We start from the raw sequence: 55840 nt of genomic DNA, 5'->3' as shown, positions 1-55840 counted from the left end.
GCCGCTGGGCGGCCTGCGAAGGCGCGGTGATGCCGTTGCTGCGGCCGTCGCTGTTCACGGCGCTGCCGAGCAGGTTCGCGTAGATCCGCTTGCCGGTGCGCACGGCGTCCGATTGGCGCATCAACACGACGGCGCCGATGCCTTCGCCGCGCGCGAAGCCGTCGGCGTGTCGCGTGAAGGTCTTGCAGCGACCGTCGGCGGCCAGCATGCCGGCCTGCGCCAGATCCACGCTGTAATCGTGCGTCAGCATGAGCGACGCGCCGGCCACGATCGCCGCGTCGCATTCGCCCGCGGCCAGCGCGCCGAGCGCCTGGTGAACCGCCACCAGCGACGACGAGCATGCGGTATCGACGACGAATGCCGGGCCTTCGAGGCCGAGGTGATAGGCGATCCGCCCCGCGGCCATGCTCCCCAGCGCGCCGCGGCTCAGGAAACCGTTGTAGTCGTCGCTGCTCGCCATCCGGCGTGCATAGTCGAGCGTGCTCAGACCGACGAATACGCCCCAGCGCTGCTTCCTCAGCGACGACGGGTCGATGCCCGCGTCCTCGATGGCGTGATAGCTCGTTTCCAGCAGCAATCGATGCTGCGGATCCATGTAGATGGCCTCTTTCGGCGCGATCGAGAACACCGCCGGATCGAATGCCCACGGCGAGCGGGCAAGGAAGCCCCCGTGCAGCGCTTGCGGCGGCGTCGCGGCGCGGTCCGCGCCGAAACGGCCGGCCGGCATCGGCCCGGTCGCTTCCCGCCCGTCCAGCACCACGGCACGGAAAGCATCGAGCGAATGGGCGGTACCGGGCAACTCGCACGCCATGCCGACAATGGAGATTTCCTCCGGTACCCGTTCACGCTGCTTCATTGCTCGACTCCGTCGTTGCGTTGTGTTTTTCCGTTCCGTTCTGCGCGTCGATCTGTTGCAGCATGCATTGCACCGAACGGCAGGCGCCTTCGAAGAAGCCCTGCAGGTCCGAATAGGCCTCGCCGCAGATATGCACGCGCCGGTTGGCCGGATCGGCGCCGATGCCGAACGCGGCCAGTTGCCGAATCACGTCCGCCGAGCGGTAGCCGGGGCGCCAGAAATGCACGCCGGCGCCGAACGGCGCCATGCTCCAGTCGCGGATGCCCCATTCGAGGATGCGCGGCGTGTCGTCGCGCGAGAACGTCTGCTGCAGCGTCCGGACGAGCGCCGCCTTCAGGCGCTCGCCCCGGTTGCGATACGGGGCCGACTGCCAGCCGCGGCGGCCTTCTTCCGTGTCGATCAGGTTGGCCCAGTACTGATGCCACGGTTCGTCGCTGTAGAACATCGCCATGCCGTACCGTTCAGGCTGGCTGGGGTGGACCTCGAAATGAGCGGCCCGGACCATCGCGCCTTCGCCGCTGCCTGGCGGCGTGTCGGCGTTCCACCACGGATCCTCGACCACGCAGCATGCCCACGTGATCGGGAACGGGACGACGGCGTCGAGGCTGGCGGTCACGGCCGGCGGCAGGCAGCGGGCAAGCGCCCGGAGCGGGCGCTGCGGCAGCGCGAGCACGACGCGCCCGCACCGGACGACGACGCGGCGCCGCTCCGCGGTCGACACGTCTTCGATCGTCGCGGCGATGGCGCCGTCGGGCTGCTCCGACAAGTCGACGAGCGCGTGATCCACGACCACGTCGACGCCCAGTGCGCGCACCGCGCGCCCTGCGTAGTCGATCAGCGTCTGCATGCCGCCGACCGGCAGGTAGGACGGACGCTCGAGCAGGCGCAGGTCGAGCAGCGTCGCGATCCATTCCGCGGCATTCGGGTTCGCGTTCTTGAAGTTGTAGAACGCCCCCTTCTCGCGCGTGAACTCGACCGCTTCATGGCTCAGTACGTTCGACAGCACGTTCCAGATACCCTGCTGGTAAAGCGGCATGCCTCCAAACTGGGCGTGCGTGCGGAATCTCGCCAGTGCCTCGGCCCGGCCGGGCCGGTCGAAGCGGTCGCCGTCGAGGTCCCACTGGTCCGCGACGATCACGCGCACCGCATGCATCAGCAGCGCCCAGGGCGGATCGTGCGCGCGCGGATCCGCCAGCAGCGCGCGCTCGTCCTCGGTCAGCTTCGCCGCGCACGGACGGATCGACGAACCTGCCTCGTGCGACGAAATGGGTTGCACGGGTACGGCGAGCGCCTGCACGAAGGCGTCGACGAGCGGCTGAAGATCGGGCTCGATTCGCACGGCGCCGTATTCCGCACGGAATGCGCCGGCGAGCATCTCGTCGGTCTGCACCCGGCCGCCGATGCGAGACAGCATCTCGACCAGGCGAACCCGCAGTCCGGGGTGACGCTTCTTCAGTTCATAGGCGGCATACAGGCCAGCCAGACCGCCACCGGCGATCAGTACATCGGTATCCAAATGAATTCTCCGTCTGGAAGACCCGGTGCCGCGTGCGCCATTGCGCGCGGCGACCGGTGTCGTTCTCATGCCGTTGCAAGCCGCGAGTGGATTTCCCGCGAAAGAAGGTCGATCGTGTAGTACTCGAACATGTCTTCGGCACGGAGGGACACCCCGAAGGCGGCGCTGAGCCGCAGCGACAGCGCCTGAACGCCCAGCGAATCGAGCCCGATATCCGCGAACGGTTCGTCCCGGTCGATCAACGCATCACTGCCCAGGCCGATCAACTGGGCCAGCGCGCGGCCGATTTCGGATTCGACGTCGTTGGCCGGCACGTCATCCGCCCGGGTGCGCTCGCTGGCCTGGCGGCAGAGGTCGACGAGCGCGCGCCGGTCCGCCTTGCCGCTCGTCGCCTGGCGCGGGATCTCCGCGACCGCGACCCAGTCCTTCGGCAGCCAGGCGGCCGGCAGCGCGTGGGCAGCGGTTTCGCTCAGCGCTTGCCTCCACGCGGCGTCGTGGCCGTCGGCCAGAACCACGATGGCGGTCAGCCGGTCGCCGACGACGAGCGCGGTGGCATCGCGCACCATCGGCGAGCGCAGCACCGCGGATTCGATCTCCGCCAGTTCGACGCGCTGGCCGTTGATCTTCACCTGGTCGTCCACGCGCCCCACGCAGTGAACGAGGCCGTCTGCATCGACCCGGCAGATGTCGCCCGTCAGGTAGATGCGCGAGTACACCGGCAGGTCACCGGTCTCGAACAGCGGATTCGCGATGAAGCGCCGCGCCGTTTCCGCGGCGTCGTTCACGTAGCCGTTGGCCAGTGCCGCGCCGCTGATGCAGAGTTCGCCCTCCTCCCCCGGCGTCGTCGGCACGATCGCGTCGGTCACGCCGTCCGCCGCGGTTCGACGCAGGTAGAAGCGCGTGTGCGAAACCGGTGCGCCGATCGGCAGCGAATCCCGCGGCGCGTCGTCGAACGGCCATGCGCTCGCCATGATCGTCGCCTCCGTCGGCCCGTACACGTTGTGGACGACCGTGTCGGGCAACAGGCGCCGGGCGCGCTCCGCGAGCGACGGACGGAAGACCTCGCCGCCGACGCAGATCGCCTTCAGGCTCGTGCATTGTTCGAAGCCCGGCGTTTGCGTGATGAGGTTGAACATCGTCGGCACGGTCGTGATGTGCGTGGCCGCATGCCGCCGGATCGCGGCCACGATCTCGACGCTGTCGATCCGGTGCGTGCCGCCGAGAAAGCACACCGTCGCGCCGATGGTCAGCGGCGCGAGCAGCTCGTGCATGGATGGGTCGAAACACGGGTTGATGCTTTGCAGCCAGCGATCGTCCTCGCGGAAACCGAGGTAGTCGATGATCCAGCTGAAGTGATTCCACGCGGCGGCATGCGAGACGGCAACGCCCTTCGGCAGCCCGGTGGAACCGGACGTGAAGATGATGTAGAGCGGATCGTGCAGCTCGGCATCCAGTCCGAGATTGTCGGACGACAACTGGCTCGCCCGATTCAACGCCGCATAGACGTCGCTTTGCGGCACGTCGCCGAGCTGCGTCATCGCGCGACCTTCCAGGGCCGTCAGCACGAACGCGATGCGCGCGCGCTGGACCATGTGACGCATCCGGTCCTCGGGGCACGCGGCGTCGACCGGCACGTAGACGGCCCCGCACTTCAGGATGGCCAGCAACGCGACGAGCCTGACAGGATCGTGATCCGTGCACACGCCGACGGCCTCGCCGGCACGGATGCCGACTTCATCGCGCAGGAAACGCGCCAGCCGGTTCGCGCGCGCGTTCATCTCACCGTAGGTCACGCTTTCGCGCTCCGAGAGGGCCGCGATTCGATCGGGTGCCGCTGCGGCGCGCTGCTCGAAGGCCAGATGCGGGATGCGGGGTGAATAGATGGATTCAGTCATCGCAGGATTCAGGACGAAGGGATTGAACGATCGAAGCGACACAGGCGACGTGCGGCTCCGAGAGCATTGAAAAGTGATTGCCGGGTACTTCGATGCCCTGCACGCGATGCTGCAGCGCGTGCGCATGCCAGTCGGGCAGCAGCGGCTCGCGCGCGTGCAGGCATGCCACGCGCGCGGCCGGGGCCGCGGCGGTGCGGTGGGACTTCAGCAATGCCAGGCACGTGCGGCGCATGTCGAGCACCTCGCGCAGGCGGGCGGCGGGCATGCGCCGACGCAGGCAGGCGTCGATTTCGCTGTCGCTCGGCGATTCGGCGAGGACGCGATCGGCTTCCGCCGGCGGAAACATCGCCTTGAGCAGCGTGACGCGCTCCGTGCGGTCGTCGCTCACACGCTCGCGGGCCGCCAGGGCCAGCGACGGATCCAGACTGACCACGACGCCCAGGCGCTTGCCGCGCTGCTCGAGCAGGGCAGCCATTTCGCGCGCCACCACCGCACCGAACGAGTGACCGCCGATCCAGTGGAAAGGCCGGTCGTCGATCTCGCACAGTGCATCGACATAGCGGTGCGCGAGGTCCTTCAGGTCGGCGGCCTGCGCGAGTTGCGCCGGCACCCCGCGAAACGCCCTGACGATGAACGGCAGCCGCGCGGCCAGCGGCGCGAACGGCACGACGCTGCCGTCGGCGCCGTGAATCAGGGTCAGCACGGCATCGCTTGCATCGCGCGCCGCGCGTCCGGCGAGCACGCGCGTGACGTCGACGATCGGATCGACGGCCAGCTGATCGGCGAGCTCGGCTGCGGTGTGACGCCACCTGTCGCCGATGGCGGCCGCGAGCGCCGGCGCGCCGGCAACGCTCACCTGCCATGCGTTCGCCTGCGTCGGGTCGTGCGGCCGCAGCACGATGGGGCCGTGTGCGCCGCCGCGGACCTCGAGCTCCCATTGATCGAGGGCGGCGCCGGCGTCCGCGCCCCCCGCCGCGTCGAGACGATCGGCGACCCGTCGGACCAGCGTGCGGAAAGCACCGGCGATCTCGGGCGGTCCGATCGTGATCGCCGGGGGCGCGGCGCCGACGGCCGAGCGTCTGCGGATCGTGATGGTCGCGTCGTTGCCGCCATCGACGCCGCGCACCCCGGCGCGGCACAACGCCGCGAGAAAACCGTAATGGAGCGGCGCTCCGAGAACCTGGGCCAGGCTGGCCCGCAGGCGCGGGGCGATATCGTCCGTCCGCATCATTCTGTATTTACCCGATTTGCAAACCGCACGTTTCTTTGAACATGCAAAAAATATATTAAATATCAAATCACCGTTGCGGAATGTGATTAGACAATCAAAATCCGTTGTCGTGAACCTGCAATATCTGACAGATATCCCTGACACAAACATCAGGTGTCATCGGTGTGAATAAAGCTGTCTGTTCTGACAGCGATCATTTCGAGAAAATAGTCGATACAATCCTCCCCCGCTCCACCCTGATACGTCTTGAAAATCAATTAAATCAACATCGGACCATCGAGAGGTTTTAAATGGAAGTGAAAGCACCTGAGAGCGAATCGGCCCGATCGATTCGGCAAGAAATCGCGTCGTTCCTGCGCAGCAAAAGCAATCTCCCCGTCACCGCGGAACACGCGACGGAGAAGCTTCTCGCCAAATCACTGGACCTCGACGAAATCTCGCGGCGGCGCGAGGCGTTCTCGACGCATGCGGAGATCGACAGCACCGCGGTGCTTGCGAACTACGAACTTCTGCATGGCGTGAAATACCTGGATCGACTCATAAACTGCGAAAAGCAGCAAATCGATGCAAAATGTATTGTCGCCATCTTCAGAGGGACGGAAATCTGCCTGAATAACATTTCCGTCCTCGCCGACCGGATCGTCGACGACATCAGCCATTCCCGCTTCGGCGACGTGTCGGTCAAGATTTCGTGGATGAATCATTTCAACGATTCCCTGTACCGCTTTTCGCAGTTGCTGGTGCAAACGGATCTCGGGCGCAATGGCGGGGACTTTCTGTCGATCGAGGATTCGTCCACCTATCAGGCGGCCGCGAAAAAAACCGAAGCGATGTACGAAGCGCTGAAATCGGCGCCGGAAGCGGTCGGCGACGTTTCGGAGAAGGACCTCGACGATCCGCAGCGCTTCACGTTCTTTCACACCTTCGTCAATACCAATTACGAAACGATCTGGCTGGCCGTGCTGCGCCACGTTCGGGTGCCGGGCGTGTTTCGCCTGGAGGGCGAGAGCGCCGAGCAGTTCTATCAGCGGGTCGTGCAGAACGACGAGGTGCGCGATGCGGTCACCTGCGTCGACCTCAAGGATCCGACGTACCTGATGCAGTTCCGTGCGTACCACCAGATCAGCGAAGTCCTCGTGGGCCTCGTCAACGACGTGATCGCGGATTCGATTCTGGCGCTCGTGAACGAAGCGAACGAGTCGTTCGAGCATGAGGCGACGTCGCTGGCGCTGTGCAACAAGTTGCTGCAGATCGTCACCGACAACATCAAGCCGATCGTGCGGACGCTGAGTCCGAAGGCTTACTTCGCGATCCGGCCGGCGCTTGGCATCACGAGCGGGTCTCACTCGCACAATCTGCGCAAGGGGCTGTTCCTGACGATCTACCCGCTGCTGGTGCGTTCGCTCCGCCTGCGGCTGATGGCATTCAACGACACTGCCGCGCGCGACGACGACGCCGTGCTCGAGCAGGCGCAACAGGTGCTGCGCCAGAACACGCAACCGGCGCTCGCCGCGATGATTCGTCAGACGGTCTACGTGTACCAGTATGTGCGGACATGGCGTGACGAGCACATCCAGTTCGTCAAGACGCAGATCGGCGTGAGTCCTGAAGACAACACGCCGACGGCCTCGATTTCGGGCGCCGAAAACGCGGCCCAGACCGCGCACAACTTCCGCAACTCGCACATGAACGATCCGATCGGCCCGCTTTACGAGGCGACGCTCGGCAAACGACCGCCCGCCCCGTTCTCGATCGTCCATCCGGGACGTTTTGACGAGCACATGGCGTTCTTCACGGCGAATGCGGTCAAGGCGATGTATGCCGACGTGCAGCAACGCGCGCAGCGCAAGCGCGACCGCGGGGTCCGCACGGGAGGCGCGTCGTGACGACTTTGCCGCTGGTGATGGTGACGGGCGCGAGTTCCGGCATTGGTGCGGCGGTCGCGCGTGCGTTCGCGGCGCTCGGGCATCCGCTGCTGCTGGTGTCGCGGCGGCTGGCCGAGCTGCAGGCGCTCGATTTGCCCAACGCCGCATGCGTCGCGGCGGACGTGACCGACGAGCGTGCGGTGCGGGCCGCGGTGCAGGCCGCGCAGGCGCAGTTCGGCGGTGTCGACTGCCTCGTGAGCAGCGCGGGAACGATGCTGCTCGGCGAGCCGCTCGAACAATCGGCCGACGAACTGCGGACCATGCTGGACGTGAACGTCGTCGGGACGATGAACGCGATTCAGAGCGTGCTGCCCGGCATGATCGAGCGGCGGCGAGGCAGCATTTTCAATGTCAGCTCGATCACCGGCCGCCAGGCCTTTCCATTTCATTCGACGTATTGCGCATCGAAATTCGCGGTGCACGGCATGTCGGCGGCGCTGGGCGCCGATCTCGGCCAGCACAATATCCGCGTGTCGACCATCGCGCCGGGCGTGGTCGACACGCCCTTGCTCGACGCCACCACGTCGGAGTCCGCCAAGACGATGTTTCGCGAGTGGATGAGTTCGCTGGCTTCGGTTCTGCATCCCGATGACGTCGCACGCGCGGTGTGCTTCGCCTATGCGCAACCGCAGCACGTCTGCATGAGGGAGATCTTCCTGACGTCCACCGCACAAACGTCCTGAAGCCAACCCGCTCGCGATTCGTCGTGAGGCGTCGGGCAGACGGATCGGGTGTCGGCTGCCGCAATCGTGAGGGAACTGCCGGCGGAGGGTGCCGGCGGCCCGATCCTGCCAGTCGAAAACCCTCGAAACCCGACTCGATGAACTGCGCCCCGAAGGCCGGATAGCGATCCGGTTTTTGGGGCGCTTTTCGTGGAGCGCTGTCCGCCGGTCGCGGACAGGTGCCCCGCTCGCCTGCCGCCTCGCAAAGACTGTCCATCGGTATCCGGCGGGCGATGTTGACCGCAGCATGCTCGGCACCGAGACTGACGCGTTTGCCGACTGGTCAGTTTTGAAACGAAATCAGGCTATTGTGATAAGAAAAGTTATCCCGACATCGGCATTGAGTTAGCCAACTGCGTGTTCCGCAGCAGACGAATCGGCGCGTCAAACCGTCCGATAATCGGTCGCCTTTGGTGAGGTCGCGCTACGCCTCCACGCCCCGACGGCCGCCCTGACCGCAGTCCCTCAACCCGCCCCACCCCACCCCGCATTTGTTCCCCCGACGCAAGACTGTTGCTCCACGGTGGGTATTCGAGATCGCAACCGGCGCGCCTACAGTTCGCCCATCGGATTCACGGATCCGGTCGGCACCGAAGCCGGGAACCCTTCACCTATCGAGGCAAATCATGAGCGCATCCAGAGTCATCATCGTCACCGGTGCATCGCAAGGCATCGGCGCGGCAACGGTCGACGCATTCCGGGCCCGCGGCCATCGCGTCGTCGCAACGTCACGTTCGATCGGGCCGTCGAACGATCCGGACCTCGTCACCGTCGCGGGCGACATCGGCGACGCGGCCGTCGCACGGCGCGTGGTCGACGCCGCGATCGAACGCTTCGGCCGCGTCGACACGCTCGTCAACAACGCGGGCATCTTCATCGCGAAGCCGTTCACGCAGTACACCGCGGACGACTACGCGCAGATCGCGAACGTCAACCTGAGCGGCTTCTTCCACGTCACGCAGCATGCGATCGCCGCGATGCAGAAACACGGCGGCGGCCACGTGGTCAGCATCACGACGAGCCTGGTCGATCACGCGAACAGCAACGTGCCGTCGGTACTTGCGTCGCTGACGAAAGGCGGATTGAATGCGGCGACGAAGTCGCTCGCGATCGAGTATGCGAAGGCCGGCATTCGCGTGAATGCGGTGTCGCCCGGGATCATCAAGTCGCCGATGCACGCGCCCGAAACCCACGCGACGCTCGCGTCGCTGCATCCGGTCGGCCGCATGGGCGAAATGAGCGACATCGTCGACGCGATCCTGTACCTGGATTCGGCGCCGTTCGTCACGGGCGAGATCCTGCATGTCGACGGCGGCCAGAGCGCCGGGCATTGAGGCGCGGCGTCGACACCGCGAGCCGGCGCGCCTAGCGCGATGCGCCGGCCCGTTTGGCGCGTTTCTCGGCCGGCTGCCCGGCCGGCGCGCGCGCCAGATGCTCGACGAGAAAGTCGACGAACACGCGCACGCGCGACGATAAAAAGCGCGCATGCGGATACAGCAGCATGAACGGCCGCGACCGGCCGCCGAGGCCGGGCAGCACTTCCACGAGCGTGCCGGCCCGCAGATCCTGCTCGACGATGAAGCGATAGGTCTGGAACAGGCCCGCACCGCTGCGCGCAAGCGTCACACCGGCAAGATAGTCGCCCGACGTACCGTAGCTGCCGGTCGTCGCGACGTCGATTCCGTCCGAGCCATCGTCGAACAGCCACGGAATCGTCCGCCCGCTGCTCGGCAGCTCGAACTGGATGCATTCGTGCGCATGCAGGTCGTCGACAGCGGTCGGCATGCCCGCGCGCTTCAGGTAGCCGGGCGTCGCGACGATCACGAGTTCGGCATCCTCCAGCTTGCGTGCGATCAGGTTCGAATCGGCCGGCGCGCTGCCGCGGATCGCCAGATCGTAGCCTTCCTCGGCGAAGTCGATGTTGCGGTTGCTCAGGTGGGTGTCGACGCGCACGTCCGGATACCGCTCGCGAAACGCCGGCAGCAGCGGCAGCACGCGATAGTGCCCGTACGGTGTCGGCATGCTGATCCGCAGCACGCCGGCGGGCGTCGCCTGCTGGCCGGTTGCCTCGCGCTCCGCGTCGACGAGTTGCGACAGCGCGTCGCGACATTGCTCGAAATAGCGGCGGCCGGAATCGGTCAGGCGGATCTGGCGCGTCGTGCGCACGAACAGCCGCACGCCGAGACGCGCCTCGAGCCGCGCGACCGAGCGGCTGACCGCGGCCGGCGTGACACTCGCCGCGTTGGCCGCCAGCGTGAAGCTGCCGAGTTCGGCGGCGAGGCAGAACAGCTCGATGCTGCCCAGCAGCAGATCGTCGAATTGTCGTTGCATGAGGCGATTCCTGCCGTCTGCGGCGCGTGGCCCGCGATGACGCCGAGTGTGCATGAATCTCGCGGCGGAAACCAGCGGACGCGCACGGCGCGATTCGTAACACCGCGTCGTGAATCAATTGCGCGGCTGACATTTACCGGCTTCGGCCGCTTGACTACAGTGACTCACAGGCCGCACCGATCGCCCGAACCCTTTTCCCGCAAGGAGCACGACATGACCGTCGAACAGAAACTGGCCGACCTCGGCCTCGCGTTACCCGAGCCGCCGAACCCGCTCGGCAGCTATACGGCCGCCAGCGAAGCCGGCAACCTGCTGTTCGTCTCCGGACAACTGCCGCTGGTCGACGGCAAGATTGCCTATACCGGCCGTGTCGGCGAGCAATTGAACGTCGACGACGGCAAGCATGCCGCCCGGCTCGCGGCGCTGAACGTGCTCGCGCAGATTCGCCGGCACCTGGGCGGGTTCGAGCGCCTGCGCAAGATCGTGCGCGTCGAGGGGCACGTGAGTTCGGCCGACGGCTTTGTCGGGCAGCCGGCCGTGATCGACGGCGCGTCGGACCTGTTCGCCGCCGTGCTGGGCGAAAAGTCGGGCCACGCGCGCTCGGCGTTCTCCCAGCGCCAGTTGCCGGCCGATGCGGCCGTGATCCTCGTCGTGATCGCCGAGATCGACCCGGCCTGACCGATCGGCCGCCCTGCCGGCGGCCAGCCATTCCCGGGGCGTTTTGACCTGCCCTGCCCGGATGCGTCGCGCGTCGCATATCGGGGAACGATCACCGGAAAGCCTTCTCTCGCAAGGCTGTACACGTATCCAGATACATTGAAATACAAAATATCGCATGCGATTTAATCGAATACGCTTGACTGGGTGGGCGGCCTCGACGAAACTCCATCGCATGCGATCGAATCGCATCTGAAACAAACCACCCAACTGACGGAGCAAATGATGAGCAAGATCGAAAAAGTGCTGTACACGGGCAAGACGCATACGACTTCGGGCGGCCGCGACGGCTCGGCGCGCAGTTCCGACGGCCGCCTCGACATCCAGTTGTCGTCGCCGGGCAGCGCCGGCACCGGCACCAACCCCGAGCAGTTGTTCGCGGCCGGCTGGTCGGCCTGCTTCATCGGCGCGATGCAGCTTGCGGCGCGTGCCGCGAAGGTGACGCTGCCGGCCGATCTCGCGGTCGACGCCGAAGTGGATCTCGGCACCGCCGGCAATGCGTACTTCCTGCAGGCCCGGCTGAACGTGAGCGTGCCGGGGCTCGATCGCGACGTCGCGCAGCGCATCGTCGATGCGGCGCACCAGACCTGCCCGTATTCGAAGGCGACGCGCGGCAACATCGACGTCGACATCCGTATCGCTTGAACGATGCATCAGGCGGCCTGGCGCCGCCTTGCCGAATGCCCGATTTCCTTTCTTTCTTTTTGAGGTGAATGATGAATACCCGACTGATCGCCGCCCTTCTCGTCGCAGTTTCGGCCACGGTTGCCGCACCGGCGTTCTCCAGCGAATCCACCGTGACGCGTGCGCAGGTGCGCGCCGAGCTCGCGCAGTTGCAACAGGCCGGCTACCCGCTGAATCGCGCGACCGACGCCACCTATCCGAACGATCTCCAGGCTGCACTCACGCAGATCCATGCCGCCGATGCGGTCGCCCGCAACGAGCAGGCGTCCGGCTACGGCAGCAACGGCGAGGCGGTCACGCAATCGGGCCGCCGGCATGCGGTCAGCGTGGCCGACCGCTCGGTGTATTTCGGTCATTGAGCGCGACGCATCGTCGATACGCGAACCCTGAATCCCTTCTATTTCTCTTCTGTCGAGGTAAACGATGAAAACCCAATTGATCGCCGCCCTTCTCGTGGCCGTTTCCGCCTCCGCTGCCGCACCGGCGTTCGCCGATGCAGCCGCCGTGTCCCGCGCGCAGGTGCGTGCCGAGCTCGTCCAGCTCGAACAGGCCGGCTATCGGCCGGGCCGCGCGAACGATCCGCACTATCCGGACGATCTGCAGGCCGCACTGAAGCGCATTCACGCGAACGACACCGCAGTGGCCGACGCAGCGACGTCCGGTTACGGCAGCGATGCCGCCGCCGCGACGCAGTCGGGCAGCCGGCATGCGGCGCGAATCGCCGAACGCTCGATCTACTTCGGTCATTGAACGACACCGCGAACGGCGCCGGTGGCCGGCGCACGATGCGCAACTACTGAATTCCATTTTCTTGTCGAGGTGAATGATGAAGACCCAACTGATCGCTGCCTTTCTCGTTGCCGTGTCGGCTGCCGTTGCCGCGCCGGCGTTTGCCGGTGACGGCACCGTGACGCGCTCGCAAGTGCGTGCGGAACTGGCCGCGCTGCAGAAGGCCGGCTACCTGCCGAACCGGCCCAACGACCCGAACTATCCTGACAATCTCCAGGCCGCGCTGCGCCGGGTTCACGACACCACTGCAGTCGCGGTCGAGTCGCAGGCGTCCGGTTACGGCAGCGACGCCGGCAGTGCGACGCAGTCGGGCAGCCGCAACGCGGTTCGCACGGCCGAGCGGTCGATCTATTTCGGCCATTGAGCATGGCGCGTCGGAATCGTCGCGCACGGCCGGGTAGTTCGGTTCGACATGCGAGCAGCGGGAGCGCGCGAGCATGGCGCGCTCCTCGCCGGTCGTCGACGAAATGCAGTGAGGCAGGTCGACGCGCACCGCGTGCTTGCGTTGGTCCGGGATTCGGGAGTGCGCGTACCGATGCGGCTCCCGACGTTCATGGCCCGTGATTGGCGAAGAAGAATCGGCAACCGTGGCAGGCCGATCGGCAACCGGCACCCGAGCGCGTTCACGATGACGCACTTCCCTCTGTCAATGGCTGCACGCCGCTCGAGTCGAGTGATGGCGCAGTATCGACGCCGTGCAAACTAGTTGCCTCCGCAACCGCATCGAGCAGCGGCCGCGCCCCGGGCCACTGACGCTCGGCCGCATCGATCCGGCGTTCGAAGCGATACACGATGGCCGGCGGGAAGTTCATCCACGCGACGCCAACCCGGACAGCACGAATGCGCATGGCCTCCAGGTAGTGCGCCGGAATCGGGCAACGCGGCACATACGTGAACTGGTAGAACGCACCGTCGGCAGCCAGGTGGCGCGCGAACGTGCAATGTACGATCGAGACGGCCTGTTCGACCGGCATCGCGACGAGCGGCAACCCGCTCACGACAGCATCCGCACGCGCCCCGCCGAAGAAGTCGCCCGTGACGCCGAGCTGCGCGGCATTCATCTGCATGACTCTCAACGCGGGGAACTGACGCCGCAGCGCGTTCGCGAATGCGGGATCGGCTTCCACCAGCACCAGCCGGTCACTCGTGACGCCGCGCGCGAGCAATGCCCGCGTGAACACGCCGGTGCCCGCACCGAGCTCGATCACGGTAGCGCCATCGCGCGGGATCTCGGCGGTGATCAGCGCGGCGAGCGCGGGGCCGGACGGCGCGAGTGCGCCGACGCGGCGCGGATTGCGCAACCAGGTACGCAGGAACAGCATCCAGTCAGGGATTCGCATCGACGGGCTCCAGTCGGGATCGATCGGTCAACGGCAGGTCCGGCTAGGCGGCCGCTTGCGCCGCCAGATAGCCCGCGGTGATGAACAGCGTGTTCCACAGCGCGATACCGGCCGCGGCACCGGACGCGAACCGCGCGAAACTCGTTTCCAGCAAGCCGGCGAGCGCCGGTGCGACGAGTCGCACGAACGGCACCAGTTGCGACCAGAGTGCGAGCCGCGTGGGCCGCGCGCGGATGCCGTCGATCAGCGCGTCCATGCGTGCGGGCGGCAGCCTGCCCATGGGCGCGACGCGGCGCAGCAGGGCCAGCACGCTCTCTTCCGGCCACAGGTTGCCGAGCGCGTAATGCAACAGGCAGCCGGCGAAGCTGCCGAGCGCCGTGACGACGATCGCTTCCGGCAATGTCCAGGCGCCTTGCGCGCTGGCGACGCCGATCAGCGTGAGGAGCACGTGGGACGGCAGCACGGGGATCAGCCGTTCGATCAGCGACAGGCCGACGAGGCAGGCGAAGCTGTTGGCGCCGGCCACGCTGAGCGCGAGGCCGAACGGGACGAGCGTGGCGAGCTGGTTCATCGCGCCGCTCCCGCGCAGCGGGCGCGCAATGCGCACAACGCACGCGGCCTTCCGTGCCAGAATGGCCCGCACCGACGCGGCGCGCAGGTGGAGTCTCGTGCGGCATTGCATTGCAACAACGGAATTGAAGGACGTGACACGGTCATCGCGAGCCTCTCGAGAAAACGCCAGATGCATTGCACCGGCAATGCGGCGAATGGCACGCATCGTGGCTCCCGGGCTTTAAGAAGTTTTTAATCGCGGTCGGTCAGGCTGGCGACCTCGACATTCGAGGAGCGAAACCGATGGATATCCTGCTGGTGGAAGACGATGCCATGCTGGCCGACGCCGTTTGCGCGGGCCTCAGGCAGAACGGCTGGCGCGCGGACTGGTCGGCCGACGTGCCGGCCGCGCGGCTCGCGCTCGTGGGCCACCACTACGACGCGGTGCTGCTCGACCTGCAACTGCCGGGCGCGTCCGGTTTCACGCTGCTCGCCGCGATGCGCGCGAACTACGACCCGACGCCGGTATTGATCGTGACCGCGCGCGATCAACTGAGCGACCGGATCCGCGGCCTCGACGCCGGCGCCGACGACTATCTCGTGAAGCCGTTCCAGCTCGACGAACTCTACGCACGGCTGCGCGCGCTGACGCGCCGCAGCCAGGGCCGCGTGTCGGAACGCCTGGTCTACCGCGACGTGCACGTCGATCCGGCGCGCAAGGAAGTCACGCGCGCCGGCGAACCCGTTGCGCTCAGCATCCACGAGTACCGCACGCTGCTCGCGCTGATGGAGCGGCAAGGCCGCGTCGTCACGCGCACGCAGCTCGAAGCGCGCGTGTACGGCAACGACAGCGAAATCGAAAGCAACACGATCGCGGTGTACATCCATCAACTTCGGCGCAAGCTCGGCGACGAGCTGATCGTGACGGTGCACGGCTTCGGCTATCGCGTCGGGGAGCGCCCGGCATGAAGTCGCTACGCATGCGCCTGCTCGCGACCGTGATGGCGGCGGTCGTCGTGTTCTGGGCGAGCTGGGGGGCGTTTCTCGGCATCGGCCTGTGGCGTGAGCAGCGCGGCTGGCGCGACGGCATGCTCGAGAGTGCCGCGCAACTGCTGCTCCTCGCATTGCCGGATACGATCAATGGCCTGCCCGCGGTGAACGCGCAGGCAGTCGTACCGAAAACGGCGTATGGCAAATACGACGTCGCGTTCCAGGTCTGGGTCGATGGCCGCAACGTGATGCACAGCGCGGATGCGCCGGGGCCGGCCCTCAAGTCCGACCTGCGGGACGGATACGGCGTGAGCACCGGGCGTGGCGTCGCGCACGACGAGACCTGGCGGGTGTACTCGCTGTCGGATCCGGCGGGCCGGATTCACGTTCAGACAGGCGGGCCGGCCACGACCTGGCAGGAGAAGGCGAACAATGCGCTGCAGCTCGGCCTGTTCAATACGGCGGTGATGCTCGGGATGCTGGGCGTCGTGATCTGGTGGGTGATCCGCTGGTCGTTCGGGCCGGTGCGCGACGTCCAGCAGGCGATCCAGCGCAAGGCCGCGTTCGATTTCTCGCCGTTGCCGCTGGCGACGCTGCCGCGGGAGCTCCGCCCGCTCGTCGAATCGTTCAATCGCCTGCTCGCGCGGCTGAGTCAGGCCGTCGACACCGAGCGCCGTTTCATCGGCGACGCGGCGCACGAGTTGCGCACGCCGCTCGCGGCGTTGTCGGCCCAGGCGGAAGTGGCGTTGCAGGCGGACAACCTGGCGGACAAAAACGCGGCACTACGCAGGCTGGCAACAGGCGTCGAACGCAGCGCGCGGCTATCCGGGCAATTGCTCGAACTGGCGCGGCTGGACGCGGGGACACGTGCCGACCAGCACGGGCCGGTCGACCTGTCGCGGCTCGTTGCGCTGATCGCGAGCGACTTCGACGTGGCCGCCCGTGCGCGCCGACAGACGATGCGGATCGCGGTCGAACCGGCGCGCGTCTGGGGCGACCTGGACGAGATCGCCATTGCGGTGCGCAACCTGATCGACAACGCGCTGCGTTACGGCCGTGACGGCGGGCGGGTCGAGATTGGGAGCGACGTCCCCGCCGATGCGGACGGCGCTCGGGTCAGGCTGCGGATCGCGGACGACGGGCCCGGTGTGCCGGTCGGCGAGCGGGAGCGGATCTTCGAACGCTTCTACCGGGTACCGGGGACGGTGCAGCCGGGCAGCGGCATTGGCCTGTCGCTGGTCGCGCGAATCGCCGAATCGCATGGCGGATCGGTCGAGGTGACGGCCGGGATCGGGGGGAACGGGCTGGCGGTGATCCTGTCGTTCCCGATATGGGTGGATCCGGGGCGCTGGCAGCGCTAGTCCGGGCTCCGGCAGGACGTGCTGCGCCGCGACGGCGACGCGATCGACGTTGCCGCGCCCTGCCCGCCCGATCCCGGTCTATGCTGTGCGATCGAAACCTTCAGACGAGGAGCAGCCGATGTCCGATGCAACGACCGGAACCGCGCCAGGCCGTGCGCACCCGCTCGACCGTGTGGTGTGGAACGCGCTGACGGGCAGGCAGCGCCGCTTTGCGGTCGGCCACGACCGTGCATGGCGGTTTCCGGCGGCCGTCGCGCCGTTTGCCGCGATCGAGGATACGAGCGCGGCATCCTTCGACGCGTTGCGCGCGCTGATCGCCGCTCACGGACCGGCGGCACTGGTCACGCCGGACGAGATCGAGCCGCCGGCGGGATGGTCGGTGATCCGGCGCGCGAATCTGTTGCAGATGGTCTGGCAGCGGACGCTCGACCCGGCGCCTGAATCGGGTTACGTCACGCTCGGCGAAGCCGATGTGCCGGACATGCTCGCGCTGACCACGGCCGCGCAGCCCGGCCCGTTCGGCCCGCGCACGTTCGAGCTCGGCCATTACATCGGCATTCGCAGTGAAGGCCGGCTGGCCGCGATGGCCGGCGAGCGGATGCAGGCCGACGGGTATACGGAGATCAGCGCCGTCTGCGTGGATGCCGCGTTCCGGCGGCAAGGGCTGGCGGCGCGGCTGATTCGGGCGTTGATTGCGGAGATCGACGCGCGCGCGGATACGCCTTTCCTGCACGTCCTCACGTCGAACCAGGTGGCGATCGAGCGCTATCTCGCACTCGGTTTCGTCGTCCGCCGCGAGATGAACCTGCTGGTGCTGGGCGACGGGCACGCATGACGACGCGGCCGGCACGCGGGTCGTGCCTGCCGCAGCGTGACCGGGCGTTTATTCGTCGGTCGACCGGATCAGGTTGCCGCGCAGCGTGACGATCGCCTTCTGCATCTTCGCGAATTCGTCCGGCTTCAACCCGGTGGCTTCGACCAGGTTCATGTCGAGCCCCTTCTCGCGCACGCGGCGGCCGCTCTTCGTCAGGCTGACGAGCACCTGGCGTTCGTCCGACGGATCGCGGTGCCGCTCCAGATAGCCCATCGCCTCGAGCTTCTTTAGGATCGGTGTCAGCGTATTGGATTCAAGGAACAGCTTCTCGCCGAGCTGGCCGACCGTCTGGTTGTCCTGCTCCCACAGCGCGATGATCGTGATGTATTGCGTATACGTGAGGCCGAGCGCTTCGAGGATCGGCTTGTACGCCTTGCCGAACGCGAGGTTCGTCGAGTAGATCGCAAAGCACAGGAACTCGGACAGCTTCGGATCGGTGTCGGATGGGGTTTCGGTCGGTTTCATGAACGTCCTCCCGCGACGCGAACGGCCGCAGATGGACGCATTATATATCGCGTGCGATCTTATCGGAAGCATGATAATCGGTCTCGATGAATCGGCGCGCCGTCAGCCCGCCCTGCGGCGCTTGCCGGTCTGGATGCGGCTGACCGACAACAGCGTGCACTGCACCGGATGCGCGATTTCGGTCGCGAGCCCGCCCGCGGCAAACAGCAGGATCATCAGCCAGCGTTTCATGCGTCCTCCACGACCGAGAGGCTCGCGCCGTTGGCGACCGTCGCATCGAGCGCATACGGGTCGACGCCGTCGAGGCAGCCGAGATTGACGCGCCAGCAGGCGGGGTTCATGCGCGTTTGATGGAACGGATAGATGCCGCAATGGCTGCAGAAATAGTGGCGGGCCGTGCGTGTGTTGAACTGGTAGCACGTCAGCGCGCCCTCGCCTTCGACGATCGTCAGTTCGCTGGCCGCGAACATCGGGCTCATCAATGCGCCGCGCCGGCGGCACAGGCTGCAGTTGCAGCGCGTCGCCGGCGTCACGGCCGTTCGGACTTCGAATTTGACGGCCCCGCAATGGCAGGACCCTTTGAACCAGGTTGCGGACATGGTGCACTCCCGAAGAGGTCATGCCTGCTTTATAGCGGACGCTCGAAGCTGCGTTGTATCGCGATGTATCCGCGGTTCGTGCAGATACAGAACATTGCAAATCGGCGGCGGGCGGCGACAAATCGGCGCGGCGATCAGGGTGCGTTCACCGAGCGCCCGCATGTGGCTGCGGCCCGTTGCCCGCGAATCGTGCGCTCAATCCAGCATGTGCTGCAGCCGCTCGATCGCCGCCCGCGTTTCACGTTCGAGCGCGGCGAACAGCTCGGCCGCCGGCAGCGACCGCACGAGCGGCGCCGCCTGCCCGGCCCACTGCGCGCCGTAGCCGAATTCACCCTTTGCCTTCGCGGCCGCGTGCAGCGCCTTGCCGGCGTCGTACGCGATCGGATAGGCGGGAGTCACCGGCGCGTGCGGGTCGTCGCCGAGCGCGGTCAGCCGGTTCGCGAGGCCGCGTGCGATCCGGCCCGAGATCGCGGCGGTGAACGTCGTGTGGCGTGCCGCGTCGCCCAGCAGCGCGCGGCGATAGCCGTCGTCGATCGACGTCTCCGGGCACGCGACGAACGCGGTGCCGAGCTGGGCGGCCTGCGCGCCGAGCGCGAGCGCGGCGGCGATGCCCTCGCCGTCCATGATGCCGCCGGCGGCGATCACCGGCAGCGCGCATTCGCGCACGATCAGGCGCGTGAGTGCGAACGTGCCGAGGCGATCGTCATGCGCGGTCGAATCGAACACGCCGCGGTGCCCGCCCGCCTCGATCCCCTGCGCGACGATCGCGTCGATGCCGGCGGCGGCGATCTGGCGCGCTTCGTCGAGATGCGTCGCGGACGCGAACAGCGTGACGCCCGCGCGCTTCAGCGCGGCGATCACCTCCGCGGACGGCAGCCCGAAATGGAAGCTGACGACGGCCGGTTTTTCTTCGACGAGCAGCGCCTGCATGGCTTCGTCCGCGACGAAGCTCGTATAGATCTCCGACAGCGTGGCGGGCGGCGTCGCGCCGTATTCGCGGAACACCGGCGCGAGCCAGTCGAGCCACGCGCGTTCGACGGCCGCGTCGGCGTGCGCCGGCTGGTGGCAGAACACGTTGATGTTGAACGGCCGGTCGGTGAGCGCGCGCGTGTCGCGGATCATCTTGCGGGCGCCGTCGGCGTTCGTCGCGCCCACGCCGAGCGAGCCGAGCCCGCCCGCATTCGACACGGCGGCCGCCAGCGCCGGCGTGCTGACGCCGGCCATCGGCGCCTGGATGATCGGGGCGCGCATGCCGAGCGTGCGCAACAGCGTCCGGTTGTCGGTCGATTGGTTCATGTCGCTCCTCTCCTGCAGGATTCGTCGTCGAAATGCGTCGGCCGGATACGGGCCGACGCGCGTGTGTCGGGTTCGGATCGGTGCGCGTTCGTCGTGCGTTGCACGCGACCGGTCACGTGAGCGTCATGTTGGAAACGACGGGTCGCCGTGCGGTGCGGCGGTATCTGCCATGCTGGCGATGGTGCACGTTGTCTCTGCTTTTCGGCGCGACACCGGCCACTGCGCTCATCCTACGCCAGCCCGCGCTCCGCCGGCCAGCCGCTATCGGCCGCGCGCCCAGTGCGCGAGTCCCGCGCAGGCCGCCAGCAGCGCGCCCGTCGCGAAGAACACCGAATGCAGCCCGAGCGCGACGCCGATCTGCCCGCCGATCGCCGGGCCGACCACCTGCCCGCTGAACTGCGCGGACTGCAGGTAGCCGAGCATCTGCCCGGTCGCGCGCTCGTCGACCGATTGCCGCACGAGCTTGCCGATCGACGGCAGCAACCCCGCGAGCGACATGCCCATCAGCCCGCGCAGCGCGGCAAGCTGCCACCAGTGCGTGACGAACGCCTGCGGCACCATCGCCAGCGCGGTCAGCAACAGGCAGCCGATGATCACGTTCCAGCTGCCGATCCGGTCGGCCAGCGCGCCGAGCCGTGCGGCGGTCAGCATGCTGCCGAGCGCCGAACACGCCATCACGACGCCGGCGACACGCGCGAGGTGGTCGCCGCCCACGCCGAGGCCGCCGATATACACGGTGATGATCGGTTCGATCGACATGTTCGCGAGCAGCACCATCATCGCCGTCACCAGCAGCGCGGCGACCGCTGCACGATTCGTGCGGTGCGGCATGCCGGCCGCGGCGCGTGAGGTGCGCGTGCCGGCATCGGTGCCGGCTTGGAAGTCTTCCTTCACGACGAAGATCGTCAGCAGCGCGGCGACGGCGATCATCGCGCCACCGGCGAAGAACGTGCCGCGAATGCCGAGCCATCCCGGCAGCAACCCGCCGACGAGCGGCCCGACCAGGTTACCCGCGAGGGCACCGGTCGACAGGATGCCGAGCGCCCAGCCCGCGTGTTCGCGCGGCGCCTGCGTGCCGACCATCACCGTCGACGCCGACGCGTAGCCGCCGACGAGCCCCGCGAGCAGCCGCAGCGCGACGAGTTCGACGACGTTGTGCGCGACGCCGATCAACGACATCACGATCGCCATGCCGATCGCGGCACGCACGAGCATCGGCTTGCGGCCGAAGCGGTCCGCGAGGCGGCCCCACAGCGGCGCGGTGACGGCCGTGCCGAGAAACGTCGCGCCGAACGCGACGCCCGACCACTGGATCACGGCCGACTGCGTCTCGACGCCGAGTTGCCGCACGTACAGCGGCAGGAACGGCAGCAGCATGCTCAGGCTGACGAGCGTCGTGAACGAGCCGAACACGCAGACGGCGAGATTGCGTCGCCAGTAGCGCGTGTTACGTTCGGCGTAGCTGGCGGCGGGTCGCTCGGCCCGTGCCGTGGCGGGGGCATGCGAGATCGTGCTCATTGCGCGCTCCCCGTCGAGGCCGGCTGTGCGGGAAGCCCCTGCGTGACGAAGATGGCCGACGACGACGCGAATGCGAAACCGGCCCTGCCGATGCCGGTGAGCACGCGGTGTGCCGGTCCGCACGCGCGGGCGCGAGGCTGAACGGGAAGCGCTTGATGCATGTCGACCTCCATTCGTTGAACGGGCGCCATGCGCGACCGTTGGTTGAAGGAAGTCTAGATTGAGCTGGTTATCGGGAGAATCCTCGGCGCACGAAAGCCATTCTTCCGCATCCCGGTTCAATCGCCGTCGGTAATGGCCGCCAGCCGCGCGAAGTGCTCACGCAGGCGCGGCGCCGCGAAATCGACGAATGCGCGCACCTTCGGCACCGCAAGGCGTCCGTAAGGCGTGACGAGATGGATGGGCAGCGGCGCGTGCTCGCTGTCGCTCAGCACGATGCGTAGCGTGCCGTCTCGCACCGGTTCGGCGACGTGATACGAAAAGAGCCGCGTGACGCCGTGCCCGGCGACGGCCGACGCGACCGCGCCGCGGATCGTGTTGATGATGAAGCGCGGCGCGAACTGGACGACCTGCGGCAGCGCCGACGGCGTGGACGGTGGGAAGCTCCACGAGTCGAGGCCGAAATGCGTCATCGAGATGATCCGGTGCTGCGCGAGATCGGCCGGCGTTTCGATTGCCGGATGCTTCTCCAGGTAATCGGGCGACGCCACGACGACCCGCCGTACCGCGCCGACCGGAATCGCGACCAGCGTCGAATCGGACAGGTGCGCGATCCGCAGCGCGACGTCCATTCCTTCGTCGATCAGGCTGACGGGACGGTCGAGCAACTGCAGCCGGATCGACACGGCCGGATGGCGTTCGATGAATTCGTCGAGGAGCGCGCGCAGCACGTCTTCACCCGCGGCGACGGGTGCGGTGACCGTCAACAGGCCGCGCGGCGCCGAACGTTCGTCGGCGACCAGCATGTCGGCTTCCTCGAGATCGGACAGAATGCGGCGGCACGCGGCCGCGTAGCGTTCGCCGGCCTCGCTGAGCCGGATCGTGCGCGTCGTGCGGTACAGCAACGCGGTGCCCGTGTGTGCTTCCAGGAACGCGATCGCGCGGCTGACCGCCGCCGGCGACCGGCCGAGCTTCCGGCCCGCGCCCGCGAGGCTGCCCTCGTCCAGCGTGGCGACGAACACCTTCATCGCATCGATTCGATCCATGGCGTGTCAGCGGGCGCGAGCGGTCGTGAAGTGGGCGGTGGGCAAGCGAGCGTGCAGTCTACCGCACGCGGGTGACGCGCTTTGCCCGGGGGATACTGCGCTTGCCGTTTTGGCCCTACAATGCGCAGGCGAAGAAACCGCATGATCGGCCGTCAGGGTGCCGCGTTCATCGAACGCAGCGTCCGACATTCAAGCGGTTCCGCTGAATAACCAACAACATCCAACAGCACACATGAAAAGAAGAACATTTCTCGCGCTGCCCGCCGTGGCAGCGTCCGGCATGCTTGTCGGCTGCGCCGATTTCGGTCCCGTCACCAAGGCGTGGATGAAGGATTCGGAATACGACGAAACCTTGTCGACGTTCCTGATCACCGCGGACGGCAAGCAGCTCGTCGTGCTCGGCAAGAAATATCACTACATCTTCGAGATGCCGCCGAGCCTTGGAACGGTGCTCAACGCGCCCTATCGCCCCAAGATCCACACGGCGTTCAACGGTTTCGAGGCGCACGGCGACGAGATCACCGGTCGATACACGATGAGGCTGGAGGACTCGGATGCGCCGACCGGCTCCGACGTGCGCGAGCGCGCGCTCGCGGACGGTTTCAAGCAGGAACGTGGCGACCTGACGTCAAAAGGCGCGATCAGCGGCAAGCGCTATCTGCCGAACGACGTCACGCCTTCGTCGGTCCCGCAGGCGTTCAATCGGCCGTACGAGGTTACGGTGACGGACAAGCTGACGGCTGTCGGCCGCGGCGCCAAGCTGGCGTTGTCGCCGATCGCGATGGCAGCCGATGGCGCGTTGGGCCTGCTCGGCCTCGCGCTGTTCCCGATCGCGCTCACCACATTCATCATCGTGGCGAGTTGAGGCCGGAATTCACGATGAACTCACCTGCCGGACACCTGTTCCGGATCGGCTGCGAGCTTGCGCGACGCAGCAGAATGCATCGCTGAAATGAAACGAGCCGGTACGCCGCGGTGAATTGCGGCGTACCGTCTCGTGTCGTGACGTCGCCGCATCAGACTTCATACCGCACCGCATGCGCTTCGGTCGGCAGCGGCAGATCCCAGCGTAGCAGCATCGCCTCGAGCGCGCGGTTCGTCAGCGACGTGTCACGCCGCGCATTGCGACGCAACAGTTCCGCGCGCGGCTGTTCGAGGTAGACGAGCGTCACGTCGGCGTTGTACGCAAACAGCAGGTCGAGGGTCTTCTTGCGCATCAGCGGCGACAGGTTCGTCGCATTCCACACGAACGGCTGTTGCGCGCGCAACAGTGCCTTCGCGGCGTCGACCGCATGGTGCGCGACCGCGCCCTCGTTCTGCCCATGACGCAGCCCCAATGCATCGCGCGCATCGTCGAACGACACGACCGGCCGATCCGGATGATGCCGCGCCACCCACGTGTTCTTGCCCGACGCGGGCAGCCCTGACATCACGACGACCTGCGCGCCCGGTGTGCGAAACAGCGGATAGTCGGGATGCACGTCCGCGCCGCGAAAGTAGCTGAGCGCCGTGTGCGCATCGGCGAATCCACGCGGCTGGCCGTAGCAGCCCTCTTCCCGCGCCAGTTCGCGCAACAGTTCGATGTTGTCGAGCACGCGCTGCGTGTCGTCGCAGATGCGCCCGCGGATATCGGCTTCGGCAAGCAGGCACAGCAGCGGCAAGCTGACCTGCCACGACAGCTCGCGCGCGATGAACTCCGGTGTGCCGCGGCGCGACCCGCTCATCGCGAAGAACGGCACCTGGTGCACGGCGATCATCCGGCAGATTGCCTCGCGCACCGCGAACGGCACGCCGGCATCCCACAGTGCGATCCGCGCATCGATCGCACCCTTGCGCGAGTGGCCGGGATGGCCGATCGCACCGGTAACGGGATCGACGACCGTCGTGCCGTGCTTCGCGATGTCGTGCAGCAGCGCGGCCAGGAACACGATCTCCTGGTCGGCGCGCGACGCAGCCTGGTACTCGGGCAGCGCGAGCAGCGCATCGATCACCATCATCGTATGCGTCCACACGTCGCCTTCGCCGTGGTGCGCAGGCTCCTGCGGGGTCGTTTTCGCGTGTTCGAGCGCGGGAAATGCCGCGAGACACGCGTGATAGTCCGGCTGCCGGCCGGGTGCGGGCACGAGTGCCTGCAATTGTTCGTACTTCATGATCAAGACTCCTCTCGAAATGGCGCTCGGCCGTTCCGCGTTCATGGGTTCGGGCGCGCGGCGGGGATCGATGCCCACGTGACCGTCGGGCGCGGCGCATACAGGTCGACACCCGGCGCGAGCAGGTTCGGGATGAACGGCTGCTCCGAGTGATGGCGCGCCGATTCGAGAATGGCCTGCACGAAATCGTGGCGCACCCACTTCAAGCGCGCGATCGTCGTGTCGTCCGTCTCGACCTTCACGTAGAGCCCTTCGGAGCGCTCCGACTTGTCGCACTGCTGCCATGCACGCGCGAGGTCGAGCCCCTGCCGCCGCACCGTTTCCTCGAAGGCGCGACGCCAGCCCGGCGTCTTCGCGAGCGACGGGCCGAGCATGGCCTTCAGGTCCGCGAGTCGCGCCGGCGCGATGCCTTCGTACAGCACGGGCACCGACAGCACGGGCCCATCGGCGAGCAGCGCGCGACGCGCGGGTGTCGACAGGAAACGGCCCATTGAGCGATCGAACACGTCGAACTCGAAAAAGTGATGCGGCAGCGCGTCGTAGAACACCGCGTGCTTCTTGCTCATCGTCTCGCCGTACATCACGTAGCGATCGCCGAGGCGGTCGAGCAGCCAGCCCGCATGGGCGGCGGCCCAGGTCTTCACGAACCCGAACTGCCGCTCGCGGCCGCCGCCGGCCAGATAGTGGCCGCGCGACTGCAGCAGCAGTTCGCCCGCGGGGCTGAAGCTGATGCCCGTGTTCGCGCCGTCGAGCTTTTCCTCGACGACGAGATGGGCGCCCGCGAGGGTGCGATAGGGAACGTGGTCGTGACCTTCGTCGCCGTCCTGCAGGCGCGAGCCTTCGAGGTGCGGCGTGCGCGGGTAGCGGGCGAGGTCGAGCGATTGCGCGTAGGCGCGAAAATCCAGCGTCATGGTCTTTCTCCGGAAATATCAGAAAAAGCCGACGACGTGAACGAACGATGGGTGTGCGTTGCGGTGTCAGTGCGTGTCCGGGCGCGGCCCTGCGATCACGGTTCCGGCGCCGCGAGGCAGACGGGAACGGGCAGGACGACGCGCGGCCGGGACGGCAGTCGTCGGCGTATCAGGCGAAGGGACGAATGTTTGCGGGCACTTGGATCACCGATTCGATGAGGGTTCAGGGATGAAGCACGCGGATGCTACGAAACGGCATGTGCGCTGTCAAGCGTGGTCGAGTACGGCCGTCGCGGTTGTCGGCGTGCGTCGAATGCTTGCTGCGGCGTGCCACGCGCGCCATCGACATGGGAATGGTCCGGATTCCTATTTGTGTGTTTTTCGCCACATCGAACCGTGGTTCAATGGGCAACGCTGCGCTCCCCGCTTGTTGCGCGCGTCGCATGCATGCTAGAGTCGCCGCCATTCCGATCAACCCCTCACTCGCAAGGAGAAAAAATCATGACGTCACGCCAGCACTCCTCCCGTCGCGGGTCGTAGTTCGGGTTTTTCGCGTCCGTTCGTCTCATCGTTCACGCCAAGCAGCACCCCGTATCGCCGTCACGGCGATGAGCCGGGTCGTTCCGATCCGGTCGTGCCGCCCTCTTCCCGACTTCCGATGTCGGGCAGCGCCTGTGTGCGCTGCCTGCACCATGGCCCGCCGTTCTTCCTTTTTATCGAACGGAAACCTCCATGGGCAATTCCATGCAATACCTGGGCGAGCGCATCACGTTGTGCGCTTGCGCCACTACCTGGATCGAAGGTGAGGCCATCCGGCAGCTCGAACATGCTGCCACCCTCCCCGGCATGCGGCGCGTCGCCGGCATGCCCGATCTTCACCCCGGACGCGGCTATCCCGTTGGCGCCGCGTTTTTCTCGACGGGCCGGCTGTATCCGGCGCTGATTGGTGGCGATATCGGCTGCGGGATGGCGCTGTGGCAAACCGCGCTCGATGCGCGGCGCGTCAGCGCGTCGAAGCTCGCGAGCCGGCTCGGCTCGATCGACGCCCCGCCCGATGCAAGCTGGCAGCCGCTGGTCGCCGCCGCCGGGTTCGCGGATCACGCGTACGCGGCATCGCTCGGCACGATCGGCAGCGGTAATCATTTCGCGGAGGCGCAGCGGATCGATGCGGTGTACGACACCGATGCCGTCGCGGCGCTCGGCCTCGATCCCGATCGCCTGCTGCTGCTCGTGCATAGCGGATCGCGCGGCTTCGGCCAGTCGATCCTCGAGCAGCACATGTGCGAGCATGGCTACAACGGCCTCGACGACACGGATGCCGCCTGCACGGCGTACCTCGCGCGTCACGATGCGGCGTTGCGCTACGCCATCGCGAATCGTGACCTGATCGCGCGGCGCATGCTGGCGCGCTGGCGCACCGATGGCCGGTGCGTACTCGACGTGAACCACAACCTGGTGAGCCGCGCGAGCGTCGACGGCGAGCCGGGCTGGCTGCATCGCAAAGGCGCGACGCCGGCCGACACGGGGCCGGTCGTCATTCCCGGGTCGCGCGGCGACTACAGCTACCTCGTCGCGCCGGTGCGGCCCGACGATGCGGCCAGCCTGGCGTCACTGGCGCACGGTGCGGGCCGCAAGTGGGCGCGCGGCGATTGCAAGGGGCGCCTCGAACGGCGCTTCACTCCGTCGCAGCTCACGCGCACGCCGCTCGGCAGCCACGTGATCTGCGAAGACCGCGAACTGCTGTACGAGGAAGCGCCGCAGGCCTACAAGCCGATCGACAGCGTCGTCGACGCACTCGAAGCGGCCGGGCTGCTGCGTAAGCTGGCGCGGCTCGCGCCGGTGCTGACCTACAAGACGTCCGGGGAGGCTGGCCGATGCTGATGCAGATTTCTTCGGCGCACGGCCCGCTCGAGTGCCAACTGGCCGCGGCCAATGCGTTGCGGCGCCTGCAGACGGAAGCCGATGCGCAGCGCGTCGTCGTCACCGTGCTCGATGCGCAGCCGGGCGAACGCTCCGGCACGCTGCGCTCGGCGCTGCTCGACCTCGAAGGCGACGGTGCGCAGGCGCTCGCGGACCGCTGGACGGGCACGCTGCAATGGATTTGCGCGAGCCCGTACCGGTTGCGTCATCCGCGCAAGAACTGGTTCATCGGCGTCACGCGCTGCGCCGACGCGCAGCCGCTGCCGGATGGCGATGTGCGGTTCGAAGCGATGCGCGCACGCGGGCCGGGTGGCCAGCACGTCAACAAGACGAGCTCCGCGATTCGTGTGACCCATGTCGCGACCGGCCTGTCGGTGCGCGTGGAAAGCGAGCGCAGCCAGCACGCGAACAAGCGCATGGCGTCGCAGTTGCTGCAGGTTCGACTGCAGCAGGAGGCCGACCGTCACGCGTCCGATGCGCGCCGGCAGCGGCGGATGCAGCACTTTGCGCTGGAGCGCGGCAACCCCGTGCGCGTGTTTTACGGGGCGGCATTCGTACCGGCCGACTGAGCACGAACGCCTGGCCGCCGGTGGTTTTCGCGCCGGCGGCCAGGCCATCCGCCTCATGGTTTTCCCGGCCTGCCGGTTGCGCGAGCGCGCCATCGGCTCCGGTGCATGACCGCGCGCCAGGCAGGCTGCACCGGCCTGCCGCGTGCATGCCGGCTGCCGCGTGTTCCGCACCCTTTCTGCGCAGGAAAGGACGCTTGAAGCATCCGCAATTATCACGTGCCGCGGATTTGCCCACCATGTGTCGAACGATCGGTACAGCCCGCCTGTCCGGCCCTTTCACTGGCCTTGCGGTGCCTGCCGCCACGTCGTGCGACGGGATGCAGCGCGCCGGTCGCGAACGGCCGGGCCTCGCGCCACGGCGTATCGATAATCAGGAGACACGATGAACAGCCATTCCCTCGATCTCGGCGGCAACGCGGGCGGACCCGCGTCCGCACGACCGCCGGCCGCTGCCGCCGGCGCCGATGCGTCGGCCCGCCCCGCCCGCCGCGTCACGCTCGGCGATTTCATGGACGACCTGCCGGTCGGCGCGTTGCACCGGTTCGTCGTCTGGGTGATCGGCATCGGGCTGTTCTTCGACATGTACGAGATCTTCCTCGTCAGTACGATCGGTTCCGCGTTGCAGAACGAATATGGGTTGAGCCGGCAGAGCACCGATTTCAAGTTGCTGCTGGCATCGGCGTTCATCGGCATGTTCGTCGGTGCGATGTGCCTCGGCAGCCTCGCCGACCGCATCGGCCGGCGCAAGGCGTTCCTGCTGACGCTCACGTGGTACAGCGCATTCTCGCTGGTCGGCGCGTTTTCGGTGAATGCCGACATGCTCGTCGCGTGCCGGTTCCTGACCGGCATCGGCGTCGGCGCGATCTATCCGGTTGCCGACAGCTTTCTGTCCGAGATCCTGCCGAAGGAAAAGCGCGGGCGGCTCGCCGCGTGGGCCTATACGACTTCCTATGTCGCGGTGCCGCTCGTCGGGTTTCTGGCGCTGTGGTTGAACCCGCTTCATGTCGGCGGCGTGGCCGGCTGGCGCATCATCCTCGCGATCGGCAGCCTCGGCGCCGTGTACGTGCTGCTCGTCCAGCATCGGCTGCCGGAGAGTCCGCGCTGGCTGCTTGCGCAGGGGCGTACCGTCGACGCGCATGCGGCACTGCGGCGCTTCGCGGAAGGCACCGGCATGCGCGTGCCCGAGCAGTTCGCGGAGCCGGTCGAGCCGCAACGGCCGCTCGGGCTTGGCGAGCGTATCGCGCTGCTGCGACGCGAACCGTACGGCGCGCGCTACGTGATGCTCGCGATCTTTCACCTGTTTCAGGGCTTCGGTTATTACGGGTTCGGTACGCTGGCCGGCACGGTCGTGAAAAGTCGCGGCTTCGACGTGACGGACAGCACGCTGTTCATCGCGCTGTCGTTCATCGGCTATCCGATCGGCTCGCTGCTGTCGATTCCGCTGCTCAACTGGATCGAGCGTCGCACGCTCGTGATCGTGTCGATCCTGTCGATCGCCGGGTTCGGGATGTGTTTCGCGTATTCGGGCAATACCGTGCTGATCGTTAGCTTCGGGTTCCTGACGACCTGTGCGTCGAACGTGTTCAGCAACGCGTATCACGTGTACCAGGCGGAGATTTTCCCGGCGCGGGTGCGTTCGACGGCGATTGGCAGTACCTATGCGCTGTCGCGGATCGTCAGTGGTGGGTTGCCGTTCGTGTTGTTGCCGGTGCTCGGCAGTTATGGCGCGGGTGCGATGTTCGGAGTGATCTCGGTCGCGCTCGGTATCGTCGCGGTCACGCTGCGCGTGCTCGGGCCGCTGACCACGCGGCGCAGCCAGGATGAGATCAATCCGGTTTGAGCGGGGGAACGCGGGGTCATGGGAACGTGCGCCCGCATCATTTTCGATGGCTGCCGGATTTCCTGGGCGATATGTCGCCAGTCATCTGTGGTGACATGTTCGCCCGATCCCCGAAGTGGCGCTCATGAATGCGCGAGCCGGTGACGCCTTGCTACTTGCGGAACAGGAGGCCCCACATGAGGACCGTACAGAACACCAGCCCTACCCATCCCTGGAATCGGGTGATTCGAATCATTCTGGCCGACATGATGTCTTCGGTCGACATGTTGTAAAAGAATTTGTACGTCCATCGCCAGGCCCTCGATCGGCAATGGAAGGCCAAGATCCGTTCCGGACGAAACGCCATGATGGCGGACATCGCGATGCCGTAAGCGACAACGACAAAGCCGACGATAAGGCGGTAGCTCGATTCGTTCATGTGGCGGCCCCGGATCCAGCGGTTGAGGAATTGGACAGAACGTCGGTAACCGTTGCGAACGTGAACCCATGATCGTGTTCTTTGGAATCCGGGCCGAACCGGCTTTGCGCACGCGACCCCGCCTCACCGCGCCGACATGAAATCGAACAACTTCGCGATATCGGTCGTCAGCACGGCGCCGGCCTTCACCCCCACCCACAGCGTTCTCGTCGCCCACGCATCGTCGAGCTTCACGACCCCGAGCCGCGCCGCGCGCTCGCCGGTCACTGCATCGCGCGGCAGGATGCCGATGCCGAGCCCCGCCTCGATCATCCGGCTCACGCCGTCGAAATTCGACACCTGGATGCGCAGCTTCAGCGAGCACTCGACCGCGAACGCTGCGTCGGTCATGCGCGCGAGCAGCGAGCTGCCGTCGCTGAGCCCGACGTAGTCCTCGTCGAGCGTATCCGCGAAGCGGATGCTGTCGCGCGCGGCGAACCGGTGCGTGCGCGGCACGAGCAGCACGAGCTCGTCGCGCCGGTACAGCCGCCGTTCGATGCCGGGGGCCGGCACGTTGTCGGCGAACACGCCGAGATCGGCCTTGCCGGACGCGAGCGCGTCGACGATCTCGTGGCTCAGCCGCTCTTCGAGGCTGACCTTGATGCCCGGATGGTCGGTAAGGAACGCGGCGAGATCGGCGGGCAGGAACTGGACGATCGCGGACGTGTTGGTCCACACGTGGATGTGGCCGCGCACACCGGCGACGTAATCGCTCATCTCGTGCGCCATCCGGTTGACCTGCTCGATCACCTTCGCCGCATGGTCGAGCAGCGCGCGGCCTGCGGGCGTCAGCTCGACACCGCGCGCATGCCGGACGAACAATGCACTGCCCGTCACGCTTTCCAGCTCGGCGATGCGCTTGCTGACCGCGGATAGCGTGAGCTGGCCGTGTTCGGCCGCTTTCGTCAGGCTGCCGTGCTCGGCGACGAGTGCGAACACGCGCAGCGACTGCAGATCGAAATGAAGCGGGTTCACCATGTCGTGGGTCCTGGGAAGGCCGTGCCGGCGCCCGCCGTCGGCGCGGCGGCCTGACGCCGATCATACGCCCGGCCGCCCCCGCGCGATACGGCGCGCCTAGCGCGGCGCGATCGACAGCAAGGCGGTGAGCATCGCGCCGTCCGGCTTCTCGAGATCGTCGAGCACGTCGAAGTGCTGCATGCCGGGCAACCCGACGTGGACGATCCGTTCGCCGGCCGCTTCGCACGCCGTCGCATAGTCGTGTGCTTGCCGCACGAGTTCGGGCAGCTCGGCTTCGCCGACCGCCACCACCGTCGGTGCGCCGGGCCCGACATGGCGCAACGGGCTATATGCGTCGACTTCGTGCGCGGTGAGCTGCAGCTTGTCGTTCAGGCAGCACAGCGAGATCGGTTCGAGATCGACGAGCGGACTGATCGCGAGCGCCGACACGACGGCCGGATGCGCGCGGTGCACGGCCGTCAGGTGGCCGCCGGCCGAATGGCCGCTCAGGTGGATCGGTCGCTTCGCGGTGCCGAGGCCGTCGGGATCGTTCGCCAGGTAGTCGAGCAGCGCGCCGATCTCGCCGACGATGTCGGTCATCGTCGCGACCGGCGCGAGCGTGTATTCGGCAAGTATCACGTCGAAACCGCGCGCGAGCGGCCCACTCGCCCCGTAGGCGAAATCCTCTTTCGCGCAGTGCTGCCAGTAGCCGCCGTGAATGAACACCAACAGCGGCGCATCGGGCTGGCCGCACGACAGCCAGTCGAAACGCTGCGCGGGTTGCGCGCCGTAACGCAGGTCGCGCCGGACGGACGCGGCTGCATAGAGCGCTGCGCTGCGCGCCTGCATCGACGCGAGCAACGCAGGGAAATCGGGTACCACCTTCGTGTTCAGATAAGCGGCGTCGAGCGCCGCGCGGTCCATGCCGCGATAGAGGATCGTCATCGGGAATTGCCTGGGTCGGGTGGCGCAAGCGCGGACGCAAGCGTTGCGTCCGCTGCGAAGGCGGCTTCTCAGTCGCCGATGCACGCATTATCCGCAGCGCGGCACGGGCCGGCTATCCGGAATCGGCGAGCGCGGAAACCGGCTGTCCGATTTCGGCGGGAGATCGGCGCGGCATGCAGTCGCACCGTGATCAGGTCCGCTCGCGTGAGGGCGACGCGGCGATACGACGCGGTGGTGCGCCGGTGCTCAGATCAACTCGGAGATCTCGATCAGGTTCAGGTCGGGATCGCGCACGTAGACCGACCGGATCTTCTGCGTCGCGCCCGTGCGCTCGACCGGCCCTTCGACGATCGGCCAGTCGACGCGCTTCAGGTGTGCAATCACGTCGTCGAGCGGCACGGACGCGATGAAGCACAGGTCGAGCGCGCCGGGCACCGGCACGTGCGCTTTCGGTTCGAATTCCGCGCCACGCACGTGCAGGTTGATCTTCTGGTTGCCGAAGCGGAAGGCGATCCGGCCCGCGCCGAAGGTTTCGAGCTGCATCTGCAGCACCTCGGTGTAGAAATGCTTCGTCCGGTCGGGATCGACGCAGGTCAGCACGAGATGGTCGAGGTGATCGATCAGCGCCATGAGGTTCGCTCCTGTTCGTGGTTCATGAGAACGCGCGCTGCGCGGGCATGTCGCCGGCGTCCGCGCGCGGCGGCGGATGAAGGTCCGAGCGGCGCCCGGCTTTCAGGATCTGGCTCGGCACGTCATGCCCGATCAGCGCGGGCAGCCGTGCCGACGCGGCCAGCACGGCCGCGAGATCGATGCCCGTATCGTAGCCGTCGAGTTCGAGCATGTGCACGAGTTCTTCGGTGCACGCGTTGCCGGTCGCGCCCGGCGCGTACGGGCAGCCGCCGAGCCCGCCGAGCGACGCGTCGAAGCGGTCGATCCCGGCGTCGAGCGCCGCGAGCGTATTCGCGAGCGCCATCCCGCGCGTGTTGTGGAAATGCAGCGTGAGCTGCAGCGCGGCGAAGCGTTCGCGTGCCCGTGCCGACAGGTCGCGCACCAGCGACGGAAACGCCATGCCCGTCGTATCGCACAGCGTGAAGCCGTGCACGCCGAGATCCGCGAAGCGCTGCATCCATGCGAGTACGCCTTCGGCTGCAACATCGCCTTCCATCGGGCAGCCCATCGCGGTCGACAGCGACACGTTGATCGCGACACCGGTGCCGCGTACCGCGTCGATCACGTCGCGCAGTTGCGCGAACGACTGCTCGCGCGTCATCCGCAGGTTCGCGCGGTTGTGGCTTTCGCTCATCGACATCACGAGGTTCACTTCGTCGACCCCGCACGACAGCGCGCGCTCCGCCCCGCGCACGTTTGGCACGAGCACCGTATAGACGACGCCGGGTGCGCGCGCGATGCCGTGCATCACGGCCTCCGCGTCGCGTAACGCGGGGATCGCCTTCGGCGACGTGAACGACGTGACCTCGATCTTCGCGTAGCCGCACGCGCTCAGCGCGTCGACGAGCGCGATCTTGTCGTCGGTGTCGACGAAGGCCGCTTCGTTCTGGAAACCGTCGCGCGTCGCGACTTCGTGGAGGTAGAGCCGTTTGCGTTGGCCGTTCATGTCGTCGTCTCCGGGTTCGGGTTCAGATCACACCGCGCGTGCGCCAGTCGCCGCGCATCGCCGCATCGATGCCGAGCGATTCGAGTACCGCGTCGGTATCCGCGCCGAGCGCGGGCGCCGCGTGGTCGATGCGCCCGGGCGTCGCGCCGAGCTTCGGCACGATACCGGGTACGAGCACCGGCGTACCGTCGGGCAACGCGGCATCGACGAGCATGTCGCGGGCGCGGTAATGCGGATCGGCCGCGATGTCGGCCACGTCGTAGATGCGCCCGGACGGAATGCGTGCTTCGTTCAGCGCGGCCAGTACGGCATCGAGATCGTACTGCGCGCTCCATTCGCCGATCGCCGCGTCGATGCGCTCGACCTGCGCGACGCGCCCGTCGTTGTGCGCGAGCGCGGGATCGTTGCCGAGATCGGGCCGGCCGATCAGCTCCATCAGGCGCCGGAAGATGCTGTCGCCATTGCCGGCGATCAGCGCGTACTTGCCGTCGCGGCAGCGGTACGCGTTGGTCGGTGCGATGCCGGGCAGGCTGCTGCCGGCCGCCTCGCGCACGGCGCCGAACGCCGAGTATTCGGGCAGCAGGCTTTCCATCATGTTGAAGACCGACTCGTACAGCGCGACGTCGACGACCTGCCCGTGGCCGCCCTGCTGCTCGCGATGCCGCAGCGCAAGCAGCACGCCGATCACGCCGTGCAGCGCCGACAGCGAATCGCCGAGCGAGATGCCGACGCGCACCGGCGTGCGGCCGGGCTCGCCGGTCAGGTGCCGCAGGCCGCCCATCGCCTCGGCGATCACGCCGAAGCCGGGACGGTCGCGGTACGGGCCCGTCTGGCCGAAGCCCGATACGCGCAGCATCACGAGCCCCGGGTTGATCGCGGACAGCGCGTCCCAGCCGAGCCCCCAGCCTTCGAGCGTGCCGGGCCGGAAGTTCTCGATCAGCACGTCGGTTTCCGCGACGAGGCGGCGCACGACGTCCTGCCCTTCGGGCGTGCGCAGGTCGAGCGTGAGCGAGGTCTTGTTGCGCGACTGCGCGGCCCACCAGACCGACGTGCCTTCATGCAGCAGCCGCCATTTGCGCAGCGGGTCGCCGAGCCCGGGCGGCTCGACCTTGAGCACGTCGGCGCCGAATTCGGCGAGCATCCGGCCCGCGAACGGCCCGGCGATCAGTTGGCCGAGTTCCAGCACGCGAATGCCGTCCAGGGGGCGTGTCATGGCTGTCTCCGATGCAATCGTGGTGTCGATGAAGGCGATGATGACGGCGTTCGCGCCCGGCGAAAATCGATCGATGCTCAACCAGCCTTTCCGTTTCGGAAAGGCGCGCGTCGCGCCCCTCATGCAGGCGTTGCGTCAGCCTTTCCCTCCGGGAAAGCGCGCTCGCGCAACGGGCAAACGACGGCACGCGCGCCGCCGGCAGAATCGAACCCGTTCCGCGCCCGCCGGGCGCCTGTCAGCGAGACCCGCCATGTTTTCTGCTTCCTTTCCCGCGAAGATCGTGTTTCTCGACCGCGCGACGCTGTCGCCGCACACCGTGCTGAAGCCGTTTCCGTTTCCGCACGTATTGCAGACCTTCGACCGGACGGCCGCGCACGAGATAGCCGCGCGCATCGCCGACGCGGACATCGTCGTGACCAACAAGGTGCGGCTCGACGCGGCAACGCTCGCCGACGCGCGGCGCGTGCGGATGATCGCGATCGCCGCGACGGGCACCGACATCGTCGATCTCGACGCGTGCGCGGCGCGCGGCATCGTGGTGAGCAATATTCGCGGGTATGCGGTCCGCACGGTGCCCGAGCACACGTTCGCGCTGATCTTCGCGCTGCGCCGCAGCCTCGTCGCGTACCGCGACGCGGTGCGTGCGGGGCGCTGGCTCGACAGCGGGCAGTTCTGCTTTTTCGATCATCCGATTCGCGACCTGGCCGGCTCGACGCTTGGGATCGTCGGCGACGGCGTGCTCGGGCGCGCGGTGGCCGGCATCGCCCGCGCGCTCGACATGCGGGTGCGGTTCGCGGCGCACGGCGATGCGGCGGGAGACGATTACGTGCCGCTCGACACGCTGCTGCGCGACAGCGACGTGATCACGCTGCACTGCCCGCTCACGCCCGCGACGCGGCACCTGATCGACGCGGCTTCGTTCGCGCGGATGGCGCGACGGCCGTTGCTGATCAATACCGCGCGCGGCGGGCTCGTGGATGAAGGCGCGCTCGTCGACGCATTGCAGTCGGGGCAGATCGCGGGCGCGGGGTTCGACGTGGTCACGCAGGAGCCGCTGCCGGCCGCGCATCCGTTCCACGCGATCCTGTCGCATCCGGCCTTCATCCTGACGCCGCACGTCGCGTGGGCGAGTGACGAAGCGATGCAAGCGCTTGCCGATCAGCTCGTGGAAAACGTCGCCGCGTTCGTGGATGGCGCGCCGCGGCACGTGGTGTGACGTGCGTGGCGCAAAGTGCGGCGGGAGGTTATTTGAACCGCAAAACAGAACGGCCCCGCTCGATGGCTCGAAGCGGGGCCGGCTGAATTCGGGGGCTGCTTACGCCAGCGACTCGGCACGTTACGGGTTCGTGCATCCGCCCTATCTTGCGGCCGGTTTCTGAATTCCTGATGGGCTCTACTTTAAGGAATCCAGACGACCAACGATATAGGACAAGTCCGAAACTGAATGGGGCCAATTCTGGAAACGACCGTTTCGATCGCAGCGCACCGCGACCGACGCGAATCTCAGTAAGCCGACATTTCGACGCAAGGATCGACCTTGGACGGCGAGCAGATGACCGAGTACTTGGCGCTCTCGCGCATCAGCGCTTCGCCTTCGTGCAGCGCGATCTTGATCTCGGGGTGACGCTCGTACGCGAGGAAGGCCGAGCACACGACGGCGGACATCACGACGAGGGAAAACACAAATTTTTCAAGGGTTTGGAAACGTTCAGGCATGGTTCGACCTATCTCTTAGGCCGTGATTATATCTCGAAATAAGGGTTTTCCCTATAACCGGGCCCACATACCGAGGATGCGTTCGGTCTTTTGGGGCCAGTGTTCGCACCCCTTTTCGGTGAATCGGTGTCGAACGCGGGTCGCGCCGGCCGAATGGCGCCACCCCGCCGGCCGTGGTCGTGCCTGCACGGGGCGAGGGTCATCGATGGTTTGAAGAAACGGAACGATCGCGGCTCGCAGGGACGAAGCCGCGTGCCCGCGGAATCAGGGCACGCCGCGCCGCTGACGCGTCACTGCGGCGCCGACGCGCCGCTCGCCGCATTGCCCGGCCACGCCTTGCCGATTTCGTCGACCAGCGACTTCGCGGTGCCCGTCACGATCGCCGCGTCGACGCCGGACGTCTGCCACGCGCCGTCGGCGGCCTGCACGAAGGTCAGGTTCGCGCGCGAAGGCTTGTAGTCGGCATTGCGCCACGTGACGACGACGTCGCACGAGTAGGTGCGATCGCCGAGCTTCTTGCAGTCGCCGTCGGGTTTCGCCGACACGACATCGGCCGAGACGGGCAGCGGCTGGCCGAACAGCGCGTTCAGGCCGCCGTGGTTTTCCGCCTCGAGCGCGCGGCGCACGGCGGCGTCGACGTCGCTCGAACCGGGGCCGTCGTGGAGCAGGTTGCAGGCGGCCAGCAGCGTCGATGCACCGGCGAGTGTCAGCAGCGTGTGGAACTTCATGGATATCCGTTATCAGGTGAACGCCGCGTAGTCTGCAACGTCCGCGTGTCGTGCGCGGTATCCATTTGTAACCAATTGCACGGATGCGCAAGCGGCATGGCGTACCCGCGTGTCGCCCTCGCCTACTGCCGCTCCTGCTTCACGCGGCTGACGAGCTGCGTCGGGCTCACGAACTGCAGCGCGATCACGACCCACACGAGCGTGATGGCCATGTAGATCATCGCCATCGCGTCGATCGATTGCGGCGCGCGCACGCCGGTCGAGAACACCGCGTAATACAGCGCGACGACGAGTGTCTGCGTGCTCGGCCCCGCGGTGAAGAAGGTCAGCTCGAACATCCCGATCGTGCGCACCAGCACGAGCAACCCCGCCGCGAGCATGCCGGGCACCAGCAGCGGCAGCAGCACGTAGCGGAAATAGCGCCACGTGTTCGCGCCGAAGATGCGCGCGGCGGCTTCGAGATTCGGATCGATCTGCTCGATGAACGGCGTCATCACGAGGATCACGAACGGCAGCGCCGGCACGAGGTTCGCGAGGATCACGCCGGGCAGCGTGCCCGCGAGCCCGACCTTGTACATCACGGTGGCCATCGGGATCCCGTACGTGACGGGCGGCACCATCAGCGGCAGCAGGAACACCAGCAGCGCGAAGCGCTTGCCGCGAAACCGCACGCGCGCCAGCGCATACGCGGCCGGCACGCCGAGCGCGATCGACAGCAGCACGACCGCGCCGACGACCTCGACGGTCACCCACAGCACGCTCGCGAGCTGGAAGTCTTCCCACGCCTTCGCATACCAGTGCAGCGTGAAGCCCTGCGGCAGCGGCGTGCCGAACCAGCGGGTCGCGATCGAGTTCACCGCGACGGTCGCGATCAGCAGCATCACGTTCAGCAGGAAGAACGCCATCAGCCCCCACACGAGCGCCTTCCACGCGCGGCCGGCGAGATTGCTTGTCATCTTCCGCGGTTTCCTCGCGTCGACGGGGCGCGCATCGGGTGCATCGGGCGTGTCGTGCTTCGGCGGCCAGGTGCGCGCGGCATGATTGTCGGTCGCCATCAGCCCTTGCCTCCCGTCACCGCGCCCGTATAGAAGAAGCGGCGCGCGCCGAGCATCGACGCGACCACCAGCAACTGCACGAAACCCATCACGATCGCGATCGCCGACGCCAGCGAATAGTCGTAGCTCTCGAACGCCGCTTCCGCCGCCGCGATCGAGATCACGCGCGTGGGCCCGGCCGGCGCGCCGAGCAGCACGGCCGACGGAAACACCGAGAACGCCTGCACGAACGACAGGCACGCGGCCATCGTGAGCCCCGGCACGAGCAGCGGCAGGTAGATCTGCCGGAACTGCTGCCACGGGTTCGCGCCGAGCGTCGCCGCTGCGCGCGCGAGCGTCGGGTCGATGCCGCTGATGTACGACAGCATCAGCAGGAACGCGAACGGAAAGCCCGACACGATCAGCGACAGCAGCACGCCCCAGTAGTTGTGCGTGAGGCGCACTTCGTCGGTGTACAGGTGCAGCCCCTGCAGCGCCTGCGGGAACCAGCCGTTCGGCCCGAAATACGTGAGCATCCCGTCGGCGACGAGCACGGTGCCGAGCGTCACGGGAATCACGAGCAGCGTCGTGACGAACTTCTGGTACGGCGAATGGCGGCGCAGCGCGAATGCGACGGGCACCGCGATGCCGACGTTGAGCAGCGTCGCCGGCACCGCGAGCTTCAGCGTGACGACCACGGTCGGCCACATGGCCGTGTCGGTGAAGAACTGCACGTAGTTCGCGAGCGCGCCGCCGCCGTTCATCGGCTGGAACGACAGCACGAGGCCGTACGCGAACGGGTAGATGAACAGCGCGACGATGAACGCGAGCGCGGGCGTGACGAGCCACGCTTTCGCGTCGCGCGGCGTGCCGCCGGACGCGACCGTGCTCATGCGGCCTCCCGGTATGACGGCGCGGCGGTCACGCCGCTCATGTCGGCGCTCCCGGATAGACGAGCGTGCGTGACGGCGCAACGCGCAGCCGCAGCGGCTCGCCTTCCGTGAATTCGCCGGCGACGCGCGCCCAGATCGGGCCGAACGGCGTGACCGCGCGGATCAGCGAATCGCGGCCGCCGTACTCGACCGTTTCGACGGTCGAGTCGAACGCGTTCGTGTTGTCGCCCGCATCGTCAGCCCGCTCGACGTCGTCGGGGCGCAGCGCGACCACGACCTCCTTCGTATCGAAGCCGGCCATCGGCACGCCCGTGACGCGCACGCCACCGGCCGCGACGTTCACGTAATCGCCGGCCATCCCTTCGAGCGTGAACGGCAGCACGTTGCGATACCCCATGAAGCGCGCGACGTGCAGGTTGTGCGGGCGTGTGTAGACGTCCTTCGGCGTCGCGACCTGCTGCACGACGCCCTCCTTCATCACGACGATGCGGTCGGCCATCGACAGCGCTTCGTCCTGGTCGTGCGTCACGTAGATCGTCGCGCGTTCGAGCTGCGTGTGGATGCGGCGGATCTCGGCGCGCATTTCGATGCGCAGCTTCGTGTCGAGGTTCGACAGCGGCTCGTCCATCAGCACGAGCGGCGGCTCGATCACGATCGCGCGCGCAATCGCGACGCGCTGCTGCTGCCCGCCCGACAGTTGCCCGGGCAGCTTGCCCTCGTGGCCGACCAGTTGCACGAGTTCGAGCGCCTGCTGCGCGCGCCGCCGCGTTTCCTGCTTCGGCACGCCGCGCATCTTGAGGCCGAAGCCGACGTTGTCGAGCACCGACATGTGCGGAAACAGCGCGTAGTTCTGGAACACCATCCCGAAGCCGCGGCGCTCGGGCGGCAGCACGTCGATGCGCGTGTCGTCGAGCCAGATGCCGCCGCGCGTGAGCGGCTGCAGCCCCGCGATGCAGTTGAGCGCGGTCGACTTGCCGCAGCCCGACGGGCCGAGCAGCGCGATGAATTCGCCGCGCCGGATCTCGAGATCGAGCCCGTTCAGCGCGGCGACCTGCGCGCCTTCCGCATTGGTGAAGCTGCGGCATACGCCATCGAGCCGCAGCCGTTCGAAACTGTGCTTCATTGCGCGAACTCCCTCGACGCGGGCGCCGCGGCGCCCGCCGGTTCATGCGTCACTTCGACTTCTGCGAACCGATCTCCCGATCCCACTTCTGGAACGCGGCAACCATTGCCTGCGCGTTGAGCGGCTGCACGTGCGGGCGCTCCGCGAGCAGCTTCGCGTACTCGGGGCGGCCGAATTTCTTGATCACTTCCTGGCTGTGCGCGGGCGCCATCTCGAGCGTCACGCCCTTCACCGCCGGGCCCGGATAGAAGTAGCCGTCGTCGTAGGTCATCGCCTGTTGCGCCGGTTCGAGCAGGAAGTTCATCAGCTTGAACAGCACGTCGAGCTTTTCCTTCGGCACGCCCTTCGGGATCACCATGTAGTGCGCGTCGTTGACCCACGTCATGTTGTCGAAGGCCTGGACCTTGAATTCCGCCGGCACGATGCCGAGCGCGCGCGGGTTGAGGTCCCAGCCGGTGACGGTCACGGTCATGTCGCGCGTGCCCTCGCCGAGCTCCTTCATCACCGCCGACGTGCCGCCCGGGTAGTACGGCACGCAGTCGTTCAGCGCCTTCAGGAACGCCCAGGTCTTGTCCCAGCCGTTGATCGGATCCTGCGGATTCTTGTCGCCGAGCACGTACGGCAGCCCCATCAGGAACGTGCGGCCGGGGCCCGAGTTCGCCGGGCGCGCATAGATCAGCTTGTTCGGGTGCGCCTTGCACCACGCGAGCAGCTGATCGGGCGTCTTCGGCGGGTCGCTGACCTTCGCCGGGTTGTATTCGAGCAGCGGGCCGGCCGGCATGTAGGTAACTTCGAGGCCGTAGCCCTGCGCGAGATCCTGCATCTTGCGCGGGCCGGGCGCGTATTTGTCGAGCACGCCGGGGAGCGCGGCCGCGTCGTCGGGCAGCAGCTTCTGCCACAGGTTCTGCTCGATGCCGGCGGCCAGCGCGTCGGTGCCTGTCAGCACGAGGTCGATGTCGGCGCGCCCCGCCGCCTGCATCGCCTTGATCTTGCCCGGCAACTGCGGCGCGGGCGCGTTCGTGAACGTGACGTTCGAGACGAGGTTCGGGTTCTTGTCCTTGAAGGCTTCGATGGCCTTCTGCGTGAGCTGCAGGTTGCCCGCGACATCGACGATGTTCAGCGAGACGGGGGCGGCGACGGCGGCCGTGGCAGACAGCGTGAAACCCACGGCGAGTGCGATCCGGCGGACACGGCGAGCGATCGGGGTGGCGTTCATGTCTCCTCACTTCGGTCGGTGGATGGGACCTTTCTTTTCAGGAAATCATGACGGCGTTATACGATGTCGGTCAACAAAAAACCACGGCTTGCGGGGCGGGACTTTCCCTGACAAATGCCTTCCGTTTATTGAGGATTTGTGTGCCGACCGATGCTGGGGCGTCGTGCCGGGTCGATTGTGCCGCGTGTTAAGACGTCGTATCTCGGCGATCGGCGAAATGGAATCGGTTCGAGGCCGCATCGCGACGCGACGGTGACGGCGCGCGCGCCGGGCACCCGGTCGGGCGCGGCGCGCGAAAGGCGGGAATATTCGGTCAGTCAGGCCGTGCCGAGAGCGGCCACTTCTTCGATCAACCGTTCTGCATCCCGCCACTCGCCATACCCCGACGCCGGGTTCAGGTGGCCGACCTCCCCCAGATCGACGAGCTGGCTGCCCCACCCGGCCGCCAGCGCCTCGATGCGTTCGAAACCCGCGAGCGGATCGTTGCGGCTCGCGGCGACGATGCTCGGAAACGGCAGCCGTCCGGTCGGTATCGGCGTCCAGCCGTTCGCGGCGATCGCCTCGGGCGCCGGATAACCGGCAGGCATCGGCGACTCGAGATCGGCCGGCGCCGCGAGCAGCGCGCCGTGGATCTGGCGCGTGGCCTGCCGTGCCCAGTGCACCGTGATCATCACGCCCGCGCTGTGCGCGACGAGGATCACCGGGCCGTCGATCCCGGCCAGCGCCGCATCGAGCGCCGCGACGCGTGCGGCGCGGCTCAGCTTGTCGGCTTCGAGCGGCGCGACGGCGCGTGCGTTCGGCAGACGTCGTTCGAGGTGCGTCTGCCAGTGGTCTTCGACGTGATCGCGCAAGCCGGGCACGATCAGGATGGTGGGGGTGGTCGTCAGGGTCATGCTGTCTCCGAAACGTTCAGGAAAGGTGGGACGCGCGCCGTTCGCGTTCGACGCGCGCGAGGTCGCCCACATAGCTCGCGCGTCCGATCGCGAACAGCACGGCGGCCATGAGCGGCACGACGGGAATCCATTGCAGCGCGCCGACGAGTCCGGCGCGATCGGCGACCCACCCCGTCAGCAGCGGGCCCGGCGCCATGCCGAGCAGGTTGTTGGCGAGCGTGAGCGTCGCGAACGCCGACGCGTGGATCGCGGCCGGCGTCAGGTTCGCGACCATCGCGCCCGATGCACCGGACGCACCCGCGCCGACCAGCATCCCCGCGCAGATCAGCGCGAGCTGCAGCGGCCCGGGCGGCAGCCGGAACGCCATCGCGAGGCACACGCCCGTGAGGACGCAATACGCGATCGCGGTCAGCCACTTGCGCTTGCCGTCGGTCTTGCCGACGCGGTCGGTGACGATCCCGCAGCCGACCATCCCGACACCCGCGAGCAGCACGAAGCCGGCCGCGAGCACCGCCGCGCGGTCGGGCGCCATCGCGTAGTAGCGGTTCAGGTAGCTCGGCAGCCACGCGAACAGCGCACCCGGCACGAACAGGTGCAGCCCGCTGCCGAGGTACGCGCAGATCACCGAACGCGACGCGAACAACCCGGACATCAGCGCACGCACGTTGCCGCGCAGGTCGCGCGGCGCGCCGGTGACGCGCCGGCACGGTTCGATCCGATACGCGGCGAGCCGCCGTTCGGTCACGACGCCGCGATACGCGACGAGCAGCACGATGCCGAGCGCGGCCATCACGCCGAACGACCAGCGCCAGCCGAGATGCGCGCCGACCAGCCCGCCGAGCGCCATCCCGAACACGGAGCCGAACGCACCGCCGGCCATGAACGCGCCGGTCAGGGTCGCGCGCAGCCGTGCCGGAAAGATGCTGAGGATCAGCGCGACGCCGACACTGCCGTACGCGGCTTCGCCGAGCCCGACGAGGCCGCGTGCGACGAGCATCTCCGCGTAGTTCGTCGACAGTGCGCAGCCGAGCGTCGCGATGCTCCACAACGCGGCCATCAGCACGATGCTGCGCACGCGTCCGAAGCGGTCGGCGAGTACCGACAGCGGGAACGTCAGCAGCCCGACCAGCAGCGCGACGACGCCGGACAGCGAACCGAGCTGCGTGTCCGACAGCCCCCACGCGTGCTTGAGCAACGGGAATACGGCATTGAGCACCTGCCGCGACATGTAGTCCGACAGCAGCAGGCCGACGGTCAGCCCGAACACGAGCCACGCATACGCGGGCGCGCGCCGGCCGGCGGCGGCGATGTCCTGCATCGACGGCTCGACTTGATGGATCAGCATGCGTGTCTCCTCCGGCGCCGGAGGTCGTGCTCCGGCGCGGCTTGCGTGGCCCCGCTCCGTGGCCCGGAGTCAGCCCCCGCGCCGTGCGCGGGGATGGGTGCCACGCCACAACGGTCGGCGGGCGGCGGCCGTGGCGACCGCCTGCCCGGGTGCGCGGCGCGTCAGGCGGCCCGCAGCGGCACGTTCATCTGGCCGGAGCGGCGGTTCGGCGCCATCCCGAGGTGCGCCAGCGTCTCGTCGATGCCGTCGTACTGCACGCCGATCCGGTAGATCGCCTTCGCCTCCTTGCCGGTGGCGATGTCGCGGCCGAGTTCGCGCGCGATCCGCACGCACTGCTCGACCTGTTGCACCGACGTCATCCGGTTGCCCTTCTGGTCGATGATCGTGTCCTCGATCCCGCAGCGCGGATGCAGGCCCAGCGCCATCGCGACCGTGTTGATCGGCAGCACGTTCTTCATCAGCGATTCGAGCGTGATGCACGCGCCGTCCGGGCAGCGCCGCACGAATTCCATGAAGTTGTACGGATTCGGGCCGTCGAAGCCGCCGCCGATCCCGACCCACGTGACGTTCAGCGGGCCGCGATAGACGCCGCGGCGGATGATCCGTTCGAGCGTTTCCAGCGCGTGCATGCCGGTGAGCTGGAAATGCGGCTGGATGCCGGCCGCCTGCAGGCGGCGCAGGTGCTCGTCGACCCAGCCGGGGCCGGCCGGCACGGTCATCTCGCGGTACGCGTCCCAGTACGCGGCTTCGTTCAACGACGTGCCGGCGATGTCCTGGCGGTTCATCAGCTCGGTGATGTTCATCTGCACGGTGTTGATCGCGACCGTCACCTGGTCGGGCTTCGGCGTCAATTCGGCAAGCATGTGGCGCGTGTCGTCGGACAGCCATTTCGCGTCGGCGCCCTCGCCTTCCGGCGCGAACGAGATCGAGCCGCCCACCTGCAGGATCATGTCGGGCACCGCATCGCGCAGCCGGCCGAGCAGCTCGTTGAACTTCGACAGCCGCTTGCTGCCCTTGCCGTCGAGCTCGCGCACATGCATGTGCAGCACCGTCGCGCCCGCGTTGTAGCAGTCGACGGCCTTCTGCACGTGCTCGTCCATCGTCACCGGAATGTCTTCCGGAAAATCGGCCGGCATCCATTCGGGGCCGTACGGCGCGACCGTGATGACTACCTTGTCCTGGTTTTCCGGGTGCAGCGAATCGTCGAGAAATTGCATGTCGTCCTCCAGTGGAAATCGTTGTATTGCGGGCGTACGGGCGTGCGTATCCCGCCGCGCCGGGCGGCGGGCCCGGCGCGTTGCATGGGGTTTCAGAGATGGGCTACGGTGTTGGCGGGCTCAGAACGGCACGTCGCCGACGATGCCCGCGCGCTCCATCTGGCGCACGCACGGCGGGTAGTCCATCACTGCGTAGTGCTGGGTGCTGCGGTTGTCCCAGATCGCGACGCTGTGCTTCGTCCAGCGCCAGCGCACCTGGTATTCGGGGATATATGCCTGGCTGATCAGGTATTGCAGCAACTGGCCGGCGCCGGGATTCGCGTCCTGCCCGACCCGCACGCGCGCCGGCGTGTGGAAGTTCGTGAAATGCGTGGTGAACGCATTCACGTACAGCACCTTCTCGCCCGTTTCGGGATGCGTGCGCACGACCGGATGCTCGGCGTCCGGGTACTGCGCCTTCAGCGCGAGGCGCTTGTCGATCGGCATCGCCGCGCCGAAGCTCGCCTCGATGCTGTGGCGCGCGCGCAAGTCGTCGATCTGCTGCTTCACGTGCTCCGGCAGGCGCTCGTAGGCGAGCACCATGTTCGCCCACATCGTGTCGCCGCCAACCGGCGGACCGTCGATGCAGCGCAGCACGCAGCCGAACGGCGGCGCCACGCGCCAGCTCGCATCGCTGTGCCACGCATTCTCGTAGCGGTCGTTCGGCTGGTCGGGCGACTTGTAGATCCGCACGAGCCCCGGATGCTCGGGATCGCTGCCGGCCACCGGATGATCCTCGAGCTCGCCGAAGCGCCGCGCGAACGCGACGTGCTCGGCGCGCGTGATGTCCTGGTCGCGCAGGAACAGCACGCGATGCCGCAGCAGCTGCACGCGGATCTCGGCGAACAGGCCGTCGTCGTGCACGGCGTCGGCGAGGCTCACATCCAGCAGTTCCGCGCCGATCGCGCAGGTCAGGGGTTCGACTCGCATGCGCGTCTCCTCAGACGATGAACACCGACGAACCGGTCGTCTTGCGCGATTCGAGATCGCGATGCGCCTGCGCGGCGTCCTGCAGCGCGTAGCGCTGGTTGATCTCGATCCGGATCCGGCCGGCCGCGACGTGCGCGAACAGTTCGCCGGCCAGGTCGTTCTTCTCGGCCGGATCGGCGATGTAGTCGGCCAGCGCCGGGCGCGTCAGGTATAGCGAGCCTTTCATCGCGAGGCGCTGCGGATCGAACGGCGGGATCGGGCCCGACGCGGTGCCGACGCACACCATCAGCCCGCGCCGCTTCAGCGAATCGAGCGAGCCTTCGAAGGTGTCCTTGCCGACGCTGTCGAACACGACGTCGACGCCCGCGCCGTCCGTCAGTTCGCGCACGCGCTTCGCGACGTCCTCGCGGCTGTAGTCGATCGTGTGGTCGCAACCGTGTGCGCGGGCGATTTCGGCCTTGTGCTCGCTGGAGACGGTGCCGATCACCTTGAGCCCGAGCAGCTTCGCCCATTGCGACACGATCAGCCCGACGCCGCCGGCGGCCGCGTGCAGCAGGATCGTGTCGCCCGGTGCGAACGCATGGATGCGGCGCAGCAGGTAGGCCGACGTCAGGCCGCGCATCGTCATCGCCGCGGCCGTTTCGCACGTGATGCCGGCCGGCAGCCGCACGAGCGGCGCGGCGGGAATCAGCCGTTCGGTGCTGTATGCGCCGAGCGTGTTCAGGAAGCCCGTGTAGGTCACGCGGTCGCCGACGGCGACGTTCGTCACGCCGGGGCCGACCGCTTCGACCACGCCGGCCGCCTCGACGCCGAGGCCGGCAGGCAGCGGCACCGGATAAAGGCCGCTGCGGAAGTACGTGTCGGCGAAATTCATGCCGACCGCGTCGTGCCGCAGGCGCACCTGGCCGTGGCCCGGGTCGCCGACGTCGACTTCCTCCCAGCGCAGGACCTCGGGGCCGCCGGTTTCGTGGAATCGCACTGCATGTGCCATGGTGTTCTCCGTAAGGTGTCAGTCGGATGCGCGCCGCGCATCGTCGGTTTCGTTCGGTTCGTTCGGTTCGTTCGCGCGTGGCGGGGTCGCGGCTGCGCCGTCCGCCAGCGATGCATCCAGTCCGGCCCAGTCCGCGTCGCCGAGATAGCGCCGCGCGGCCGGGAAAATCACGCCTTCCATCCGCCCCATCTGCTCGAACGCGCCGTGCGCGTAGCGGGCGAACGCCGTGTCGAACGCGGCCGACGGCAGCCCTTCCGCGGCGATCCGCATGAGCGCATCGAGCGCTTGCGCGTCGCGCCGCCGCTGGCGGTCGAGTTCATCCAGTTCGGCCGCGACGCACTCCGCACGGACGCGCAATGCCGCGAACAGGCGCGCTTCGGCGGCCGTGCCGAACCGGGCGTGCTGCAGGGCGGCGAGCGATGCCAGCGCCTCCTGCGTCTCTGCCGCGTGCTGTTGCGGCGCGTCCACGTTTGCGGGTACGCCGGTCGTCATCAACGCACGCAGCCACCCTTCAACCGCACGATGCGCATCGAGGCAACGCGCCATCACGCGCGCCTCGGCCGGCGTGCGCCGCGACGTGCACACGAGCACCGGCACGCCGCTCGTCGCGAGCAGGTGCTGCCGTTGCGCGCAGGCCGCCGCATCGGCCTCGTGCGGCAGCGCCGCGACGCCGATCAGGTCGCAGCCGAGTTCGGCCGCCAGCGCACCGGGCGCTGCGTCGCCGGCCCCCGGATGGCCGGCCCCCGGTTGGCCGGCCCCCGCGATCGCATGAGACAACCCCTGCGCCCGCGCGGCGGCTTCCACTTTCGCACCGTGCTCCGGCAGCCGCGCTCCGGATAAACGCGAGTCCGGCGCGGCGCCGGTCAGCATGAACGTGACCCGGGCGCCGACCGCACGCGCCAGTTCGAGCGCATGGCCGATCGCGTCGATGCCGCCGGGCGAGCCGTCGACCGTCACGAGCAGATGGCGGTACATCGTGCCGCTCCGCTTATCCGGCGAGCGGCGCGCTGCGCCGCGTGCCGGTCGATACGATCTTCATGGGTGGGTTCCTCGCGGTGTTCGTCTTGCATCGGAACCCATGCTATCGATACGGCGCCGGTGCGGCCCCACTCGTCGCGGGGGGGATTGACGCGCGAATGCGGTTCGGCCGATCCTTCCCCCCACACCCACCCCGGACGCTGGCCCCCACGGCACCGCCGGAATCCGACTGCTGCCCCGATGGCCCACCCACCCGATCGCGCCGACGCGCCTCCCACCGAACTGGTCCTGAAGACGACCGCGCCGCGCGTGCCGGCGCAGTTGCTGGCCCGCGCGCGGCTGAGCCTTGCCGCACCCGCTTTCGACGGCCGGCCGGTCACGCTGGTGCAGGCGCCGGCCGGTTACGGCAAGACGTCACTGCTCGCGCAATGGCGCCGCGAAACCCTCGCGCTCGGCCGTGCGGTCGTATGGCTGTCGGCCGACGAGCGCGACGATGCGGCGCGGTTGCTGCAAGGGCTCGTGCAGGCGGTGCGGACCGGTTGTGCACGGCCCGGCTTCGGGCGCCTGATCCCGATGGGCGCGGCCGACGCGGCGCGCGCGCTGGAGGGCGTGACCGCGTGGCTGGCCGAGGTCGCGCAACTGTCGATCGATGCGCTGCTGATCGTCGACGATGCGGAGCGGTTGCCGCCCGCCGGCCTCGATGCGCTGACCTACGTGCTGCACAACGCGCCGCAAAACCTGCATGTCGTGGTTGCCGCGCGGCGCGGGCTCGATTACGTGGCCGGCGACCTGCTCGCCGGCGGGCAGTGCACGCTCGCGGGCCCCGACTGGCTGCGCTTCACGCTCGACGAGACGATCGCGCTGGTCGGCGCGCGCTTTGCGCAGCGGGTCGACGCCGACGCGTGCGCGCGGTTGTTCGAACGCGTCGACGGCTGGCCGCTCGGCCTGCAGCTCGCGATGGCCGCGATGGCGCGCTCGGCCGACCCGCGCCAGGCGGTCGACGCACTCGCCGCCCGCGTGGACGGCACACGCGACCGCCTCGTCGAGCTGCTGCTCGCGAACCTGTCGGCCGACGACACCGCGTTCCTGACGCGCACGAGCGTCGCCGATCGCCTGCATCCGTCGCTGTGCGCCGCGCTGCTCGACGACGCAGGCGCACCCGGCCGTCTCGCCCGGCTCGCACGCGACACGCCGCTGTTCATTGCGTCGGACGATTCGGACTGGTGCCGGCTGCATCCGCTCGTGCGCGACACGCTGCGCGACCGCCTGGCCGCGGGCCCGGACGCCGAGCGCAGCGCGCTGCATGCGCGGGCGGCTGCCTGGCTCGACGCGCACGGGATGACCGAGGAAGCCGCCCGCCACGCGTATGCGGCCGGCCAGTTCGAGGTCGCGTACGCGCTCGCGCAGCGTTGCCTCGAGGATGCGATCAAGCAGGGCCGCATCAACGACGTGCTCGACTGGCTCGCGCTGCTGCCCGACGCGGAGCTCGACAAGCGCCCGACGCTGCGCGTCGCGGTGGCCTGGGCGCTGGCGCTCGGCGAGCGCCATGTCGAGGCGCAACGCCAGATCGCGGGCATCCTCGCGGATCCCGGCACGCCCGCGGCGATGCGCTACGAGTGCGCGCTGATCCTCAGCGCGGCCGCGTATTACGCCGACGAAATCGACCGCTTCGTCGAGCTGTTCGAACCGTGGGCCGACTTCACGCCGCCGGCGGCGACTTGGCTCGCGCAAATGCATGCGAACCGGCTGTCGGCGCGCGCGATCATCGTCGGCGAACCGGCGCAGGCGCGCCGCTTCCAGCACGCCGCGCCGCGCGGCGAGACGGCGGCCGGGTTCGGCTACGTCGCGCGCTGGGGCGAGCTGATCACGGGCCTGAGCTACCTGCGCGAGGGCCAGGTGCGGCTGGCCGACGACGCGTTGTCGCCGGCGCTGGCGCGTGCGGAAGCCGATCTCGGGCGCCGCCATCCGCTCACCTGCATGCTCGCGGCGATGTGCGCGGCGCTCGCGTACGAGGCCGACCGTGTCGACCAGGCTGCCGCGCTGCTCGCGAACCGGCTCGACGTGCTCGAACATGCGGGCACGCCCGACACCGTGCTGCTCGGCTATCGCACCGCCGCGCGCATCGCGCTGCTGCGCGGCGTCGAGCACCGCGCGATCGACCTTCTCGAAGCGCTCGACGCGATGGGTGTCGCGCGCCGCCTGCCGCGCCTGTCGGTCGCGAGCCTCGCCGAACAGGTGCGCATTCATGCGGCGCGTTATCGCGAGGCGACCTGCCACGCGCTCGTCGAGCGGATCGATGCGATCGCCGCGGCCGAGTTTCCGTCGCACGGGCCGTTGTGGCGGCGCCCCGTCGTGCTGCTGCAGGCCACCGCGCACGCGGGTGCCGCGCTGGCCGCGCGCCGCTGGGACGATGCAAGCGCGGCGCTCGACGAAGCCGCCGTGCTGGCCCGCGAAATGAGCATGGGGCAGGCGCGTATCGAGATCATGGCGCTCAGCGCGTTCGCGCGCGAGCAATCGGGCGGCGGCGGCCGCGCGTTGCTCGACGAAGCGATGAACCTGGCCGACCTGTTCGGGCTGACGCGCACGCTCGCCGACGCGCATCCGGCCATCGCCGACTGGGCGCGCCGCGCCGGCGACGAAGCGGCCGCCGGCACCGGCCCCGCGCGGCACGCGCTGCCGCAGCCACGCATCGTGCCGCCCGCCCCGCGCGTCGCGGCCAGCCCGCGCGCGGTGCCGAGCGTCGTGCTGACGCCGAAGGAGCGCGCGATTCTCGAGCTGCTCGCGCGCAACCTGTCGAACAAGGAGATCGCGGTGGCGCTCGCCGTCGGCGAGGAAACCGTGAAGTGGCACCTGAAGAACCTGTTCGGCAAGCTCGACGCCAGTTCGCGCAAGCATGCGGTGCGCCGCGCGCTGGTGCTCGGCCTGCTCGAAAGCGCGCCCTGACGTCGTAACGCCGGTTTCGCCAGTCGGGCGCATCGTCGCGCCCGCTTTCCTCCGATTCTCCGCAACCCTGCCCCCCGCGCATGGGGGGGAGCGGCCGCCCGCCGTTGCGTAGTCTTTCCGCACGGCTCATGCGGGCGTCGCCTGTCACACCTTCCCGCCAGCCTCCCTGCTTCACCCGGACGGGCTCGATCCCGTCCGGTCCAATACGACCCTGGAGACTTCGATGAAGACGAAACTGGCCGCGCTCGCGGCGCTTGCCGGCTGCTCGGCGCTCGCGCAGGCCCAATCCTCCGTCACGCTCTACGGCGTGATCGACTCGGGCCTGCTGTACCAGAGCACGTCGGCGGCATCGTTCAGCCCGACCGCGCCGAACACGGGCAAGGTGTTCCGCATGAAGGACGGCGGCATCTACTCGAGCTTCTGGGGCATCAAGGGCAGCGAGGACATCGGCGGCGGCTACAAGGTCAACTTCAAGCTGCAGGGCTCGTTCGACAGCGGCAGCGGCAAGCTGCAGCTGAGCGATACGCCGGGCGCCGTCGCGATCTTCAACCAGGTCGCGTCGCTCGGCGTGTCGGGCCCGTTCGGCACGTTCACGGCCGGCCGCCAGATCGTGCCGATGATCTACGCGATGGCCGACACCGACGTGCGCAACGCGCAGTTCTTCGGCAGCGTGCTGATCGCGTGGCTCGGCCTGAACACGGCGGCCGGCTGGTCGGGGACGAGCACCAACGCAGCAATCGGCGCGCTGTACGACAGCAATGCGCTCGTCTACCAGTCGCCGACCTTCGCGGGGGCGTCGATCGCGCTCGAGTACGCGCCGGGCGGCGTGGCCGGGCAGTTCCAGGGCGGCACGCGCGAGTCGGTCGTGCTCAGGTATGCGAACGATGGGCTGAACGCTTCGGCCGCCTACTACAACGGCCACGACACGAGCCCGGCGCCGGGCGTCGCGCCGACCGGCGTCGACAACAACCGCTTCATCTACGTCGGCGCGAAATACACGATCCACGATTTCTCGGTGTCGGCGTCGTACGGCAACGGCAGGAATCCGTCGCATGCGGACAAGGTGAACCTCGACATGCTGTCGGCCGGCCTCGGCTATCGCTTCACGCCCGCGCTGCAGGTGACGTCCGCGGTGTATTACCTGAAGGACCGCAACGTCTCGGCGAACAAGTCGACGGCGGTCGTGCTGGCGGCCGACTACAGCCTGTCGAAGCGGACGATGGTCTATGCGCAGGTCGGCCACGTGAACAACCGCGGCACGATGGACCAGATGCTCGTGTACGGGCAGCCGGTTGCGCCGGGCGTCGGCACGACGGCCGCGATGATCGGGCTGCGGCACACCTTCTGACGGTTGCCGGCGGCGCCTGGCGATGCCGCGGCGGTCGCGCGTGGCCACCGCCTGCATCGATCCGCGGGATCGGCTACAGTGGGCGTTTTCGGCGCGCTCCGCCCTGCCGTCTCGCCATCGACCGTGGCGCGTGCGGCAGCAGGAACGGGGCGCGGATCCTTCACTTCGACGAGCGACCCTCCATGTCCGACCTGTCCGCCTTCCCGATCACGCAAAAGTGGCCGGCCCAGCATCCCGACCGTCTCCAGCTCTACTCGCTGCCGACGCCGAACGGCGTCAAGGTGTCGATCATGCTCGAGGAAACCGGCCTGCCGTACGAGCCGCACCTCGTGCGCTTCGACACGAACGACCAGCTGTCGCCCGCGTTCCTGTCGCTGAACCCGAACAACAAGATCCCGGCGATCATCGATCCGCACGGCCCGGACGGCAAGCCGCTGCCGCTGTTCGAATCGGGCGCGATCCTGATCTATCTCGCGGACAAGACGGGCCAGCTGATCCCGAAGGATCTCGCGGGCCGCTACGAGACGATCCAGTGGGTGATGTTCCAGATGGGCGGCATCGGGCCGATGTTCGGCCAGGTCGGGTTCTTCCACAAGTTCGCCGGCCGCGATTACGAGGACAAGCGTCCGCGTGATCGCTACGTCGACGAGTCGAAGCGCCTGCTCGGCGTGCTCGACGCGCATCTCGCGAATCGGCAATGGGTGATGGGCGATACCTATACGATCGCCGACATCGCGATCTTCCCGTGGGTGCGGAATCTGGTCGGGTTCTACGAAGCGGGCGACCTGGTCGGCTTCAGCGAATTCCGGAACGTCAAGCGGGTGCTCGATGCGTTCGTTGCGCGGCCGGCTGTCGAGCGTGGGCTCAATATTCCGGCACGGGGTTGATGGGTTAAGCACGGGCGGCGAACTGCAACGCCCACTGCTTTTTGAGGTTCATCGCGAATTTCCGGAGAACGCGAGGAAGACCGACGACTCTCGGCCACAATTGGGCGTTCACGAGATCACTCTGAACGGCCGAAGTCGCAACAGTTGCGGCCCCGGCTACTTGGTTGGGGTCACAGCCATAAGGATATTTTGTTGGAATCGGGCTTAAATTTTAGATAATTTTAATTGAGAGGTAATTTAGTTTTTTGCAAAACGGCATTCTCTTGCAACGAAAATGCCGACACCTCATTGCTCATCACATCATTGATTCTTTAGTTCGCCAAGAAGTGATCGCTCTGGAGGTTACTTCGCCAAGCGAGATTTAACGTCACTCAATACAAAATCGGTTGCCTCTGAGATAATGATTTTGCATGCGCGACGTATTTCGTCGATGGATTTTAAGGAAATTTTTATGTTTTTCCAGTCCTGGGCAATTCCCGTCGAGGCGTGTCCCCAGCTGATGTAATTCAAATGCTCAATCGAGTAGAATAAAACTAAGGAGCGGCGAGAAAAAAAGCAAAGCGCATGCATAGAGTATTGCTCTACCGCAGAGAGTTTGGGAATAAATGAGATCGATAGTGGGTTGAATATTGGGTCTACAGAGTAATCAAAATCCGTCAAAACATCCCTTATTTTATCGACGGTTTCCAATCTATACTCTTTTTCCTCTCTCCCCAACAAGGAAAGCGCAGAGTTTAGTAATGCCGCTGATCCATGCAAACCACCAATTTTCCGCGGCTTGGCAGGTATTTCTTTGTATTCTTCGACGGTATATTTTCTCTGCTCATACCTAAGAGACGCAAAAAAGGAGTCGCCTTCATTGGCTAGAAGCCACCGAGCGATAGCGCTGCGATTGGGTATGTAAGTACGATCGGGATCGCTAAAATCCAATTTAAAGAGGCTGCATATTTCTGACCCCCATACTGCCTCGTCTCTAAGAATGTTTAATTCGGCGAGATTCCTTTCGGCTTCCTCGCGAGTGCAAAAAACCGTGGCACTTTTTTCTTGGGCCAGTTTTACGATATCGGACTCGGTGGAATCGTTTTTTTCATCTTCTGGGGCGTCGGGTATATTTTGATTTAAATTAAGACCAAGTGCGTCCTTGGTGAAAATTAAAAGATCCTCATTTACAACCCCGAAGGTTTCGGTGTTGTCTGCCTGGAGCACAAATGTGGGTCGAGGTCCTTTCTTTAAATCCAGGTCGTCAGCAACAGAAGCCATAATGTCCCTATAACGCAGCGATCCCACAGAATGCGTTAGTGACATCAAGAAGCTTTCTGTGAATAGGCTGAATTTCGGGCCTGCGAGAGATGTTTCTGTGTCGCTCGAAGAATGGAAGAAATAAATTTTCTTCAATTCATTGTCACGTGCCGATTTTTCCAGGACGGGCTTGATGTCATCCTCAGACTTTATATAATTAGAGCCCGAATAGCAGGCATCTACAATCTTAACGGTGAGTGCTGGATTCAGATTTCGCAGCAATCCATCCAATTCAGTATTGCGTAGGCCGCCGCTTTCTTTCTTCTCCGATTTAAAATCAGAAAGTGCGTAAAAGAAGTCACCATCAAAGCGCGCCCCATGCCCAGTGAAGTAGAAAAATACCTCGTCTATTTCCTGGGATTTGTATTTTTTTACGAAATCCGAAATTACCGACTTCGCAACGCTTCCGGCGGGGGATTCGCCAAGAAAGCAAATATCATCATACTTTCCGAGCTTATCAAGGACGGCATTGACAATCAGTGCGTCGTTTTTGCAGGCGTCCAGCTTTTGCTGAAATTGGTAGTCGCTAACACCGATTACTATTGCGAGATTCATTTTTGGATAGAGGTGAGAAACCTGAGGACTCTTTCTGGAGCACATGCCAGGCAGCGACGACATGTCTACGTAGTTTATCGCAGCAGCACCGCAAACTGTGAATGAGCTTAGATACATGTTTCGGGCAATTTCCGCGGACCTATCCGTGATTTCGTGGGCGAGGCATATCATGAGGTGTAAAGGCCATGGATATGCCGATGAAGAAAAAGAGACAAACTGTAGCGCGTCAGGCAGCGGCCCGAGGGCCGCTGCCTGAACTGCC

General features: G+C 67.1%; 54 protein-coding genes (1 of these 54 cut by a window edge). 19 read left to right on the top strand and 35 right to left on the bottom strand.

All coding sequences use genetic code 11. The features are described 5' to 3' along the window. The 5 genes from LGM56_RS35540 to LGM56_RS35520 all read right to left on the bottom strand — a co-directional run. Nucleotides 1-856 carry the 5' end (the start) of a non-ribosomal peptide synthetase/type I polyketide synthase gene (locus LGM56_RS35540; protein ID WP_226208116.1) on the bottom strand. It extends 8873 nt beyond the left edge of the window, so only the first 856 of its 9729 coding nucleotides appear in the window; its start codon is at nucleotides 854-856; its stop codon lies off the left edge, out of view. After that, nucleotides 843-2372 carry a flavin monoamine oxidase family protein gene (locus LGM56_RS35535; RefSeq protein WP_226208115.1) on the bottom strand — a complete coding sequence of 510 codons (1530 nt, stop codon included), beginning with the start codon at nucleotides 2370-2372 and terminating at the stop codon, nucleotides 843-845. The genes LGM56_RS35540 and LGM56_RS35535 overlap by 14 nt, the downstream gene beginning before the upstream one ends. A 65-nt stretch (nucleotides 2373-2437) precedes the next feature. Next, nucleotides 2438-4267 (bottom strand): amino acid adenylation domain-containing protein, encoded by a 1830-nt coding sequence (locus LGM56_RS35530; protein ID WP_226208114.1) that lies wholly within the window; start codon nucleotides 4265-4267, stop codon nucleotides 2438-2440. Further along, a complete protein-coding gene (locus LGM56_RS35525) occupies nucleotides 4260-5498 on the bottom strand; it encodes a thioesterase domain-containing protein (protein WP_226208113.1) in 1239 nt (412 codons plus the stop codon). The genes LGM56_RS35530 and LGM56_RS35525 overlap by 8 nt, the downstream gene beginning before the upstream one ends. A gap of 416 nt (nucleotides 5499-5914) precedes the next feature. Beyond that, complete coding sequence (locus tag LGM56_RS35520) at nucleotides 5915-6157, bottom strand: hypothetical protein (RefSeq protein ID WP_144023049.1); 243 nt, start codon at nucleotides 6155-6157, stop codon at nucleotides 5915-5917. 36 nt (nucleotides 6158-6193) lie between these two features. On the opposite strand from LGM56_RS35520, the gene LGM56_RS35515 reads away from it, so the two are divergent. The 3 genes from LGM56_RS35515 (at nucleotide 6194) to LGM56_RS35505 (ending at nucleotide 9479) form a co-directional block, all read left to right on the top strand. Then, nucleotides 6194-7384 carry a hypothetical protein gene (locus LGM56_RS35515; RefSeq protein ID WP_226208112.1) on the top strand — a complete coding sequence of 397 codons (1191 nt, stop codon included), beginning with the start codon at nucleotides 6194-6196 and terminating at the stop codon, nucleotides 7382-7384. Next, the gene (locus LGM56_RS35510; RefSeq protein ID WP_226208111.1) at nucleotides 7381-8106 is read left to right on the top strand and encodes an SDR family oxidoreductase; all 726 of its coding nucleotides are present in this window, start codon (nucleotides 7381-7383) and stop codon (nucleotides 8104-8106) included. Before LGM56_RS35515 ends, LGM56_RS35510 begins: the two co-directional genes overlap by 4 nt. 665 nt (nucleotides 8107-8771) lie before the next feature. Then, complete coding sequence (locus LGM56_RS35505; protein ID WP_089494897.1) at nucleotides 8772-9479, top strand: SDR family NAD(P)-dependent oxidoreductase; 708 nt, start codon at nucleotides 8772-8774, stop codon at nucleotides 9477-9479. Between the two features lie 31 nt (nucleotides 9480-9510). On the opposite strand, the gene LGM56_RS35500 is transcribed toward LGM56_RS35505, so the two are convergent. Beyond that, nucleotides 9511-10476, bottom strand: coding sequence for a LysR family transcriptional regulator (locus LGM56_RS35500; protein WP_226208110.1), 966 nt, complete (start codon nucleotides 10474-10476; stop codon nucleotides 9511-9513). A 213-nt stretch (nucleotides 10477-10689) separates the two neighbouring features. Between LGM56_RS35500 and LGM56_RS35495 the strand changes: the two genes are divergently transcribed. The 5 genes from LGM56_RS35495 (at nucleotide 10690) to LGM56_RS35475 (ending at nucleotide 13030) form a co-directional block, all read left to right on the top strand. Then, entirely contained in the window at nucleotides 10690-11154 is a 465-nt protein-coding gene (locus LGM56_RS35495) for a RidA family protein (protein ID WP_226208109.1), read from the top strand. Between the two features lie 264 nt (nucleotides 11155-11418). After that, the gene (locus tag LGM56_RS35490; RefSeq protein WP_089440138.1) at nucleotides 11419-11838 is read left to right on the top strand and encodes an organic hydroperoxide resistance protein; all 420 of its coding nucleotides are present in this window, start codon (nucleotides 11419-11421) and stop codon (nucleotides 11836-11838) included. A gap of 71 nt (nucleotides 11839-11909) precedes the next feature. Further along, nucleotides 11910-12236 (top strand): DUF4148 domain-containing protein, encoded by a 327-nt coding sequence (locus LGM56_RS35485; RefSeq protein ID WP_226208108.1) that lies wholly within the window; start codon nucleotides 11910-11912, stop codon nucleotides 12234-12236. A 64-nt stretch (nucleotides 12237-12300) separates the two neighbouring features. Further along, complete coding sequence (locus tag LGM56_RS35480; RefSeq protein WP_226208107.1) at nucleotides 12301-12627, top strand: DUF4148 domain-containing protein; 327 nt, start codon at nucleotides 12301-12303, stop codon at nucleotides 12625-12627. 73 nt (nucleotides 12628-12700) lie between these two features. Continuing rightward, nucleotides 12701-13030, top strand: coding sequence for a DUF4148 domain-containing protein (locus LGM56_RS35475; protein ID WP_089494893.1), 330 nt, complete (start codon nucleotides 12701-12703; stop codon nucleotides 13028-13030). A gap of 259 nt (nucleotides 13031-13289) precedes the next feature. Here the strand turns inward: LGM56_RS35475 and LGM56_RS35470 are convergent, their stop codons facing one another. Further along, nucleotides 13290-14006, bottom strand: a complete 717-nt coding sequence (locus LGM56_RS35470) for a class I SAM-dependent methyltransferase (RefSeq protein ID WP_226208106.1) — start codon at nucleotides 14004-14006, stop codon at nucleotides 13290-13292. 43 nt (nucleotides 14007-14049) lie between these two features. Beyond that, nucleotides 14050-14577 (bottom strand): DedA family protein, encoded by a 528-nt coding sequence (locus tag LGM56_RS35465; protein ID WP_089495291.1) that lies wholly within the window; start codon nucleotides 14575-14577, stop codon nucleotides 14050-14052. Between the two features lie 284 nt (nucleotides 14578-14861). On the opposite strand from LGM56_RS35465, the gene LGM56_RS35460 reads away from it, so the two are divergent. The 3 genes from LGM56_RS35460 (at nucleotide 14862) to LGM56_RS35450 (ending at nucleotide 17744) form a co-directional block, all read left to right on the top strand. Next, entirely contained in the window at nucleotides 14862-15527 is a 666-nt protein-coding gene (locus LGM56_RS35460; protein ID WP_089494891.1) for a response regulator transcription factor, read from the top strand. After that, on the top strand, nucleotides 15524-16909 hold the full coding sequence (locus LGM56_RS35455) for an ATP-binding protein (RefSeq protein WP_226208105.1): 1386 nt from the start codon (nucleotides 15524-15526) through the stop codon (nucleotides 16907-16909). Before LGM56_RS35460 ends, LGM56_RS35455 begins: the two co-directional genes overlap by 4 nt. Nucleotides 16910-17027: 118 nt before the next feature. Then, a complete protein-coding gene (locus LGM56_RS35450) occupies nucleotides 17028-17744 on the top strand; it encodes a GNAT family N-acetyltransferase (RefSeq protein WP_226208104.1) in 717 nt (238 codons plus the stop codon). A 48-nt stretch (nucleotides 17745-17792) separates the two neighbouring features. Here the strand turns inward: LGM56_RS35450 and LGM56_RS35445 are convergent, their stop codons facing one another. The 6 genes from LGM56_RS35445 to LGM56_RS35425 all read right to left on the bottom strand — a co-directional run bounded on the left by LGM56_RS35445 (nucleotide 17793) and on the right by LGM56_RS35425 (nucleotide 22866). Continuing rightward, nucleotides 17793-18248 carry a MarR family winged helix-turn-helix transcriptional regulator gene (locus LGM56_RS35445; RefSeq protein WP_089494888.1) on the bottom strand — a complete coding sequence of 152 codons (456 nt, stop codon included), beginning with the start codon at nucleotides 18246-18248 and terminating at the stop codon, nucleotides 17793-17795. A 102-nt stretch (nucleotides 18249-18350) separates the two neighbouring features. Further along, nucleotides 18351-18479 carry a hypothetical protein gene (locus LGM56_RS36905; RefSeq protein WP_256989958.1) on the bottom strand — a complete coding sequence of 43 codons (129 nt, stop codon included), beginning with the start codon at nucleotides 18477-18479 and terminating at the stop codon, nucleotides 18351-18353. Then, nucleotides 18476-18847 (bottom strand): GFA family protein, encoded by a 372-nt coding sequence (locus tag LGM56_RS35440; protein WP_089494887.1) that lies wholly within the window; start codon nucleotides 18845-18847, stop codon nucleotides 18476-18478. The genes LGM56_RS36905 and LGM56_RS35440 overlap by 4 nt, the downstream gene beginning before the upstream one ends. A 195-nt stretch (nucleotides 18848-19042) precedes the next feature. After that, entirely contained in the window at nucleotides 19043-20143 is a 1101-nt protein-coding gene (locus tag LGM56_RS35435) for an NAD(P)H-dependent flavin oxidoreductase (protein ID WP_226208103.1), read from the bottom strand. Between the two features lie 261 nt (nucleotides 20144-20404). Further along, nucleotides 20405-21661, bottom strand: a complete 1257-nt coding sequence (locus LGM56_RS35430) for an MFS transporter (protein WP_226208102.1) — start codon at nucleotides 21659-21661, stop codon at nucleotides 20405-20407. A gap of 278 nt (nucleotides 21662-21939) precedes the next feature. Next, entirely contained in the window at nucleotides 21940-22866 is a 927-nt protein-coding gene (locus tag LGM56_RS35425) for a LysR family transcriptional regulator (RefSeq protein WP_226208101.1), read from the bottom strand. A 157-nt stretch (nucleotides 22867-23023) separates the two neighbouring features. On the opposite strand from LGM56_RS35425, the gene LGM56_RS35420 reads away from it, so the two are divergent. Continuing rightward, nucleotides 23024-23731 (top strand): 5-formyltetrahydrofolate cyclo-ligase, encoded by a 708-nt coding sequence (locus LGM56_RS35420; protein ID WP_226208100.1) that lies wholly within the window; start codon nucleotides 23024-23026, stop codon nucleotides 23729-23731. A 151-nt stretch (nucleotides 23732-23882) separates the two neighbouring features. On the opposite strand, the gene LGM56_RS35415 is transcribed toward LGM56_RS35420, so the two are convergent. Further along, nucleotides 23883-25016 (bottom strand): AAA family ATPase, encoded by a 1134-nt coding sequence (locus LGM56_RS35415; protein ID WP_226208099.1) that lies wholly within the window; start codon nucleotides 25014-25016, stop codon nucleotides 23883-23885. A 41-nt stretch (nucleotides 25017-25057) separates the two neighbouring features. Continuing rightward, nucleotides 25058-25927, bottom strand: a complete 870-nt coding sequence (locus LGM56_RS35410; RefSeq protein ID WP_089494882.1) for an RNA ligase family protein — start codon at nucleotides 25925-25927, stop codon at nucleotides 25058-25060. 732 nt (nucleotides 25928-26659) lie between these two features. On the opposite strand from LGM56_RS35410, the gene LGM56_RS35405 reads away from it, so the two are divergent. The 3 genes from LGM56_RS35405 (at nucleotide 26660) to LGM56_RS35395 (ending at nucleotide 30256) form a co-directional block, all read left to right on the top strand. Continuing rightward, entirely contained in the window at nucleotides 26660-27808 is a 1149-nt protein-coding gene (locus LGM56_RS35405) for an RNA ligase RtcB family protein (protein WP_226208098.1), read from the top strand. Beyond that, a complete protein-coding gene (gene prfH, locus LGM56_RS35400) occupies nucleotides 27808-28416 on the top strand; it encodes a peptide chain release factor H (RefSeq protein ID WP_319000790.1) in 609 nt (202 codons plus the stop codon). Before LGM56_RS35405 ends, prfH begins: the two co-directional genes overlap by 1 nt. A 382-nt stretch (nucleotides 28417-28798) precedes the next feature. Beyond that, nucleotides 28799-30256 carry an MFS transporter gene (locus LGM56_RS35395; RefSeq protein ID WP_226208096.1) on the top strand — a complete coding sequence of 486 codons (1458 nt, stop codon included), beginning with the start codon at nucleotides 28799-28801 and terminating at the stop codon, nucleotides 30254-30256. A gap of 151 nt (nucleotides 30257-30407) precedes the next feature. Here the strand turns inward: LGM56_RS35395 and LGM56_RS35390 are convergent, their stop codons facing one another. The 6 genes from LGM56_RS35390 to LGM56_RS35365 form a co-directional block, all read right to left on the bottom strand. After that, nucleotides 30408-30674, bottom strand: a complete 267-nt coding sequence (locus tag LGM56_RS35390; protein ID WP_089494877.1) for a hypothetical protein — start codon at nucleotides 30672-30674, stop codon at nucleotides 30408-30410. Between the two features lie 123 nt (nucleotides 30675-30797). Beyond that, complete coding sequence (locus LGM56_RS35385; protein ID WP_226208095.1) at nucleotides 30798-31691, bottom strand: LysR family transcriptional regulator; 894 nt, start codon at nucleotides 31689-31691, stop codon at nucleotides 30798-30800. A 96-nt stretch (nucleotides 31692-31787) separates the two neighbouring features. Continuing rightward, complete coding sequence (locus LGM56_RS35380) at nucleotides 31788-32615, bottom strand: alpha/beta hydrolase (RefSeq protein WP_226208094.1); 828 nt, start codon at nucleotides 32613-32615, stop codon at nucleotides 31788-31790. 246 nt (nucleotides 32616-32861) lie between these two features. Beyond that, nucleotides 32862-33245 carry a VOC family protein gene (locus LGM56_RS35375; protein ID WP_089440118.1) on the bottom strand — a complete coding sequence of 128 codons (384 nt, stop codon included), beginning with the start codon at nucleotides 33243-33245 and terminating at the stop codon, nucleotides 32862-32864. Nucleotides 33246-33267: 22 nt separating this feature from the next. Continuing rightward, the gene (locus LGM56_RS35370; protein WP_226208093.1) at nucleotides 33268-34230 is read right to left on the bottom strand and encodes a hydroxymethylglutaryl-CoA lyase; all 963 of its coding nucleotides are present in this window, start codon (nucleotides 34228-34230) and stop codon (nucleotides 33268-33270) included. Nucleotides 34231-34252: 22 nt separating this feature from the next. After that, nucleotides 34253-35443: a CaiB/BaiF CoA transferase family protein gene (locus tag LGM56_RS35365; protein WP_226208092.1), complete on the bottom strand. Its 1191-nt coding sequence runs from the start codon at nucleotides 35441-35443 to the stop codon at nucleotides 34253-34255. 250 nt (nucleotides 35444-35693) lie between these two features. On the opposite strand from LGM56_RS35365, the gene LGM56_RS35360 reads away from it, so the two are divergent. Continuing rightward, nucleotides 35694-36659, top strand: a complete 966-nt coding sequence (locus tag LGM56_RS35360) for a D-2-hydroxyacid dehydrogenase (RefSeq protein WP_089494873.1) — start codon at nucleotides 35694-35696, stop codon at nucleotides 36657-36659. A gap of 287 nt (nucleotides 36660-36946) precedes the next feature. Here the strand turns inward: LGM56_RS35360 and LGM56_RS35355 are convergent, their stop codons facing one another. The 12 genes from LGM56_RS35355 to LGM56_RS35300 all read right to left on the bottom strand — a co-directional run bounded on the left by LGM56_RS35355 (nucleotide 36947) and on the right by LGM56_RS35300 (nucleotide 48543). Next, on the bottom strand, nucleotides 36947-37159 hold the full coding sequence (locus tag LGM56_RS35355) for a hypothetical protein (RefSeq protein WP_006497261.1): 213 nt from the start codon (nucleotides 37157-37159) through the stop codon (nucleotides 36947-36949). 290 nt (nucleotides 37160-37449) lie between these two features. Beyond that, nucleotides 37450-37887, bottom strand: a complete 438-nt coding sequence (locus LGM56_RS35350; RefSeq protein ID WP_089425443.1) for a hypothetical protein — start codon at nucleotides 37885-37887, stop codon at nucleotides 37450-37452. A gap of 122 nt (nucleotides 37888-38009) precedes the next feature. After that, nucleotides 38010-38942, bottom strand: coding sequence for an ABC transporter permease (locus LGM56_RS35345; protein ID WP_089494872.1), 933 nt, complete (start codon nucleotides 38940-38942; stop codon nucleotides 38010-38012). After that, nucleotides 38942-39814, bottom strand: coding sequence for an ABC transporter permease (locus tag LGM56_RS35340; RefSeq protein ID WP_089494871.1), 873 nt, complete (start codon nucleotides 39812-39814; stop codon nucleotides 38942-38944). The genes LGM56_RS35345 and LGM56_RS35340 overlap by 1 nt, the downstream gene beginning before the upstream one ends. 37 nt (nucleotides 39815-39851) lie before the next feature. After that, entirely contained in the window at nucleotides 39852-40937 is a 1086-nt protein-coding gene (locus LGM56_RS35335; protein WP_089472805.1) for an ABC transporter ATP-binding protein, read from the bottom strand. A 49-nt stretch (nucleotides 40938-40986) separates the two neighbouring features. After that, a complete protein-coding gene (locus LGM56_RS35330) occupies nucleotides 40987-42153 on the bottom strand; it encodes an ABC transporter substrate-binding protein (protein ID WP_089425439.1) in 1167 nt (388 codons plus the stop codon). A gap of 317 nt (nucleotides 42154-42470) precedes the next feature. Then, nucleotides 42471-43046 (bottom strand): RBBP9/YdeN family alpha/beta hydrolase, encoded by a 576-nt coding sequence (locus LGM56_RS35325; protein ID WP_226208091.1) that lies wholly within the window; start codon nucleotides 43044-43046, stop codon nucleotides 42471-42473. Between the two features lie 16 nt (nucleotides 43047-43062). Then, nucleotides 43063-44391: an MFS transporter gene (locus LGM56_RS35320; protein ID WP_226208090.1), complete on the bottom strand. Its 1329-nt coding sequence runs from the start codon at nucleotides 44389-44391 to the stop codon at nucleotides 43063-43065. A gap of 161 nt (nucleotides 44392-44552) precedes the next feature. Further along, nucleotides 44553-45608 carry a 3-keto-5-aminohexanoate cleavage protein gene (locus tag LGM56_RS35315; RefSeq protein ID WP_226208089.1) on the bottom strand — a complete coding sequence of 352 codons (1056 nt, stop codon included), beginning with the start codon at nucleotides 45606-45608 and terminating at the stop codon, nucleotides 44553-44555. Nucleotides 45609-45728: 120 nt separating this feature from the next. Then, the gene (locus LGM56_RS35310; protein ID WP_226208088.1) at nucleotides 45729-46577 is read right to left on the bottom strand and encodes a TauD/TfdA dioxygenase family protein; all 849 of its coding nucleotides are present in this window, start codon (nucleotides 46575-46577) and stop codon (nucleotides 45729-45731) included. Between the two features lie 10 nt (nucleotides 46578-46587). Continuing rightward, nucleotides 46588-47568, bottom strand: coding sequence for a quinone oxidoreductase family protein (locus tag LGM56_RS35305; RefSeq protein WP_226208087.1), 981 nt, complete (start codon nucleotides 47566-47568; stop codon nucleotides 46588-46590). 18 nt (nucleotides 47569-47586) lie between these two features. Continuing rightward, nucleotides 47587-48543 carry a universal stress protein gene (locus LGM56_RS35300; protein ID WP_226208086.1) on the bottom strand — a complete coding sequence of 319 codons (957 nt, stop codon included), beginning with the start codon at nucleotides 48541-48543 and terminating at the stop codon, nucleotides 47587-47589. 243 nt (nucleotides 48544-48786) lie between these two features. On the opposite strand from LGM56_RS35300, the gene LGM56_RS35295 reads away from it, so the two are divergent. The 3 genes from LGM56_RS35295 to LGM56_RS35285 all read left to right on the top strand — a co-directional run bounded on the left by LGM56_RS35295 (nucleotide 48787) and on the right by LGM56_RS35285 (nucleotide 53724). After that, complete coding sequence (locus tag LGM56_RS35295; protein ID WP_226208085.1) at nucleotides 48787-51489, top strand: LuxR C-terminal-related transcriptional regulator; 2703 nt, start codon at nucleotides 48787-48789, stop codon at nucleotides 51487-51489. A gap of 223 nt (nucleotides 51490-51712) precedes the next feature. After that, a complete protein-coding gene (locus tag LGM56_RS35290) occupies nucleotides 51713-52837 on the top strand; it encodes a porin (protein WP_226208084.1) in 1125 nt (374 codons plus the stop codon). A gap of 182 nt (nucleotides 52838-53019) precedes the next feature. Beyond that, on the top strand, nucleotides 53020-53724 hold the full coding sequence (locus LGM56_RS35285; RefSeq protein WP_226208083.1) for a glutathione binding-like protein: 705 nt from the start codon (nucleotides 53020-53022) through the stop codon (nucleotides 53722-53724). 342 nt (nucleotides 53725-54066) lie between these two features. Here LGM56_RS35285 and LGM56_RS35280 read toward each other — a convergent pair whose 3' ends face one another. Next, the gene (locus tag LGM56_RS35280) at nucleotides 54067-55578 is read right to left on the bottom strand and encodes a caspase family protein (RefSeq protein WP_226208118.1); all 1512 of its coding nucleotides are present in this window, start codon (nucleotides 55576-55578) and stop codon (nucleotides 54067-54069) included. Nucleotides 55579-55840 lie beyond the last annotated feature (262 nt).

The organism is Burkholderia sp. AU38729, from assembly GCF_020419725.1.
Taxonomy (GTDB): Bacteria; Pseudomonadota; Gammaproteobacteria; order Burkholderiales; family Burkholderiaceae; genus Burkholderia.
Note: the sequence above shows the minus strand (reverse complement) of the source record. Positions and strands in the feature narration are given on the sequence as shown.

Excerpts from the sequence above, each read along its gene's own strand:
- LGM56_RS35450 (WP_226208104.1), top strand. The coding sequence starts at position 17,028 with ATGTCCGATGCAACGACCGGAACCGCGCCAGGCCGTGCGCACCCGCTC.
- LGM56_RS35350 (WP_089425443.1), bottom strand. The coding sequence starts at position 37,887 with ATGAAGTTCCACACGCTGCTGACACTCGCCGGTGCATCGACGCTGCTG.
- LGM56_RS35515 (WP_226208112.1), top strand. The coding sequence starts at position 6,194 with ATGAATCATTTCAACGATTCCCTGTACCGCTTTTCGCAGTTGCTGGTG.
- LGM56_RS35465 (WP_089495291.1), bottom strand. The coding sequence starts at position 14,577 with ATGAACCAGCTCGCCACGCTCGTCCCGTTCGGCCTCGCGCTCAGCGTG.
- LGM56_RS36905 (WP_256989958.1), bottom strand. The coding sequence starts at position 18,479 with ATGAAACGCTGGCTGATGATCCTGCTGTTTGCCGCGGGCGGGCTCGCG.
- LGM56_RS35335 (WP_089472805.1), bottom strand. The coding sequence starts at position 40,937 with ATGAAGCACAGTTTCGAACGGCTGCGGCTCGATGGCGTATGCCGCAGC.
- LGM56_RS35405 (WP_226208098.1), top strand. The coding sequence starts at position 26,660 with ATGGGCAATTCCATGCAATACCTGGGCGAGCGCATCACGTTGTGCGCT.
- LGM56_RS35320 (WP_226208090.1), bottom strand. The coding sequence starts at position 44,391 with ATGCTGATCCATCAAGTCGAGCCGTCGATGCAGGACATCGCCGCCGCC.
- LGM56_RS35395 (WP_226208096.1), top strand. The coding sequence starts at position 28,799 with ATGAACAGCCATTCCCTCGATCTCGGCGGCAACGCGGGCGGACCCGCG.
- LGM56_RS35475 (WP_089494893.1), top strand. The coding sequence starts at position 12,701 with ATGATGAAGACCCAACTGATCGCTGCCTTTCTCGTTGCCGTGTCGGCT.
- LGM56_RS35500 (WP_226208110.1), bottom strand. The coding sequence starts at position 10,476 with ATGCAACGACAATTCGACGATCTGCTGCTGGGCAGCATCGAGCTGTTC.
- LGM56_RS35375 (WP_089440118.1), bottom strand. The coding sequence starts at position 33,245 with ATGGCGCTGATCGATCACCTCGACCATCTCGTGCTGACCTGCGTCGAT.
- LGM56_RS35325 (WP_226208091.1), bottom strand. The coding sequence starts at position 43,046 with ATGACCCTGACGACCACCCCCACCATCCTGATCGTGCCCGGCTTGCGC.
- LGM56_RS35410 (WP_089494882.1), bottom strand. The coding sequence starts at position 25,927 with ATGACGCTGGATTTTCGCGCCTACGCGCAATCGCTCGACCTCGCCCGC.
- LGM56_RS35470 (WP_226208106.1), bottom strand. The coding sequence starts at position 14,006 with ATGCGAATCCCTGACTGGATGCTGTTCCTGCGTACCTGGTTGCGCAAT.
- LGM56_RS35485 (WP_226208108.1), top strand. The coding sequence starts at position 11,910 with ATGAATACCCGACTGATCGCCGCCCTTCTCGTCGCAGTTTCGGCCACG.
- LGM56_RS35525 (WP_226208113.1), bottom strand. The coding sequence starts at position 5,498 with ATGATGCGGACGGACGATATCGCCCCGCGCCTGCGGGCCAGCCTGGCC.
- LGM56_RS35430 (WP_226208102.1), bottom strand. The coding sequence starts at position 21,661 with ATGAGCACGATCTCGCATGCCCCCGCCACGGCACGGGCCGAGCGACCC.
- LGM56_RS35360 (WP_089494873.1), top strand. The coding sequence starts at position 35,694 with ATGTTTTCTGCTTCCTTTCCCGCGAAGATCGTGTTTCTCGACCGCGCG.
- LGM56_RS35295 (WP_226208085.1), top strand. The coding sequence starts at position 48,787 with ATGGCCCACCCACCCGATCGCGCCGACGCGCCTCCCACCGAACTGGTC.
- LGM56_RS35490 (WP_089440138.1), top strand. The coding sequence starts at position 11,419 with ATGAGCAAGATCGAAAAAGTGCTGTACACGGGCAAGACGCATACGACT.
- LGM56_RS35355 (WP_006497261.1), bottom strand. The coding sequence starts at position 37,159 with ATGCCTGAACGTTTCCAAACCCTTGAAAAATTTGTGTTTTCCCTCGTC.
- LGM56_RS35380 (WP_226208094.1), bottom strand. The coding sequence starts at position 32,615 with ATGACGATCCTCTATCGCGGCATGGACCGCGCGGCGCTCGACGCCGCT.
- LGM56_RS35495 (WP_226208109.1), top strand. The coding sequence starts at position 10,690 with ATGACCGTCGAACAGAAACTGGCCGACCTCGGCCTCGCGTTACCCGAG.
- LGM56_RS35340 (WP_089494871.1), bottom strand. The coding sequence starts at position 39,814 with ATGAGCACGGTCGCGTCCGGCGGCACGCCGCGCGACGCGAAAGCGTGG.
- LGM56_RS35435 (WP_226208103.1), bottom strand. The coding sequence starts at position 20,143 with ATGAACCAATCGACCGACAACCGGACGCTGTTGCGCACGCTCGGCATG.
- LGM56_RS35280 (WP_226208118.1), bottom strand. The coding sequence starts at position 55,578 with ATGAATCTCGCAATAGTAATCGGTGTTAGCGACTACCAATTTCAGCAA.
- LGM56_RS35415 (WP_226208099.1), bottom strand. The coding sequence starts at position 25,016 with ATGAAGTACGAACAATTGCAGGCACTCGTGCCCGCACCCGGCCGGCAG.
- LGM56_RS35520 (WP_144023049.1), bottom strand. The coding sequence starts at position 6,157 with ATGGCTGATGTCGTCGACGATCCGGTCGGCGAGGACGGAAATGTTATT.
- LGM56_RS35330 (WP_089425439.1), bottom strand. The coding sequence starts at position 42,153 with ATGAACGCCACCCCGATCGCTCGCCGTGTCCGCCGGATCGCACTCGCC.
- LGM56_RS35290 (WP_226208084.1), top strand. The coding sequence starts at position 51,713 with ATGAAGACGAAACTGGCCGCGCTCGCGGCGCTTGCCGGCTGCTCGGCG.
- prfH (WP_319000790.1), top strand. The coding sequence starts at position 27,808 with ATGCAGATTTCTTCGGCGCACGGCCCGCTCGAGTGCCAACTGGCCGCG.
- LGM56_RS35440 (WP_089494887.1), bottom strand. The coding sequence starts at position 18,847 with ATGTCCGCAACCTGGTTCAAAGGGTCCTGCCATTGCGGGGCCGTCAAA.
- LGM56_RS35300 (WP_226208086.1), bottom strand. The coding sequence starts at position 48,543 with ATGTACCGCCATCTGCTCGTGACGGTCGACGGCTCGCCCGGCGGCATC.
- LGM56_RS35505 (WP_089494897.1), top strand. The coding sequence starts at position 8,772 with ATGAGCGCATCCAGAGTCATCATCGTCACCGGTGCATCGCAAGGCATC.
- LGM56_RS35385 (WP_226208095.1), bottom strand. The coding sequence starts at position 31,691 with ATGGTGAACCCGCTTCATTTCGATCTGCAGTCGCTGCGCGTGTTCGCA.
- LGM56_RS35345 (WP_089494872.1), bottom strand. The coding sequence starts at position 38,942 with ATGGCGACCGACAATCATGCCGCGCGCACCTGGCCGCCGAAGCACGAC.
- LGM56_RS35315 (WP_226208089.1), bottom strand. The coding sequence starts at position 45,608 with ATGCAATTTCTCGACGATTCGCTGCACCCGGAAAACCAGGACAAGGTA.
- LGM56_RS35480 (WP_226208107.1), top strand. The coding sequence starts at position 12,301 with ATGAAAACCCAATTGATCGCCGCCCTTCTCGTGGCCGTTTCCGCCTCC.
- LGM56_RS35390 (WP_089494877.1), bottom strand. The coding sequence starts at position 30,674 with ATGAACGAATCGAGCTACCGCCTTATCGTCGGCTTTGTCGTTGTCGCT.
- LGM56_RS35310 (WP_226208088.1), bottom strand. The coding sequence starts at position 46,577 with ATGCGAGTCGAACCCCTGACCTGCGCGATCGGCGCGGAACTGCTGGAT.
- LGM56_RS35365 (WP_226208092.1), bottom strand. The coding sequence starts at position 35,443 with ATGACACGCCCCCTGGACGGCATTCGCGTGCTGGAACTCGGCCAACTG.
- LGM56_RS35370 (WP_226208093.1), bottom strand. The coding sequence starts at position 34,230 with ATGAACGGCCAACGCAAACGGCTCTACCTCCACGAAGTCGCGACGCGC.
- LGM56_RS35445 (WP_089494888.1), bottom strand. The coding sequence starts at position 18,248 with ATGAAACCGACCGAAACCCCATCCGACACCGATCCGAAGCTGTCCGAG.
- LGM56_RS35530 (WP_226208114.1), bottom strand. The coding sequence starts at position 4,267 with ATGACTGAATCCATCTATTCACCCCGCATCCCGCATCTGGCCTTCGAG.
- LGM56_RS35455 (WP_226208105.1), top strand. The coding sequence starts at position 15,524 with ATGAAGTCGCTACGCATGCGCCTGCTCGCGACCGTGATGGCGGCGGTC.
- LGM56_RS35285 (WP_226208083.1), top strand. The coding sequence starts at position 53,020 with ATGTCCGACCTGTCCGCCTTCCCGATCACGCAAAAGTGGCCGGCCCAG.
- LGM56_RS35460 (WP_089494891.1), top strand. The coding sequence starts at position 14,862 with ATGGATATCCTGCTGGTGGAAGACGATGCCATGCTGGCCGACGCCGTT.
- LGM56_RS35425 (WP_226208101.1), bottom strand. The coding sequence starts at position 22,866 with ATGGATCGAATCGATGCGATGAAGGTGTTCGTCGCCACGCTGGACGAG.
- LGM56_RS35305 (WP_226208087.1), bottom strand. The coding sequence starts at position 47,568 with ATGGCACATGCAGTGCGATTCCACGAAACCGGCGGCCCCGAGGTCCTG.